The sequence below is a fragment of the Nostoc sp. T09 genome (assembly GCF_002154695.1).
Lineage (GTDB): Bacteria > Cyanobacteriota > Cyanobacteriia > Cyanobacteriales > Nostocaceae > Aulosira.
Genome location: NZ_MTAV01000001.1, coordinates 1 through 57,671, shown reverse-complemented (window position 1 = coordinate 57,671; position 57,671 = coordinate 1). Strand labels below are relative to the sequence as shown.

Annotated in this window: 44 protein-coding genes and 2 pseudogenes (1 of these 46 running past the window's edge); 26 read left to right on the top strand and 20 right to left on the bottom strand. The window is 41.8% G+C overall.

What is annotated here, in order from left to right:
* Positions 1-1,715, bottom strand: the 5' portion of a protein-coding gene (locus tag BV372_RS00240; protein WP_086681453.1) for a DUF3769 domain-containing protein. It extends 892 nt beyond the left edge of the window; only the first 1,715 of its 2,607 coding nucleotides appear in the window; its start codon is at positions 1,713-1,715; its stop codon lies off the left edge, out of view.
* A gap of 31 nt (positions 1,716-1,746) precedes the next feature.
* Between BV372_RS00240 and BV372_RS34935 the strand changes: the two genes are divergently transcribed.
* On the top strand, positions 1,747-1,995 hold the full coding sequence (locus tag BV372_RS34935) for a hypothetical protein (protein ID WP_143844919.1): 249 nt from the start codon (positions 1,747-1,749) through the stop codon (positions 1,993-1,995).
* A 69-nt stretch (positions 1,996-2,064) separates the two neighbouring features.
* Here BV372_RS34935 and BV372_RS00230 read toward each other — a convergent pair whose 3' ends face one another.
* Both BV372_RS00230 and BV372_RS00225 read right to left on the bottom strand, forming a co-directional pair.
* Positions 2,065-2,181, bottom strand: a complete 117-nt coding sequence (locus BV372_RS00230) for a photosystem II reaction center protein I (RefSeq protein ID WP_086681445.1) — start codon at positions 2,179-2,181, stop codon at positions 2,065-2,067.
* Between the two features lie 454 nt (positions 2,182-2,635).
* Positions 2,636-3,046, bottom strand: a pseudogene (locus BV372_RS00225) (acyltransferase); the annotation flags it as partial.
* A gap of 380 nt (positions 3,047-3,426) precedes the next feature.
* Here BV372_RS00225 and BV372_RS00220 point away from each other — a divergent pair.
* The 3 genes from BV372_RS00220 to BV372_RS00210 all read left to right on the top strand — a co-directional run bounded on the left by BV372_RS00220 (position 3,427) and on the right by BV372_RS00210 (position 7,590).
* On the top strand, positions 3,427-3,741 hold the full coding sequence (locus BV372_RS00220; RefSeq protein WP_086681439.1) for a hypothetical protein: 315 nt from the start codon (positions 3,427-3,429) through the stop codon (positions 3,739-3,741).
* A 526-nt stretch (positions 3,742-4,267) separates the two neighbouring features.
* Positions 4,268-6,832, top strand: a complete 2,565-nt coding sequence (glgP, locus tag BV372_RS00215; RefSeq protein ID WP_086681436.1) for an alpha-glucan family phosphorylase — start codon at positions 4,268-4,270, stop codon at positions 6,830-6,832.
* A gap of 23 nt (positions 6,833-6,855) precedes the next feature.
* Positions 6,856-7,590, top strand: coding sequence for an HAD family hydrolase (locus BV372_RS00210; RefSeq protein ID WP_086681433.1), 735 nt, complete (start codon positions 6,856-6,858; stop codon positions 7,588-7,590).
* 29 nt (positions 7,591-7,619) lie between these two features.
* Here the strand turns inward: BV372_RS00210 and BV372_RS00205 are convergent, their stop codons facing one another.
* From BV372_RS00205 to BV372_RS00190, 3 genes are all read right to left on the bottom strand, one after another.
* Positions 7,620-8,351 carry a DUF429 domain-containing protein gene (locus tag BV372_RS00205; protein ID WP_086681430.1) on the bottom strand — a complete coding sequence of 244 codons (732 nt, stop codon included), beginning with the start codon at positions 8,349-8,351 and terminating at the stop codon, positions 7,620-7,622.
* A 418-nt stretch (positions 8,352-8,769) separates the two neighbouring features.
* A complete protein-coding gene (locus BV372_RS00195) occupies positions 8,770-9,651 on the bottom strand; it encodes an XDD3 family exosortase-dependent surface protein (RefSeq protein ID WP_086681425.1) in 882 nt (293 codons plus the stop codon).
* Positions 9,652-10,280: 629 nt separating this feature from the next.
* Positions 10,281-12,200, bottom strand: coding sequence for a S8 family serine peptidase (locus BV372_RS00190; RefSeq protein ID WP_086681422.1), 1,920 nt, complete (start codon positions 12,198-12,200; stop codon positions 10,281-10,283).
* Positions 12,201-12,940: 740 nt separating this feature from the next.
* On the opposite strand from BV372_RS00190, the gene BV372_RS35805 reads away from it, so the two are divergent.
* The gene (locus BV372_RS35805) at positions 12,941-13,087 is read left to right on the top strand and encodes a hypothetical protein (RefSeq protein ID WP_179197926.1); all 147 of its coding nucleotides are present in this window, start codon (positions 12,941-12,943) and stop codon (positions 13,085-13,087) included.
* Position 13,088: 1 nt separating this feature from the next.
* On the opposite strand, the gene BV372_RS00185 is transcribed toward BV372_RS35805, so the two are convergent.
* A complete protein-coding gene (locus BV372_RS00185) occupies positions 13,089-14,657 on the bottom strand; it encodes a B12-binding domain-containing radical SAM protein (protein ID WP_086681419.1) in 1,569 nt (522 codons plus the stop codon).
* 242 nt (positions 14,658-14,899) lie between these two features.
* Between BV372_RS00185 and BV372_RS00180 the strand changes: the two genes are divergently transcribed.
* The 7 genes and pseudogenes from BV372_RS00180 to BV372_RS00150 all read left to right on the top strand — a co-directional run bounded on the left by BV372_RS00180 (position 14,900) and on the right by BV372_RS00150 (position 22,194).
* Positions 14,900-15,298: a type II toxin-antitoxin system RelE/ParE family toxin gene (locus BV372_RS00180; RefSeq protein ID WP_086681416.1), complete on the top strand. Its 399-nt coding sequence runs from the start codon at positions 14,900-14,902 to the stop codon at positions 15,296-15,298.
* Positions 15,285-15,596 carry a helix-turn-helix transcriptional regulator gene (locus BV372_RS00175; RefSeq protein WP_086681413.1) on the top strand — a complete coding sequence of 104 codons (312 nt, stop codon included), beginning with the start codon at positions 15,285-15,287 and terminating at the stop codon, positions 15,594-15,596. The genes BV372_RS00180 and BV372_RS00175 overlap by 14 nt, the downstream gene beginning before the upstream one ends.
* 197 nt (positions 15,597-15,793) lie before the next feature.
* Positions 15,794-16,804: a tryptophan--tRNA ligase gene (gene trpS / locus BV372_RS00170; RefSeq protein WP_086681410.1), complete on the top strand. Its 1,011-nt coding sequence runs from the start codon at positions 15,794-15,796 to the stop codon at positions 16,802-16,804.
* A 60-nt stretch (positions 16,805-16,864) separates the two neighbouring features.
* Positions 16,865-17,794 carry a methylenetetrahydrofolate reductase gene (locus BV372_RS00165; RefSeq protein ID WP_086681406.1) on the top strand — a complete coding sequence of 310 codons (930 nt, stop codon included), beginning with the start codon at positions 16,865-16,867 and terminating at the stop codon, positions 17,792-17,794.
* Between the two features lie 116 nt (positions 17,795-17,910).
* Positions 17,911-18,658: pseudogene (locus tag BV372_RS00160) on the top strand (Uma2 family endonuclease).
* Positions 18,659-18,826: 168 nt separating this feature from the next.
* Positions 18,827-20,095, top strand: a complete 1,269-nt coding sequence (locus BV372_RS00155; protein ID WP_086681403.1) for an ATP-binding protein — start codon at positions 18,827-18,829, stop codon at positions 20,093-20,095.
* A 71-nt stretch (positions 20,096-20,166) separates the two neighbouring features.
* Positions 20,167-22,194: an ATP-binding protein gene (locus BV372_RS00150; protein ID WP_086681400.1), complete on the top strand. Its 2,028-nt coding sequence runs from the start codon at positions 20,167-20,169 to the stop codon at positions 22,192-22,194.
* Between the two features lie 263 nt (positions 22,195-22,457).
* On the opposite strand, the gene BV372_RS00145 is transcribed toward BV372_RS00150, so the two are convergent.
* From BV372_RS00145 to BV372_RS00130, 4 genes are all read right to left on the bottom strand, one after another.
* Positions 22,458-23,315 (bottom strand): oxygenase MpaB family protein, encoded by an 858-nt coding sequence (locus tag BV372_RS00145; protein ID WP_086681397.1) that lies wholly within the window; start codon positions 23,313-23,315, stop codon positions 22,458-22,460.
* A 146-nt stretch (positions 23,316-23,461) separates the two neighbouring features.
* Positions 23,462-24,592: a CO2 hydration protein gene (locus BV372_RS00140; protein WP_086681394.1), complete on the bottom strand. Its 1,131-nt coding sequence runs from the start codon at positions 24,590-24,592 to the stop codon at positions 23,462-23,464.
* Positions 24,593-24,730: 138 nt separating this feature from the next.
* Entirely contained in the window at positions 24,731-26,230 is a 1,500-nt protein-coding gene (locus tag BV372_RS00135) for an NADH-quinone oxidoreductase subunit M (RefSeq protein ID WP_086681391.1), read from the bottom strand.
* A gap of 58 nt (positions 26,231-26,288) precedes the next feature.
* Positions 26,289-28,145, bottom strand: coding sequence for an NAD(P)H-quinone oxidoreductase subunit F (locus tag BV372_RS00130; RefSeq protein ID WP_086681388.1), 1,857 nt, complete (start codon positions 28,143-28,145; stop codon positions 26,289-26,291).
* 591 nt (positions 28,146-28,736) lie between these two features.
* On the opposite strand from BV372_RS00130, the gene BV372_RS00125 reads away from it, so the two are divergent.
* The 10 genes from BV372_RS00125 (at position 28,737) to BV372_RS00080 (ending at position 37,976) form a co-directional block, all read left to right on the top strand.
* Positions 28,737-29,045, top strand: coding sequence for a carbon dioxide-concentrating mechanism protein CcmK (locus BV372_RS00125; protein WP_009457333.1), 309 nt, complete (start codon positions 28,737-28,739; stop codon positions 29,043-29,045).
* Positions 29,046-29,134: 89 nt separating this feature from the next.
* Positions 29,135-29,479, top strand: coding sequence for a carbon dioxide-concentrating mechanism protein CcmK (locus tag BV372_RS00120; RefSeq protein WP_010995041.1), 345 nt, complete (start codon positions 29,135-29,137; stop codon positions 29,477-29,479).
* Positions 29,480-29,485: 6 nt separating this feature from the next.
* Complete coding sequence (locus BV372_RS00115; RefSeq protein ID WP_086681385.1) at positions 29,486-29,788, top strand: EutN/CcmL family microcompartment protein; 303 nt, start codon at positions 29,486-29,488, stop codon at positions 29,786-29,788.
* Between the two features lie 105 nt (positions 29,789-29,893).
* A complete protein-coding gene (locus BV372_RS00110) occupies positions 29,894-31,552 on the top strand; it encodes a ribulose bisphosphate carboxylase small subunit (RefSeq protein WP_086681382.1) in 1,659 nt (552 codons plus the stop codon).
* A 176-nt stretch (positions 31,553-31,728) separates the two neighbouring features.
* Complete coding sequence (locus tag BV372_RS00105) at positions 31,729-32,526, top strand: transferase (protein ID WP_086681379.1); 798 nt, start codon at positions 31,729-31,731, stop codon at positions 32,524-32,526.
* Positions 32,527-32,573: 47 nt separating this feature from the next.
* Complete coding sequence (locus tag BV372_RS00100) at positions 32,574-33,353, top strand: BMC domain-containing protein (protein WP_086681376.1); 780 nt, start codon at positions 32,574-32,576, stop codon at positions 33,351-33,353.
* A 284-nt stretch (positions 33,354-33,637) separates the two neighbouring features.
* Positions 33,638-34,579: a LysR family transcriptional regulator gene (locus BV372_RS00095; RefSeq protein ID WP_086681372.1), complete on the top strand. Its 942-nt coding sequence runs from the start codon at positions 33,638-33,640 to the stop codon at positions 34,577-34,579.
* A 178-nt stretch (positions 34,580-34,757) separates the two neighbouring features.
* The gene (locus BV372_RS00090; protein ID WP_086681369.1) at positions 34,758-36,389 is read left to right on the top strand and encodes a mucoidy inhibitor MuiA family protein; all 1,632 of its coding nucleotides are present in this window, start codon (positions 34,758-34,760) and stop codon (positions 36,387-36,389) included.
* 16 nt (positions 36,390-36,405) lie between these two features.
* Positions 36,406-37,149 carry a metallophosphoesterase gene (locus tag BV372_RS00085; RefSeq protein WP_086681365.1) on the top strand — a complete coding sequence of 248 codons (744 nt, stop codon included), beginning with the start codon at positions 36,406-36,408 and terminating at the stop codon, positions 37,147-37,149.
* A gap of 155 nt (positions 37,150-37,304) precedes the next feature.
* A complete protein-coding gene (locus tag BV372_RS00080) occupies positions 37,305-37,976 on the top strand; it encodes a Uma2 family endonuclease (RefSeq protein WP_086681362.1) in 672 nt (223 codons plus the stop codon).
* A 17-nt stretch (positions 37,977-37,993) separates the two neighbouring features.
* Here the strand turns inward: BV372_RS00080 and BV372_RS00075 are convergent, their stop codons facing one another.
* Positions 37,994-39,016: an endonuclease/exonuclease/phosphatase family protein gene (locus BV372_RS00075; RefSeq protein WP_256973041.1), complete on the bottom strand. Its 1,023-nt coding sequence runs from the start codon at positions 39,014-39,016 to the stop codon at positions 37,994-37,996.
* 310 nt (positions 39,017-39,326) lie between these two features.
* Complete coding sequence (locus tag BV372_RS00070) at positions 39,327-39,527, bottom strand: hypothetical protein (protein WP_086681359.1); 201 nt, start codon at positions 39,525-39,527, stop codon at positions 39,327-39,329.
* A gap of 261 nt (positions 39,528-39,788) precedes the next feature.
* Between BV372_RS00070 and mnmE the strand changes: the two genes are divergently transcribed.
* A complete protein-coding gene (gene mnmE, locus BV372_RS00065; protein WP_086681355.1) occupies positions 39,789-41,183 on the top strand; it encodes a tRNA uridine-5-carboxymethylaminomethyl(34) synthesis GTPase MnmE in 1,395 nt (464 codons plus the stop codon).
* Between the two features lie 377 nt (positions 41,184-41,560).
* Here the strand turns inward: mnmE and BV372_RS00060 are convergent, their stop codons facing one another.
* Entirely contained in the window at positions 41,561-43,225 is a 1,665-nt protein-coding gene (locus tag BV372_RS00060) for a metallophosphoesterase family protein (RefSeq protein ID WP_086681352.1), read from the bottom strand.
* A gap of 649 nt (positions 43,226-43,874) precedes the next feature.
* On the opposite strand from BV372_RS00060, the gene BV372_RS00055 reads away from it, so the two are divergent.
* Positions 43,875-44,114 carry a hypothetical protein gene (locus tag BV372_RS00055; protein ID WP_086681349.1) on the top strand — a complete coding sequence of 80 codons (240 nt, stop codon included), beginning with the start codon at positions 43,875-43,877 and terminating at the stop codon, positions 44,112-44,114.
* 468 nt (positions 44,115-44,582) lie between these two features.
* Positions 44,583-46,811: a photosystem I core protein PsaB gene (psaB, locus tag BV372_RS00045; protein ID WP_086681343.1), complete on the top strand. Its 2,229-nt coding sequence runs from the start codon at positions 44,583-44,585 to the stop codon at positions 46,809-46,811.
* A gap of 155 nt (positions 46,812-46,966) precedes the next feature.
* Here the strand turns inward: psaB and BV372_RS00040 are convergent, their stop codons facing one another.
* The 6 genes from BV372_RS00040 to BV372_RS00015 form a co-directional block, all read right to left on the bottom strand.
* Positions 46,967-47,908: a sensor domain-containing diguanylate cyclase gene (locus BV372_RS00040; RefSeq protein WP_086681340.1), complete on the bottom strand. Its 942-nt coding sequence runs from the start codon at positions 47,906-47,908 to the stop codon at positions 46,967-46,969.
* Between the two features lie 95 nt (positions 47,909-48,003).
* Positions 48,004-50,238, bottom strand: coding sequence for a TOMM precursor leader peptide-binding protein (locus tag BV372_RS00035; RefSeq protein WP_086681337.1), 2,235 nt, complete (start codon positions 50,236-50,238; stop codon positions 48,004-48,006).
* Between the two features lie 54 nt (positions 50,239-50,292).
* Entirely contained in the window at positions 50,293-50,823 is a 531-nt protein-coding gene (locus tag BV372_RS00030) for a tail fiber domain-containing protein (RefSeq protein WP_086681333.1), read from the bottom strand.
* A gap of 196 nt (positions 50,824-51,019) precedes the next feature.
* Positions 51,020-51,562: a tail fiber domain-containing protein gene (locus BV372_RS00025; RefSeq protein ID WP_179197924.1), complete on the bottom strand. Its 543-nt coding sequence runs from the start codon at positions 51,560-51,562 to the stop codon at positions 51,020-51,022.
* Positions 51,563-52,114: 552 nt separating this feature from the next.
* The gene (locus BV372_RS00020; protein ID WP_086681328.1) at positions 52,115-54,778 is read right to left on the bottom strand and encodes a filamentous hemagglutinin N-terminal domain-containing protein; all 2,664 of its coding nucleotides are present in this window, start codon (positions 54,776-54,778) and stop codon (positions 52,115-52,117) included.
* Positions 54,779-54,864: 86 nt separating this feature from the next.
* Positions 54,865-57,009, bottom strand: a complete 2,145-nt coding sequence (locus BV372_RS00015) for a peptidase domain-containing ABC transporter (RefSeq protein WP_086681325.1) — start codon at positions 57,007-57,009, stop codon at positions 54,865-54,867.
* Between the two features lie 304 nt (positions 57,010-57,313).
* Between BV372_RS00015 and BV372_RS00005 the strand changes: the two genes are divergently transcribed.
* Positions 57,314-57,671: hypothetical protein (locus BV372_RS00005; protein ID WP_143844915.1), on the top strand; the 358-nt coding region annotated here is incomplete at its 3' end.

Genomic DNA, 57,671 nt, shown 5'->3' with positions numbered 1-57,671 from the left:
AAGTTGAGACTAGTTAACTCGCCTCTACCTTCAATTACAGCCTTGGGATTTAAAGTCACATTTAGTCTACTTCTGATCCCAAACAGCCCTGCTAAGTCTCCAGTACCTTGTTCAACGGCTTTTTGCACGAAAAACTGTGGCGTGATTGTCCAACGTGTCTGGTCTGAAGTTACAGGTTCAAAGCCACGTTCAATATATAAACCACCACGCTGATCTGAATCAAAACCGGGGGTGGCGATCGCTGGAGTCACCTCACGCTCCCGGCGATCAATCCTCTGCTGCTCTCGCGGAATACCAACCGCAAATTTTTGGTCAAAAACTAAACGCGCTTGCTGACTTCTAACTCGGTCTACTAAAGGTGCTTCCCTTGTTAGAGTAACGTTAGATGCCCGTAAAACTAGTTCTGGGGGTGAAAAGGGGTCGTTGGTGATGCTGACATTTTTTGCTTGCCAACCGCGGGGATAAAATTCAATGCGTTCGGCTTCAAAGCGGAGGCGGTTGACTAAGCCCCCTGATTTTGGTGGGGGAATGTTTCTGGCATCCGTTCTTCCGCCTACTGTGATATCAATCCCCCCTGGACTGCTGACACCAGACAAGGGCTGATTGGAGCGAATGCGATCGCTGACTGGACGCTGTGGTACTCCTCCGGCTGTCACATCTGTGGGCAAGAAAGCGACATCTCTTTCTGCTGTCGGAATGTAAATTTCTCCTCTACCTCTTTCCAGTTCCCCACTATCTTGAATAAAGTTATAAGTAAAACGTTGCCCCCGCAACACTTGATCGCCCCGTGTCAATGCCACGTTGCCTTCTCCTACAGCGATCAAGTTATCTAAATTTATTTGCAAGCGATCGGCATCCACCACTGCCCCATCAAATCGCACCACCACATTTCCTTCTGCGGTGACAATTCGGCGTTGGTCGTCAAAAACTTGGCGATTGGAAATTACTTCCACCGTTCTTGGTCTGGTTGGGAGAGTTGTACCAGATGGTTGATTTTGGGGCTGATTTGTGCCTTCCCCTTGAGGTGCTGGAGTTGACTGACTCGGCGGTTGGGTTTGTTGTTGCGGAGACTGAAATTCTATGGTTGGGGGCGTTGAAGATCCGGTTGTTGGACTGCGAGACTTGAATTCGATAATATTTTGGATTGATTGCGGTTTCGGTGTATTTTCCGAAGCCGATGGCACGATATTGCTATTTTTTACTGGTTGCTCAGTTTGAGTATTACTTGGCTGTTCTGATTGGGCAACTTGTGCAGAGGGAAATAAGTTCTGATTGTTGGTAGCGTTTGCGACTTGGAATGAAGGTGGAAATACCACTGTGACTGGCGCATCTAAGCTACTGCTGTCATTTTGTATAGGATAAGCGATCGCCAATGGCTGCCCCAACAATGCTGCACTTTTCGGAGCAATCAAGGGAGAAAACTCTGGTGGGAAAGTTTCTGGAGGATTAACTGTAGCTAGGGTTGAGGAAACTACTAACTTATTACGAGACTGTTTGAGTCTTTCTGGCAAAGACAAAGACTTCTGCTTTTCCCCTACAGTTGAAGGCTGCGGCGTTGCTTGTTGCTGCTGGGATGTCTCTTGATTTTCCTGCGTCCCAGTGTCTGTTGCTATTAATGAATGAAACTTACTATCACTAGCAGATGAGGTAGGGTTTGCAGGTTGTAACGCTTCCGTAATCGGAGGTGGTGCGGGCGGCAGAACTGGATGAAGCATATTTCAGCACAATCAAGCTAACAAATAGCCAATGAGTAGCCGGAAGGATGAACTACACTTTTTGCCTTCCGACTTTGCTTTCTGCCTATTTGCAGCAAGCTGGCCGGAGAAGAACACTACGCCGCCAAAAGAATCCGCCAGGAGGGTTTCCTTCTGGGTGAACTTTGGGAGTTCCCTCCCTGTAGCAAATGCTGTCAGCTTTGCCGATTTGCAGATGTCTGGAGGTCGGCTTTCCATACTTCCTCGGAGAACCCACATATTAGTGGGTAACCCCTATTAAAGCAAGTGTCCATAGCTTCTGGTGTCTTCGGCTTCCGGCATTCCTACGCGGATTATATCAGTCGCGCTTTTACTCTAAATCCCGACGACCGGGGTTACGAGCTGGATCGTTCGACAAAAATCCAAAGACGAAGAGAGCCACAAAGAAAGCAACAACAATATAAACAACGATTTTTAAAGTAAGCATCAGAGATATCTCCAAATGGTATGAGAAACAGAAAATTTCTCTTTCAGTATCTGCTAAGCAGAAAAGATAGCTCCTTTATATTACCCAAATCTTGTCCCTTTTTTGGAAGACTCTGGTGTGGTTGGAGAACCATTTCTCCAGCACGTCATTGCTTCGGGTCGAGAGTTTGGCTGTGGTTTGCCTGTTTTTTAAATATCATTAACTCAGAAGTTGTTGACGTTGTTACTCTTGTGACGTTTACTAGCGCTATAGGTTTCCAAGTATGGACATAGAGTCGCTAGTTATCAAGAATAGCTATTTTTTATAGTCTGCCGTCCATCATAAGCGCAAAAAATTGGCTTCGCCTCAGTATTTATTGGTGTCAACAAAGCGCCCAAATCATTTATTTTGCGTTCTCGTGCGAGAGTTCTATAGAATTCAAGCTTTTAGAATTTTGAATTCCAAGGTAGCGCTACTAGTTCTTAGCCTTTTTTTCGTACATTGTTGGTGTACGTAGTTCCTGATGACTGCCTTCTAACACTAAATCCTTGCGAACACGGCTTTTGGTAACTTGTGCTGGTATGCCTACAGCAACAGAAAACGGAGGAATATTTTTGGTAACAACTGCGCCTGCACCAATGACACTACCTTTACCGATAGTGACACCATTTAATACTGTTACACCATGCCCTAGCCAACAATCATCCTCAATCACTATTCCTTTACGTGTAATACCTTGGTGTCGCATCGGCTCTATTCGCTCTGCAAAATTATGATTATTAGCATATATGCCTGAGTGAGATGCACTCATACAGTATTTACCAATTTTGATGTCCCTAGGATCAGCAATACACACGTTAGGTCCAATGAATGTCTCGTTATCAATATATCTAAAAAATAATTTTATTTTTAACTTTTTAGGCGTCAAAATATCGATATTGAGCTAGTGTTGTATTTTTATACTCATATTAAGTAAATATTTCTTACTTAAAAATAAAAAGCGATTTAAAGTGTAGACTTTTGCTTTCAAAAATTCTTCAACTCATGAGCTATATTTGATAATTTTTTATAGTTCACACCTAACAATTTGTAAATCACCCGCTTGGATAACCCATTCGGGTGATGTGTGCTGAACAGTGCTCATTATAAATTTTGAAGAAAACATAGAGATATTTCGCAGGCAAATTTCCTCTCACCCACAAGAGCGATCGCCCAAAGATCCGTCTCACTTTTAACTCCCACACTTAGTTAAGAAGTAGGCTTTTTATGAAAGAAATTGTTCAACAAGCTTTAAACACTGGTTATTTAAGTGTTGCAGCCCAAAATCAGATCCGATTACTGCTGCAAAGTGATTATGACTCGGAAGACTTAGATGCGTACATCATCTTGCAGCGAGCTGTGGTCGCGGGTGATGTCAAGCAAGAACCACGCAGTCAAAAAGCCTCTCGCTCTACTACAGCTAAAGATGCAGCATCAAATATCAAACTTGCTTATCAGGTTGCAGCTGAGATTGCTTGTGTCGCGGCGATGGCTCTGACTATGCCCAAAAATACCAAGGATTCTTCTTACTTGGGGGCATAAATTGTTACTTTTCCTTGGTCATTCGGTAAAACAAATGCCACCTACTTACATGACTAGCTATATGCTACGGCACAAGATTTCTTTCTCAAGCTAGGAGAAATCTTCAGCAGACTTTATTAAGAAATAATTAAAATTATCATCTGACCAGAACTCAAAGTGAACTGTTTTCAAGTTGAGCTAAAACTCTTGAATAGAGCTTCTAGAGGGGTTCTTGCCAGTTATTGTCTGGTTAGTAGTGAAATATAAAATAAATATAAATACTGAAAAAATTTAATACATACAACTATCTTTCTAATTGAGTAGAAAATCACAGCCAATAGTTAAGTTTTACGATACCAAGCATAGATGAGAGCATACCGCTTAAGATAGAAAATACTGTTAGTGTAAACTCTAGCAAGGCTGACAAGAATGATTCTCAATGCTTAACAAAGTCATAGCATTCTTACAAACATAGTATAAAGAATTGGCAACATTGGGTAAAGACAGTAAAAAATAACCTTAGCTAAACTTGGAGTTTTGCCAACCTATGCAGCCAATTCGTACATTCAACGTCTCTCCTTCTCTTCCGCCGCGACTCGAACCGCTGCGGCGGCTGGCACATAACTTGCACTGGGATTGGAACGTTGAGAGCAAAGATTTATTTCGCCGCCTAGATCCCGACTTGTGGGAGTCTAGCCACCATAACCCAGTGTTAATGCTGGGTACTATCAGCCAAGGGCGACTTTTGGAAGTTGTTGAAGATGAAGGCTTCTTGGCGCAAATGGACAGAGCTGCTCGTCAGCTAGAAGATTATTTGCAAGAGCGCTCCTGGTATCAAAAACAGCGCAGCCAAAAGCCAAAAGAATGTTACGCTTATTTTTCTGCTGAATTTGGATTAGTAGATTGTCTGCCAGTTTACTCGGGAGGTTTGGGTGTTCTCGCGGGCGATCATCTAAAATCTGCCAGTGATTTGGGTTTACCCCTGGTTGGTGTAGGCTTACTCTACCAACAAGGCTATTTTGCCCAGTATCTCAATGCCGATGGCTGGCAGCAGGAACGCTATCCGATCAATGATTTCTACAATATGCCTTTACACCTGGAGCGTAATTCTGATGGTTCAGAATTGCGCATCGCGGTAGAGTACCCAGGACGTAAGGTTTACGCTAGGGTTTGGCGGGTACAGGTGGGAACAGTGCCACTGTATTTGTTGGACACCAACATTGAACCCAACAACCCTTACGACCATGACATCACAGATCAGCTGTATGGTGGTGACATTGATATGCGTATCCACCAAGAAATCATGCTGGGTATTGGTGGTGTCCAAATGTTAAAAGCTTTGGGGTATAAAGTTACTGCTTACCACATGAATGAAGGTCACGCAGCCTTCTCAGCCCTGGAGCGCATCCGAATGTTGATTCAAGAAGAGGGGTTAAGTTACGCTGATGCCAAACAAGTAGTCGCTTCCAGCAATATTTTCACGACTCACACGCCAGTCCCAGCAGGGATTGACTTGTTCCCGCCCCAGAAAATTTTGGACTACCTGAAATATTATGCAGCTATCTTTGGCTTGCCTGAAGAACAATTTTTAGGGCTAGGGCGTGAAAATACAGGTGATTTATCTGCACCGTTCAGTATGGCGGTGTTGGCACTGAAAATGGCAACATTTTCTAATGGCGTAGCGCAGTTGCATGGCGTGGTGTCACGGCAGATGTTCCAGGGGTTGTGGAAAAAGGTTCCAGTAGAGGAAGTACCAATCGCCGCAATTACCAACGGTGTTCATGCCCGTAGTTGTGTCGCCAAATCGACTCAGGAATTATATGATCGTTACCTAGGTCCAAATTGGTCTTCAGCACCACCAGATAGCCAATTGTGGGAGCGAATGGATGCCATTCCTGATGAAGAGTTGTGGCGCAATCATGAACGCTGCCGGCTGGACATGATTTTGTATGTGCGAGAGCATTTGGTAAAGCATTTACGTGATCGCGGCGCTTCTGCCTCAGAAATTGCTCAAGCTCAAGAAGTTTTAGATCCAAACGTTTTAACCATTGGTTTTGCACGGCGCTTTGCTACTTACAAGCGTGCTACTCTCTGGATGCGGGATCTAGAACGCATCAGGCGGATATTACTCGGTAATAAAAACCGGAAAGTGCAATTTGTGATCGCTGGTAAAGCACATCCCAAAGATATTCCTGGTAAAGAACTCATCCGTGAGATCAATCATTTCATCCGCGAACAACATTTAGAAAAACAAGTAGTGTTTGTTCCCAACTATGACATTCACATATCTCGTTTAATGGTGGCTGGTTGCGATATCTGGTTAAATACGCCACGTCGTCCTCGGGAAGCCTCTGGAACCAGTGGGATGAAAGCCGCAATGAACGGATTGCCGAATTTAAGCGTCCTTGATGGCTGGTGGGATGAGGCTGATTATGTCCGTACTGGCTGGGCGATTGGACATGGAGAAAATTACGAAGATCCCAACTATCAAGATGAGGTAGAAGCCAACGCTCTCTACGATTTACTAGAGAAGGAAGTTGCGCCGCTATTTTATGAGCATCGGGATGCTGATGGCTTACCTCGTCATTGGGTTGCCAAAATGAAGGATGCGATTCGCTTGAATTGTCCATTCTTTAATACAGCCCGGATGGTACGAGAATATGCACAACGAGCTTATTTTCCGGCTAGCGATCGCTACCAAACTCTCACCGCTGATAACTACGCTCCAGCGAAAGAATTAGCAGAGTGGAAAGCCAAACTCAGCGAACACTGGTTCAATATCAGAATCAAAGATGTTGACGTATCAGCAGCAGCAGATATTGAGGTGAACCAAACCGTTGCAGTGAAAGCCAAGGTTGACTTGGCAACATTGACGAACAACGATGTGCAGGTAGAACTATACCAAGGTACAATCGATGCCAATGGTGATATAGTCAACGCTATTCCTGTAGTCATGGATTACCAAGGCGAGGATACACAAGGTTTAAGTGTTTACACGGCTAATATCATTTATACAACCTCTGGTTTGCAAGGTTTGTCTTTGCGTGTATTACCGAAACACCCATACCTCTCTAACGCTTATGAGCCAAGGTTGATTGCTTGGGCTGAGTAAGAGTACCGAGTGCTGAGTGTTGAGTGCTAAAAAACTCATTACTCAGCACTCAGGACAGATTTGGGGATGACAATGTAACTGGTGGTGCGATCGCCGGAAAAACAATGATACAAGCTTTAATCTTTGACTTGGACAATTGTTTAGCTGCGGCCAACGAGGTTGGAGAGCAACTTTTTACACCTGCGTTCGATGCCATCAGAAAGGCGAATCACGGCGTTGTCTCTGAAGACTCACTGAACGCAGCGTTCGCTGATTGTTGGCGACATCCGCTGGATTGGGTGGCAACCAAATACGGGTTCTCTGAAGCGATGCTGGCGGCAGGCTGGAAGGTATTAGCGACGACCGAGATCGAGGAACCGATCTATGGGTATGGCGATTTGGCGCTACTCTCGGAACTATCAGTTCGGTGTTTTCTGGTGACTTCTGGTTTCCGCCGTCTTCAGGAGAGCAAGATTAAGGCGCTTAATCTAGAGCGATTTTTTACAGCCATATATGTGGATGCAATTGACGAGCCGAACAGGAAAGGCAAACAGGGAATTTTTGAATATATCTTGGATACTTATAAATTGAGACCGACGGAAGTTCTCGTGTTCGGAGACAATCCAGATTCGGAGATTCTAGTAGGAAATCGGCTGGGCATGAGAACAGTACAGACCCTCCGGGCGGGAGTGCCGCGTACAGACAAGGCAACTTTTTACATCCACTCTTTGTCCGAGCTAAAAGAGTTGTTGGTCGGTCTGGAAAATAATGATGACTAGGTGTGAAAACGGTAATCTTTTATTTGAAATTACACTACTCTACCCTGTGGGATAACAATGTAACCAGTAGTGCGATCGCCCAATACTAAGTTATATTGCTCACCCCAATACCACCAGTGTGCAGCAACATAAGCGCAGATGAGGCTATCTAGTCGATCTTCGACTGCTTTCAGTGCTGCGCCTGTGTTAGGAATTTCGCAAATAAAACCACTTTCCAGTCGCAGAGATGGTTGGAGAGTAGGTAAGATCTCAACAATATAATTGTAGAGTCTGATTAATTCTAAGCGGCGCTCACTCAAGCGTCCTTTTTTGTATTTGAGAATGCGTTCTAAATTGAATAAATGAACTATTGCTGGATGAGGAAAAACTTCTATTTGATATCTACCAAGTTTTTGCGGTTCGATGGTTGGTGCGTGGGCAAAACCACGGGCTTCTAATTCTAAACCAAAGTTGACGGTACGCTCGGCAAAAGCTAAACCCAAATTAGCAGGGTAGCATCCAGCATGATATTTCCCAAAGTGTTTGTGGCTGAGTTTATCTGGTAAGCGGCTCCCGCTAGCATTAGGAATGAGAGTAGGTGCGTCTACGGCGATGATTGCTGGTGCTTCTGGTGGGACGCAACTATCTATCCAGGTGAGAATATCTGCGATCGCTTCTTTGCGATCTAAATCAAGAATCTCTAATTGTCCGTCTATTAATTCTAAGCAGCATAGTCCACTTGGTTGCGATTTCCAGCCTAAATCAATGCCGAAAAATTTCATTGCTCAGCAGCCAATTATTTACAATATGTTCAGCCTTATCTTACAGTCTGCTCCCATTTGTTTTGAACTTAAATTCACCAGTTTGTCAGTCATCAATGATCAGTTGTTTTTTGGATCTGGTTTGATGTCCTATCTCCTTATGATCCCGATTGAAGTTGCTTAATGTAACTGACAAAATTCTCATTCCTTTGTGGGTGAAAATTGTTGACTCCATTTTTGACTCACACTAAAATCTCCTCTACCCTGTAACAGGATTGGAGGAGAAGTTTGGTAGGTACTATAGTTATTTCAACACACACGAAATCAGAAGCTTTTAAAGATTGCTCAGAGAATTTAGATACACCTTTGATGTTTCAACCATGCACAGCTAAAAGAGAGATGATGCAAGCTTATTGTTGAAGTAGGAGAAACCTGAACCCTATACATGCTGCTTTCTACGAAGCTGACGTTGCTGGCTCATGACAAAAGTCAAACCCGCCAAAAGTAAACCAATTGGTCCTGATGATTCTGGTACAGATTGAGACTGAAAATTTCCTTTCAGCGCTACACCATCATTGCCGCACTCAAAGAATATATTACTGACATAATTGCCACTGCCTAATAAAGCTTTATCTAAAGAAAAGCCAACGGTATAATCCCCTAAAGCAGAGAAGTGAGAAAAATCTAGCCCAGCAGTTGTCAAGTCTTGACTACCAAGCATGGAGATATTTCCGACTTTTGTTCCTGAGCCGATCGCATTCAAGATAGATGTATTGCTTGTAGTAGGATTACTTGCGATCGCAGAGTTGTAATAGTAGTTGTAAACATCTTGTGTTGTTGCCAGGTCTGTACCTTGAGTATTAGCCTTACCAAAGCCTTTGTCATAGTAACCCTTCAAGCTACTGTAGCCCTTATGCTCCGTGGTGGTACTCTTGGCTCTAACTCCTGTATAAACCCCAGTTGTCAGGCTGTTGTCATAGTTGGCAAACCGCACACCAACAAGTTGACCACTTTGACTGGCTGTTTGAAAGTTTTGCCCTGAGAAATTAAAGAACAAGTCACTCCAACCAATGTGGACTGAGTCATGGGTAGTACCTGCCAAAGGCATTCCACCTGTTAGAGCGACATAAATCTTGTCGCCTGAATCTTTGATTGCCATACCTTTGATGTCAAAAGTGGCACCACCAGAGCCATCTCCAACAGCGTCAATACCGTAGTTCCAGCCGTTGTGTAGTTGTCCAGCACTTGCCTGTTGACCAGACAATGTTAGAAGACTGATGCTGACGGCTGTAGTAGCAACGAGGAATTTTAAATTTCGCATTATGATCAAGCCTGCTCTGCTAAGCAGCGATATTTTTATCTTGCTAATAGCCTACTCAAGCTTGAATAAATTATGTAATGATAAAAATAAGGTTTTTTTCAAAAAGAAGTCAAACTTTTTTCTTCAAAAACCGCTTTTATCTAGGTGTTTTCTCTCAATAATTGCGAAAAAATAGTAGGTTTACTGCGTCGATAGATGCCAATAAATATTAAATTTATAAATAAATTTACTCTAGCCATCTTATCCGATTTGTGAACTTATCAGTAGAAGTAGGCAACAGCTGAAGCAGTTGCTAGCAAATTTAATGTTTCCTGTCCCATTATTAAAGCTTAAAACTCCTGTGTCGGTTTGGTAGCTGAACTTGTTCATGTCTGTGGAAGTTACACCAAAGCTAGAGTCGATCATCTGAATTTTATCTCGAGCTTGATGAGAGAAGTCTGCGATCGCATCAATTCCTTCCGATACACAATTGAAGACAAAGGTATCTATTCCCAAACTATCTTAAAGGATGTCCTGACCGAAACATCCTTTAAGGATATGATGATTAAAATCACCTATTAGGGTGCGATTAGTGACACCATTATAAATAGGCGATGATCAGCATTACTAGAGAGATCGGTATGTATTCCCTAAGCTATGTTTGTGGGAATCAAATCAATGTAGTTGATATTAAAATCACCTGTGAGGATATCTAAGCGTAGTTCATGACTACCTGCGCTCAGATTCAGTCCTTGTGCGATCGCATTAGTCCAAGATTGATAGCCTCCCGTATAACCAAAGGTGAGGGTTTGCTCTTGGCTATTATCAATTAAAGCTTTAATTTGTTTTTGACCAATATCCCCAGTAGCGACCCGAGCTTGAATGTCATAGAATCCATTTTCAAGTACGTTCACATTGTAGGTTAGCCATTCCCCAGTTTGGATCGCAGTTACATCATAGCCTCCTCCAACATCACTGGTATTCTCGATATCTACATTTAAATCTCTGCGATATTTTCCACCTGCATTGCCTGATGTTATGTCGTAGGCATTGTTGTAGTTCTCTGCTTCAATGTGAATTTTAGATGCGTCAGATGCAACAACAGTAGTGCTTGTTAAAATATCAGGCTGCGGGTTATTATTGCCAGCAACCTGTTGATAGGCTTTGAGCACATTCAAGCGACCGCCAGTGTTAGTTTTGCCTTGCAAAGAATTAAGCTGGTCAACACTTGAAAGTAAGGCATATCTAAGATCTAAAACACTAAGATTGGGGTTAGTAGCTAAAAGTAATGCCGCAGCACCACTTACATAGGGAACAGCCATTGATGTGCCGTTCCACTCAGCGTATTGATTATTAGGAAGAGTACTTTTGATATTTACCCCAGGTGCGGCTAGATCTACGGAATTAACACCAAAGTTGGAAAAATAGGCCAGCTGGTCATTTTTATCTGTAGCTGTAACGGAAATTATATTAGGAAGATCATAGTTTGCTGGATAGTGAGGAGTGGTATCAGTATTTTGATTGCTATTACCTGCTGCTGCTATCACTAAAACACCGCGATCGTATGCATATTTCAAAGCATCATATTGAGCTTGGTCAAAATAGCTTGAGCCAAAACTGAGGTTGATGACTTTGGCTCCGTTATCTATTGCATAATAGATACCTTGCGGAACATCCCACAAATACCCTTCTGTGTCACTTGAGCTAAAATGCTTCGTAGGCATGATTGAGACATTTGGGCTGACACCTATCACGCCTAGTCTATTGTTACCTGAAGCACCAAGGATACCTGAAACATGAGTTCCATGACCTCCTAGTGGGTGATCTTCTGTGGGATTGTTATCTCCATCGCCAAAGTCCCAACCGTGGATATCGTCAATATACTTATTACCATCATCATCAATTCCATTTCCAGCTATTTCTCTGGAATTAGTCCAAATGTTAGCAGCTAAGTCAGGGTGATTATAATCAACACCAGTATCAACGACAGCCACGACTACATTCTTGCTGCCTCTGGTATAGTGCCATGCCGCTGGTGCCTTAATCTTGTTTAAACCCCAGAGATTGGCAAAATCTGAATCGTTGGGTATCCTGTCAGGTGCTACTGGGTTATTGTTTGCATCGGTCTTTAGATGATTTGCTTGGAAGTCATTTTTAGCAATGATTGAGTCATTTGTGTTTACTCCTACCAGACTTAGGCTACCTGAAACGTGAATTCCATGTCCTCTAAGTGAGCGATCGCCTATTGGATAATCATCTCTATTGCCAAAGTCCCAACTGTGAACACCATCAATTTCTTTTCCAGTTTTTTCTCTGAAATTTGTCCAGATGTGGGCAGCTAAATTAGGTTGATTATCATCAACATCTGCCACGACTAAAGGACTGCTGCCTCTAATATAGTCCGATTTTACTGTTGCATTAATTTTATTTAAGTCCCAGAGACTGCCAAAATCTAAATTGTTTAGTATCCAGTCGGGTGATACTGGGTCATCATTTGCATCTGTCTCTATGTGACTTCTTCTAAGGTCATCGCTCATACTTAAATGAGCCTTGTTAGATAAGTTTCGCATTTAATGAAAAACACCTTTAAAAGTATTATTAAATACTACAAAAATGCCAATAAATTTTTATTCAAAAAAGAAAAGTTTCGGCAAGAATTTACAGAAATTTAAATAAGCCAATATAAACTTTATCTAATTTCTGATTACTTGCTTAGTGATAGGAATTTTTACTAATTTTTTAAACGAAGAAGTTGTTAGCAGATCCGAGATAATTAGCATTTTGCTAATTATATTGATATGCTTTTTTAGGAATAAATCTAAATTTTAGTAAAATTCTTTTTAGAAACATATCATGTAATTTAAAGCACGTCAATAAAAAAAATATGTATCTAGGGTAAGAGTTTAGGTTTGGCGAAGACTCCTACAAGGCATAGCTTGGGGAAACTAGAAACTAAATCAAGCTTTGGTATAAAATTTCAAAAAAGAAAATATTTAAGATGTAAACTAGCTTAATAAGGTTAACTTCTGGAACATATTACTGAGTGGTTATAGCAAAAGAGAAAGACTGCTCTTTGCCTATTATCTCTAATGGAAAAAATTAAACTTCGTACATTTAGTACTACTTTGCAGCATTCAAAACTAATATCAATCTTGGTACGTAGCGGACGCTGCTTTTGCAACAAGTATAAAGATAATAATGTAAATAAGTGGATTTCTGCTGTACTTTGTTAGTGAAAATCGTAGAGATTATCTCTAAAGCTTAATACTCAACCGCAACTTTTCTGTAAACTAAAAATCGGCTCTCAAGTGTGGTTGAAGTTAAGTCTTCCGCCTCGGTGGAATATCCTGAAAACTCTTTCGCTATCTGCGGTATTAACCAGACAGAACAGGTACAGCAAAAGGAAGCGATCGCTCTCATCTTACATCTCAAGGGCGATCGCCTCAAAAATAGCTGATTTAACTAACAGGCTCTAGCTGATAAGTAGCCTTTTCTGCTTGTTGATTTTGCTTGAGATCTGCCAGTTTAGCTCGCAACTGCGCTCTAACTTCATAGCGGAAGTTAAAGAAATGTTCGCCAACACCCAAGGTCGTTAGGTAATCATATAGCAAACGGGGCTTAGTTAAGGCGATTGCTACTAATTGCCACCAGAACCGCCACCTTGTTGAACGCACCACACCCTGTCGCCAGCAAATTGCGGCAAACAGACGCATCTCAGTCGAAGTTATTTTACGCTGAGTTTTTCCCCGCCACCCGTTCATCATCCTAAAGTGGCGGAAAGTGCGTTTCAAGAAAGGCATTGGTTCATAGATATTCCAAAATGCTTGGATGTATTCCTCTGTAATTTCCTCCACTGGGCGTGTTGGTTTAAAGTTCATGATTGCACCTTGGTGGAAGGTTCCCAAACCATCAACCAATCGTCCTTCTTGCTGAAGGCGATTCCACATTGCCGTATTTTGCAATGCTTGCAGCATACTAAACTGCCCTTGGGGAATGCCAGTCTCCTCAATAAATTCTCGAATTCGCTCTCCCGCACCAGGACGTTCGTTGTCAAAGCCAATGATAAAACCAGACATAATCTGCAATCCTGCTCGGGTAATTTTGTGGCAAGATTCGATTAAGTCCTTGCGTGTATTCTGGACTTTGTGAATCCCCAAAAGACTTTCTGTGTCTGGGGTTTCAATACCCATAAAGACCAGGGTGAAACCAGCTTTCACCATCAACTCAACTAATTCTTCATCCTCAGCTAAATTGAGTGAAGCTTCTGTTATCAAAATAAATGGGTAATCGTGGGCTTCCATCCAGGGGATGAGGGCTTGTAAAAAGATCTTGGCATTGCGTTTATTGCCGATAAAGTTGTCATCCACAACAAACACATACCGCCGCCAGCCTAAATCGTAGATAGTTTGAAATTCCCGCAACATCTGTTCTGGTGTCTTTGTGCGGGGCTTACGTCCATACAAGTTGATAATGTCGCAAAACTCGCATTGAAACGGACAACCACGGGAGAATTGTAATGTAATTGCCAAGTATGCATCGAGATTGAGTAAATCAAACCGTGCAATTGGCGTTTGGGTGACATCGGGTTTTTCTGGAGAACGGAAAATTCCCCGTTCATCTCCCCGTGCCAAAGCTTCTAAAAACAGGGGAATAGTGCATTCCCCTTCATCTAAAATTAGATATTCTGCTCCTGCTTCTAAAGCAAATTCGGGTACTGAGGTAGGGTAGGGGCCACCAACTGCCACCTTTTTACCTAACGCAACTCCTTTTTGAATTAACTCTCTAAAATCCTGTTTTTGGATAATCATCGCAGAGATGATTACCATATCACACCAATCCCAATCTTCGTCTTTTTCTAGAGATACATTGCGATCGGCAAATCTAATTTCCCAATCACTAGGCAGCATTGCTGCTATAGTTATTAAGCCCAGTGGTGGATTGGTAGAACGTAAACCTGCCAAATCAAGTGTCTCTTGGTAAGACCAAAAAGAATTAGGCATTATCGGCCAGAGTAGTAAGGCTCTCATCAGCACATACCCCGGAGGAGAAAAGTTACTTATTCCCAGGTTACTGCTACTCGATCTGACAGGAATTTAACTTTTATCGACTTTTGTTAACTAAAGGTACATAAATTTGAGGATTGGTGACTAGGAGCGGTGTAGTCGCACCAAAAATTATCTCGGCAGGTATCGTAATGGATAACAGTTTGTTTGTCTCGTCTCCTCCCTTGCCCTAATATAACAATATTGATATATTCAGAGGGGCTTCTGTGCCTGAAACCCGTGTTGTTTTCTACCAGGAAGCGGAAGGGGACGTTCCTGTTCTTGAATGGCTGACGCGACTTTTGAAAGAAGACCGCAAAGGTTATGCAAACTGTGTTGCTCGAATCAAACAACTTGTGGCATCAGGATACCAACTCCGTCGCCCGGCGGCAGACTACTTGCGTGACGGTATATATGAGCTGCGAGCAAAGCATATTCATATGCAATACCGCATCCTGTACTTCTTTCATGGGCAAAATGTGGCGATTCTCGCACACGCCATTACAAAGGAAGAAGCAGATGTACCTCCAATTGATATTGAACGGGCGATCGCACGAAAGCTTTTATTTGAAGAAAACCCAGAAGTTCACACCTACGTAGAGGAACAAGAGGATGGTCAAGACTAGCGATGCGATAAAAATCATTGAGAAAATGACTAGCAGCGACCCTGAGCTTGAGGCATTAGTGGAAGAAGCCTCCATTAATGCAGAAGTAGCACAACTGATTTATGAAGCCAGAACAAAAGCCGGGTTAACACAAAAACATCTGGCTGAACTTGTTGGTACAAAACAGCCTGTGATTGCACGACTTGAAGATGCTGATTACGAAGGACACTCCCTTTCAATGCTGCAAAAAATCGCTCATGCTCTCAATCAACGGTTAGTGATTCAGCTTGCTCCAATAGAACATGAGCAAAGTGCATAGGGCATTTTAGCCTAGGCAGTCCCAATGAAACAGGGGCTAGGGGCTAAGGATGAGGGTGACAAAAAGGACAATGAAGATGAGGGGGACAAGGGAGACCAATGTCCAATGCCCACTTGCCCAAGAAAATGTCAAAATTAAATGTGTTTTGTAACCGCTGCTTTACATAGCGCGGATTTGAGATAACTAACTTGAAATATATGGGCAAGCAGCGCGTTCTGTCGGGAGTTCAACCAACTGGAAATTTACATTTAGGCAACTACTTAGGAGCAATTCGTAACTGGGTAGAAGCCCAGAGTGAATACGAAAATTACCTTTTCGTCGCGGATTTGCACGCGATTACGGTGCCACACGACCCTAAAGAGTTGGCATCTAATACCTATACCCTCGTTGCTCTCTATCTAGCTTGTGGTCTAGATTTAAATTATTCCACCATTTTTGTACAATCTCACGTCTCGGCACACAGCGAACTCACCTGGTTGCTCAACTGTATTACACCCCTCAACTGGCTGCAAGACATGATCCAGTTTAAGGAAAAGGCTGTTAAACAAGGTGAAAATGTCGGTGTGGGTTTATTGGACTACCCAGTGCTGATGTCCTCTGATATTTTGCTATACAAGGCAGATTTTGTCCCGGTGGGTGAAGACCAAAAGCAACACTTGGAATTAACGCGGGATATTGTTAATCGATTTAATCACTTATTTGCTAAACCAGATCAACCAGTGCTGAAACTACCAGCGCCTTTGATTCGCAAGGAAGGCGCAAGGGTGATGAGTTTGACTGATGGTACGCGCAAAATGTCTAAGTCCGACCCTTCGGAATTAAGCCGAATTAATTTGTTAGACACACCAGAACAGATTACTAATAAAATTAAGCGCTGTAAAACCGATCCGATTCGTGGTTTAACTTTCGACTATCCAGAGCGTCCAGAGTGTAACAACTTGTTAACACTATATATGCTGTTGTCTGGCAAAAAGAAGGAAGAAGTAGCAGCTGAGTGTCAGGATATGGGTTGGGGGCAATTCAAGCCATTATTGACAGAAACAGCGATCGCAGCCTTAAAACCGATTCAAGAGAAATATCAGGCTGTGATGGATGACAAAGGCTATCTAGACAAGGTGTTGCGGGAGGGACGGCAAAAAGCTCAAGCAGTTGCCAACCAAACTCTAGCAGAAGTGAAAGCAGCTTTGGGTTACTCTATGCCTCTTTAAAGATTTCGCTTTTATGGGTAATTTGTTTTACCCTGTAAGAAAATTGAAATCTTGAATGTTATGTCTGATACCCAGAGTACGACAGTCTTGAATGCCTTTCGCAGAGCCGCGCAAGCAGGCGAATTTTTAGTTACGGCCGAGGTAGCACCTCCTAAAGGCGGAGATCCAACACACATGCTCCAAATGGCGGCGACTCTTAAGGGGAGAGTTCATGCCGTCAATATTACCGATGGTAGCCGAGCAGTATTGCGGATGTCTTCGTTAGTGGCTTCGGCAATTTTATTACAACATGGAATTGAACCGATTTGTCAGATTGCTTGCCGCGATCGCAACCGAATTGGTTTACAAAGTGACTTAATGGGTGCTCATGCTTTGGGTATCCGTAACATTTTAGCTTTGACTGGCGACCCAGTAAAAGCAGGCGATCACCCTGATGCTAAAGCTGTCTTTGATTTAGAAGCTGTGCGGCTGCTGCAACTAATTAGAAAAATGAATCAAGGGTTTGACTGTAATGAAAAACCGCTAACAGATGGTTCACTAGATTTATTTACTGGTGCAGCAGTCGATCCGCAATGTGCGAGTTTATCAGGCTTACAAAGTCGATTTGAACGCAAAATTGAAGCCGGAGCGCAATTTTTTCAAAGTCAATTAATCACAGATTTTGAGCGCTTAGAAAAATTCATGGACACCATCGCTGCTGGTTATAAAAAACCAATTTTGGCAGGAATTTTTCTGTTTAAATCGGCAAAAAATGCCCAGTTTATTAATAAATGTGTTCCGGGAGTAAATATTCCCCAACACATTATTGATCGGTTAGCAAAAGCAAAACATCCACTTGAAGAAGGAGTGAAAATCGCTGCCGAACAAGTGCAAATTGCACGGCAATTGTGTCATGGTGTCCACATGATGGCAGTGAAGCGAGAAGATTTGATTCCCGAAATTTTAGATTTGGCGGGAGTAGCGCCAGTTAATTTGGTATTAACTAAGTAAATAAAAGAGGCGATCGCATTTTTTACCTGATTACAAAGCAGAGGAAGTGCGAGCGCCTCTCCTATCCTTGAATTGCTAAACTAAACAACAACCCTTACCCCTGCAAAGGTAGCCTTATGACCTCTGCAACAAACCCTGAAACCGAACTCACTCCTTTCCCCGACCATACGCAGCTACCAGAGTCGGACGGTACTTTCGTGAAAAATTGGCAAGAGCATCCCCAAAGCATCTTACTAACTGATTCGATTACACCCGTTCTCAAACAATTACATCCTGATGGTCAATATTGTATTGGTCAGGACTTAGGCATTTACTGGCGCTTGACAGATCCCCCCGAGAAAGGAGCAGAAGCACCGGATTGGTTTTATGTAGGCAATGTACCGCCTTTGCTTGACGGGAAAACACGAAGGTCTTATGTACTGTGGCGAGAGTTTATTGCCCCATTAGTTGTCTTAGAATTTGTCTCTGGGGATGGTAGTGAAGAACGAGACACAACTCCTTGGAAAGGAAAATTTTGGATTTATGAGCAGGTGATTCGTCCTCCCTTTTATGGCATTTATGAAGTAAATAAAGCCAGCGTCGAAGTTTATAAATTCATTGGTGGACAATATCAGTTATTAGCAAGCAGCAAATGAACGGGGACATTACCCCATTACTCCATTGGGAGTTGAGTTAGGTATTTGGCAGGGACAATATCAAAATGCGGAATTACCTTGGTTGCGCTGGTGGGATGAGCAAGGTAATTTGTTGTTGACTAGTGAAGAAAGAGCCGAACAAGAATCCCAACGGGCTGAACAGGAACGACAAAGAGCCGATCGCCTAGCTGCTCAATTGCGATCGCTTGGTATTGAACCGGAAGCGTAATCTGATTTCTGCGATCGCTGAGTGTAGCGTTAGGAAGATGCGATCGCGTCAACAAGTTAATAATGTAATTAAGCTGTAACTATAGAGCCAAAATTCTACCAAAAGCTGGGTTTTATTCTTTGGCTCTTGATTCTTGACCTGATTACATTGCCTCTGGATTCTCAGCAGATGTCACAAAATCCCTTCTTCGTTGGTGGTGCAGTACCTCCAGATTACTTTTTTGGCCGCAATTCTGAAGTTAGAATCGCTTTCGATCAAATTTCCAGACGTGCTCACTTGGCTATCTATGGCAGTCCTGGCATGGGCAAGTCTTCTCTGTTGAGGTACTTAGCTTCACCGATAGTCTGGCAAGCACGAGGACGAGATGCAACAAAAGCATTGATTATTTCCATCAACTGTACAGGTATAAGTCCTTTCACTCCCTCGGGTTTTTGGCGAGAAATCCTCAGCCTACTGCAAGATGAAGCTGAAGGTGATGAATCACTAGAAGCTGATATTAAGCAGTTGTTGCAGGAAGAAAGAGTAGAGAAAGGAGACTTGCGTCGGATGCTGCGGAAAATTGGGCAGCGTGATAAGTTCTTGTTGTTGTTGCTAGATGATTATGATGCAGCTCTGCATCCAAATGACCAATACACTGAAGCCCAAATGCTCACCTTCTTAAGTGAATTCCGCGATTTAGCAGTTCACAGCAATGAAGGTAAATATCTCTCAACTATTGTTACCACTTTTCGCCGCCTCAACGAACTTGGTCCGACAATCACACCAGGTGGTTCGCCGTGGTATAACCATTATCTCTTCCGACTCCTCAGACCATTACCCCCTAATGAAGTGAATGCCCGACTTAACATTCCTATTCCTGGTAATTTGAGAGCAGGAGTTTTAGACATCATTGACGGACACCCAGCACTGCTGCAAAATGCAGGTTATCTGCTCTATGACACTATCCAAGCAGGACAAATCCCTGATATTCAGTCTTTCACACGGGATTTTGAAAGCGCTACCGAGCAATACTTTCGAGATACATGGAGATTTTCTACTGAGGAAGAGCAGATTCTGTTGATGTTGATTGCCCTTGTGCGCCTCCAAGGTCGCTTAAATAGAAACACTCGCTACGCTTTAGGTGACATTGACCTAGTTTTCAGCCAACGGAGTCGAGAACTGATTGATTTGGAGGAAAGAGGAGTTATTCTGCGCACATTAGATGAAGGGAAAATCGTCTACACTTTTAATTCATCGATGATGGAGTGGTGGGTGATTCAAGAAATCTACAACACTAATGAGACGCAACTGGAAGGACGGGAGAAAGTTTTTCTCAATTTGATGAGCCGTGAGCAAGCAGGAACAGTCAAAAAAGCAATACGTTGGGTCTGGCAACATCGAGATGTAGTCCAGTCTTTAGTATGGATTGTGCGTAAACTTGGGGGCGACCCTACTTGAGAAGTAATTGTCACCTGCCTTATGCTTAAGGTATAGATGGATCTACTTCCTCCGGGGAGGGCTTGGCAAGAATGGTTTCTTCAACCGATTGGGAAGATAATCCTTACATTATTGGTCGCCCAATTTACGAACCAGAGCTATTTTTTGGCCGTGAAGATCTATTCAATTTTGTCCAAGACAATCTCAATAAAAGGGCACAGGTGATTTTGCTGCATGGTCAGCGACGGATTGGCAAGTCGTCTGTACTATCCCAAATTCCTAACTTTATCACTCTAGAGCAATTCTTGTTCGTGCCTTTGTCCCTAGAAGGTAAAAGTCAGAAGTCCCTAAGTGAAGTTCTCCATGAGTTGGCAAGAGATATTATTGATTACCTCGAATTGTCCTACCTCCAAGTTGCCTTACCTTCAAAAAGAGATTTGGAGGAAGATGCACAAATATTTTTCAATAATTTCTTGCCCCAAATTTATCAAGTAATAGACGGGAAGAATTTAGTACTATTGCTGGATGAGTTTGATGTTTTGGGTGATTCTAACGAAGATTCAGCTGTTTCTCACTTCTTTCCTTGTCTCCAGTCGATTGTCTATTGGCACAAGGAACTTTTTATTATTCCAGTTGTGGGGCGGCAATTAGATGATATGCCTAATTTACTGAGTTTATTTAGGCAGGCTCCCCATCGGGAAATTGGTCTGTTGGATAGACACAGTACAGAACGGCTAATTGTTAAACCTGCTGAAGGAATTCTTAGATATGAACCTGATGCTATAGAGGCAATTTGGGAACTTTCAGCAGGACATCCCTATTTTACGCAAGTGATCTGCTTTGCGCTTTTCTCAGAGGCTAGGGATGAGCAACGCTGGCAAGTGAACCGCCAAGATGTAGAAAATATTGTAGAGCAGGCGATCGAGATTGGCGAGGCTGGTTTAGCATGGTTCCGGGATGGATTGCCAATTCCTGAACGAGTAGTTTTCTCAACAGCAGCACAAGCCCAACAGCAGAAAAACTCAGTAGTTAAAGGAGAACCCTTAACACAGCTTGTGCAGTGCGGGGTTGTTTTGACTGAGCCATTTCATACGGCAGAGGAGAGATTGCTAGAATGGGGCTTCTTCAAGCAATTAGGGGTTTCTGAGATCCCAGAGTTATATTACCTGAATACTTACAAAATTACAGTTGAGTTAGTGCGTCGCTGGCTAATTAAGCGGTATCCTTTGCGAAGAGAAATTTGGGAACTAGAGAAACTTGATCGGCAAGCCGATCGCATATATCAACAAGCAACAAAGCTATATCAACATAATGATATCCAAAACTCACTCAAGCTATATGAACAAGTATTACAAATTAATCCCAACCACTTTGATGCTCTGTTTAGGCTAGCTGAGGTATGCATAGATGTCAAAGATTTTGACGAAGCAGTAGAACTGTATGCCCGAGCCTATAAAGTTGATCCAATCCGCAATAAGGAAGGATTTGTTCAAGCTTTGCTCAGTTATGGACAAGAACTAATGGAGCAAAATAGATTTGAAGCGGCAAAAGAACAATTTAGACAAGCATTAATACTTCAGCCTGATAATAAAGTTATACAGGCAGCTTTAGTTGCTGCCCAACATGAGACACAGATTTTTAGAAGCGGTGAGAGAGTTGTAATTACGAACGGCAAATATGTTGAAAAACTGAGTGACTCAATAATTATCAGTTACCCAATTAATCTAGGTGAGCAAAGCATAAATATAAATCAAGGCATCGATTTAGGCGATGTGACAGTTAGTGATGCTACTCATTTAGTTAATAGTAGTATTGCTCAACTGCAAAATTTAGACGATCCGGAAGCAGCAAGATTGGCAAATTTACTCCAACAGTTGCAAACAGAAATTGTCACCAATAGAGAATTAAATCCTGAAGATAAAGCAGAAGCTTTGGAGCAGGTAATTGCCTTAGCTGAAGCTGGCAAAAATCCTGAAGAAGGGCGTATGCGGAGGTTAGCAAGAACTTCGCTGAAGATTTTGATAGGTACACTTGCAGGTTTACCAAGTTCTGCAACATTAGTCAGAACTGCTAATCAATTATTGCCTGCAATATCTAAGCTATTAAATTTGAATCTTTAGGGTTATAAGGATTTTTTTCTCACGCAGAGGCGCAGAGGAGAATGCAAGAGTTCTGTCTAATTTCTTGGAATTAGTGATGTCCAAGGACAAGCCCTCCGGGTTCGGGGGTGACGCTCCTGCGTCGCTACCGCTGCGCTAACGCAATCGACGGAAAGCGGAGCCACTGCCTTGGACGGGTTCCCCGGCTTGAAGCAAGTGGCATCCAAGACTGCGACCCCCTCACTGCTTTGCGTCTACGCACTTTTTCTCCAATTGTCAAAAATTCATCTTTTACCATTTTCTGCTGGACCTAAATTAGTTATTTCATAACCATTTGGATAACTACGAATAGGATAATCAATAAAGAAGTGTGGCTGATTTCGCGGTGGGAAGAAACGCAATAATCTAGCTCGGAGTTTGAGTATATTTGCAAGCAGCGATCGCAGGAATGGGGAAGGATGTTCAAACCCAAAGGCATTGAGCATTGTATCATCAAGTAAAGCATATACTAAAGGTTTTAAACCTGAACCCATCCAACCAGGAAACCAACTCAAAAACAAATCGCGGGTTGCTTCTCCTACTCGGCGATTTGTATCAGAATAACGAAAGTTTTCCTGTTCGTAGTCGCGGTTATAGCGTTCAAATTCTTCGTAGGTTTCGGGGATATTTTGAATATGCATCCGCTTCCCTACTTCCCGCCAGAAGTAAAAAGCTGCTAATTTCTCTTGTTCGCACATCAACCGCCAACCAAAACTGGCATTCCAGCGAATTGGATCGTAAATGAATGTCGAAAGTACATACAAAAAATCGGCATTGTCAATCTTGAAGCGGGCGTGGATTGCATTCATACGTTGCATGGCTTGTTTGCCGCGATCGCTATCGTAACCCCACTTGCCAATTTCCCCTACAATTATGCCTGTATCGTCATACCGTTTTTGCGGACGGTGATAAAATTCCCCTGTTTTATCCAATAATTTAGAAATGCTGGGAATACAGTAAGTTCGCATTAAAGACACTTCCAGCGCTCTTGTCATTTCCCAAGGAAATTCGTAGCCAATCATTATGCGATAAATTTGGCAATGATCTATCACAGGATCGAGTTGCTGAATCAGATGGAGATTTTTGTAGCGATTGAGATACATCTGAGATTGATCCTGCAATTAGGCAAGGTTTATTAATTACAGACAGCGTCAGCAAAAAAAACGAAAGTAAAGTTAGGGATAGACGCCTAAAAACTTACTTTCGTAGATTAGCATATTCTGTCGTTTATCTGAAAAAATGTGCTGATTTACTGATTAACATCCAGCAAACGCGAAGTTTGGAAACGTTCCATCCATTTTTCTAAATAAACTTGATTCGCTTGTTGTTCAGATGGATCTTCACTATCTAAAGGATAAGGCATCAATCCCAAAATCGCGGCTGTAGTTACACAGAACATCGATTTTTGGAAAGTTATACAAATTTGCACTCGTAAATCATCTTCACCGCGAGGAGTGCGACGATAAACTTCATGCAAATACTCTGGCAGATAATGCCGCATATCCTGCATTAATAAGGTGGGAGGAATACCAGCGCTACCAATGGGTAAAGGATCTGCATATAATGCACCATATTGAAAGCGAGCTTGATCGGGGGGAATTTGATATGCTTGAGCGTTGTAGGTAACTGTCCCAGAGAAAGGAGTTCCCCGAAAGAAAACTGCTTCTACATAAGGTATTGCTGTATCTGCTAAGAAGGTTAGACCAAGTTTTTTAGGCAGGATTTCATAAACTTTGTTATCAATTTTTACTTCGTAAGTAATTGGCTTGGCTGCATCTGCTACTAACCCTGCTTTTATATGATCTACAACTTGGGGAATTGTTTGAATTTCGCCTCGGTCATAGCGGTCTGATAGGTTTAGAAAGATATCAGCCATAACACGCCAGAATTGCCCCAAACCACTGTAGTATGCAGAAACACGCAACTGTTCAATTAAGAAATCGGGAAACAGTTTATTTACTACCTGCACTAAGGGATTATTTTTAAATTTGGCTGCAATTACAGCTTGGGCTGCTGCTTGAAATTCTTTAGTATCTAAATATGTATCTAGTCCACCGCCACCATGCCACATCATGGACTTCATGCAATACTCGGCATATTCAAAATTAATTCTGTCATGCCACCAGTGACGGAATAATTTCTGCCAAGAAAATTTACCATTAAAGTATTTAAAAAAGGGAAAAAATACTAAGAATTGATGATCGGCAATGTAGATAAGATTGTTTGAATATGCATCTAGAACTACACCATAGCTTTTGAGAATGCCAACTACTTCTAAAACATTCTGTGAGCTATCAGCAAGTAGTGCTTCACCTGTTTGTAGGCGTTTGATATACTCAGCTAAGGGATTGTTATACGGCTTATTTTGTATCGTTACCATTATTTTTTCTCCAAAACAGTAAAAATATTATTTATTTGTAATTGCTTATTATCGGCGATTAATTAGTTATTAATTACCAGCTTGGAGATTATGTTTGTAGTAAGGATGATGCATTACTACAAACCCAATCTCCATATTTTAATTTTTACTTGCTTTATCCAAGGCAACCGTTGCCACTACGTTTTGTGTATTTACCATTGCTGTTATTGTTGGTTCTGTCCAACGCGCTAACCAAGCGGGTTGGATACCAAAAATCACAATCAGCACAGCTAAAACTATAGATGGAATCCGATCGCTCCAATACACGCGCGGTAAGTTGGTAACTTGTGCAGATAGACGCCCAAAAAAGGCTTGGTTAACCAGAATCAAGAAGTAAACAGCAGTTAACCCTGTACCAATCATACATAGCAAGGTTTGGACTGGAAAAACTGGAAAGCTGCCCCGAAAAATTACGAATTCGGAAATAAATCCTAACATTCCAGGTATACCAGCACTGGCCATGACTCCCAAAACCATCAAGCTACCAATGACTGGCATCCCGCGTTCTGGATTTAGCAGTCCTCGGACGACATCTAAATCGCGACTCCCAGCCTTTTTATAGACAACACCTACAAGTAGAAACAGTAGGGCCGAAATTAAGCCGTGGCTAATCATTTGCATGACAGTACCTAAGACGCTTAACTGTGTCGCCGCCGCTGCCCCTAAAAGTATATAGCCCATGTGTCCAATGGAACTGTATGCCACCATTTTTTTCATATCTTTTTGGGCGATCGCGCAAGATGCACCATACACTACACTTACTACTGCCCAAGTCGCCAACCAAGGAGCTAAATAACTCCAAGCTTCTGGTAACAAGTTCATACCAAATCGCAGTAAGCCATAAGTTCCCAATTTCAACAATACCCCAGCTAATAAAACTGAAATTGGCGTGGAAGCTTCCACGTGAGCATCTGGTAACCAAGTATGGAAAGGAACCAAAGGAATCTTAATGCCAAAACCGACTAAAATTCCTGCCAGTAACAAAAGTTGCGTTGCCAACGGTAGAGACTTGGCATTTAAGGTTGCTAGCGCAAAGTTAGGCGCACCACTCAGCCATATCAGACCAAGGAAACTTGCTAAAATCAGAATTCCCGAAAGAGCAGTATAAATTAGGAATTTCGTAGCTGCGTAACCCCGTCTTTCACCACCCCAAATTGCAATCAACAGATACAGGGGAATTAGTTCCAATTCATAAAACAAGAAAAATAGCAACAAATCCTGAGCAAGAAATGCTCCAGTTACCCCAGCACTTAACAGCAGTATCAATGAGTAATAAAATCTAGGACGTTGCAGAGATTCATCGCTGCTGTAAATAGCAATGCAGGTCAATAATCCGTTTAAAACCAGCAAAGGCAAAGATAAACCATCTACTCCCAGATTATAGTTCAAACCTAAGGTATCTACCCACGGTATGAACTCACTAAACTGTTGACTAACTTGCCCAGGGTTAAATTGAATAGCTAAAACGACCGACCACACAAAGGCGATACTAGCAACGAGTAAAGCTATCCCACGGGAAAGTTTACCATTCATGCCAGTGGGCCAAAAACCGATCAAAGCCGCACCAAATAATGGCACTAAAATCAACGCACTTAGCATACACAGAACTAGTTAAGGATAGGGAAGGGAGATGAGGAGGACAAATGACAAATGGCTCCTAGAAAGGCAGCTTATCTAATAGTCCTAATGACCAACTGATGAAAAAGCCCAGTACGCTGACGACTGCGAGGATGGTCAACATATAACCTTGGGATTGCCCAGAAATGCTGTACTTTAAACCTTGTCCGCTGAGAATAGCTGCAAACCCAACCAAGTTAACAAGACCATCAACTAAATAGCGATCGCTCCACGCAGAAATCTTGGAAAGTATTGCTACTGCACCGACCACGGTCACTTTATAAACTTGGTCGATGTAGAAATCATAACCCAACAAGTCCTGCATAAATCTCCATGCCAGAATTCTTGACCTCGACCATGCTTTATGCAGATACATAGTAGAGCCTATACCGACACCCACCAGCGTAGAAGACAGTAATATTGCCACAACATACCAATTAATACTTTCCCAATCTGGTAGTAAGTACCATTGCTGTAGCATCAGGGGTAATAACAGCGTCAGGATGGTCAAAGTCACCATTGGAAATGCCATCTGCCAACCCACTTCTGGGGCCCGTCTGGTCTTTTGTTGCGGTGTATCCCAAAATATGTATCTGAACACCCGCGTTAAGTTTAATGCTGTCAAACCATTGACTATTACTAATACGCCGATTACCCAAGGGCTAATATTCACAAAGCCATCAGCCCAAGACAGCATTGCCCAGAAGCTTCCTAGTGGCAGCAGTGTTACCATCCCCGCAGAACCGACAACAAAGGCAGTGGTAGTGGCTGGCATCCGCGACCACAGACCACCCATTTCTGTGAGGTTTTGAGTGTGGGTCGTATAAATTATGGAACCAGAACTCATAAATAATAGAGCTTTGGCGATCGCATGAGTTAATAGCAACATTAAGGCTACACCCCCTTGCTGCAAACCCATTGCCAAAAAGACTAGCCCCATGTATGCACTAGTGGAATGAGATAGCGCCCGCTTAATATCAATTTGCGCTAAGGACACTAAAGTTGCACCAATTGCTGTCACCGTACCCATGATTACTAAGGCGTTCAACGCTACTGGGGACAGAGCCAACAAAGGTTGCATTTTATATAGCAAATAAGCACCACCAGCTACCACCAGTGAGTTTCGCAACACGGAGGCAGGGTTTGGCCCTTCCATCGCTTCATCCAACCATAAATGCAGCGGAAACTGAGCACATTTACCTGCTGGACCAGCAATCAATGCTAATCCTAGTAACGTTGAAGTAACCGAATCTAAGTTAGCTGTTTGCGCCCACTCATATAAATCGGAAAAGTTCAGACTACCTGCCAAGCTAGAAAGTACCACTACACCCATTAGCAGCAACAGGTCTCCTACCCGTTTCGTCCAAAATGCATCCCGTGCTGCTGTCACAACTAAGGGCTGTGCATACCAGAATCCTACTAATAAGTAAGTGGAAAGCGTCAGGACTTCCAAAAGGGCATAGCTGAGAAACAAGGAGTCACTGATGGCTAAACCACAGAGCGCTGCTTCAAAAAATCCAATCAGCGCAAAAAAACGCGCTAACGCCCAGTCCTTTTCCATATAACCTAGCGCGTAAATTTGTGCTAGGACACTTAATCCGGTAATTAAAACTGTTGCTCCAACACTAACTGGTGAAATATCTAAAGCGAAGGATAAATCTAAATCTGCTACTTTGAACCAGTTAATCAACAAATTTTCTGGCTCTTTATCCCAGATATGTTGAAATATGAATAGGCTATGGAAAAAAGCCACAATAGTGGTCAACAAGTTGAAATATGCCGCAGGTCTTGGTCCTGTTCGCCGAATAATTCCCATTGCCCACGGCAAGGTTAAAACAGCACCTATTAGACCATAAACAGGCACAAACCAACTTGTGATGTAGAAAAATTGATTCATTTAAATTCCCTTGGACTACTCAGGATGGAATGCCTTGTTTAAAATCAGCTTTTATAAAAAATATTCTCTATATAATTAGCTTGACATTACATAGTGATAAAAACTGTAATGACACAATAAAAATATTTAATTCTTACTCTATACTTTACTTATAGCATTGGAATTCCTACTTCTACATTGCCAATTTATATAGCTTATTATAAAAACTTATATATCTTTTAGACTGTGCTTGTATAAACAAGAAAATTTCAGGAAAAGCAGTTCAGATAAAGTATCTAAGCTTCTCTTCTTCCGCTTGAGATTAAATTACAGAGTTTATTAATCTGGGTTTGACAAATGTAATTAAAAAATTATAAAGCTTAGTTGGCCGCTCTAGCAATCCGTGAAATTTCATTAACCAAATGACAGCATTAATTTATGTTAAGTTTTCTTAAACGTTATTATCATAAACTATTATAGTGATTTATATTGCCAGGAACGCCAAGCTTTCCTATGCTTAATTTGGAAGTGTTTTCTTAGCTCAAGATGAGCTTCCCCGTCAACAATTTCAAACCTCAGTACTGATTGGATTAATTTTGTAGGAGTTCTGCGATGCCAATTGCAGTTGGAATGATTGAGACTAAAGGCTTTCCAGCAGTAGTAGAAGCTGCTGATGCGATGGTGAAAGCCGCTCGTGTAACATTAGTTGGATATGAAAAAATTGGTAGTGCGCGAGTCACAGTGATTGTGCGGGGTGATGTATCGGAAGTGCAAGCCTCAGTAGCAGCTGGGGTCGAAGCAGCCAGAAGAGTAAATGGTGGTGAAGTGGTATCCACCCACATCATTGCTCGTCCCCATGAAAACCTGGAATATGTCCTGCCGATTCGTTACACCGAAGCCGTAGAACAGTTCCGCACTTAAAAACCGTTTAAACAAAGTAGTTAACGGGGTTGCCTTATTGAGTGCTTTTGTTTTCCAAATCTAAAAACTTTAAATAAGGGTTAGAACTAATGTCGATCGCAGTAGGAATGGTAGAAACGCTAGGCTTTCCAGCAGTAGTAGAAGCAGCAGACGCAATGGTGAAAGCTGCTCGCGTCACTTTGGTAGGCTACGAGAAAATTGGGAGTGGTCGGGTTACAGTTATCGTTAGGGGAGATGTTTCGGAAGTACAAGCTTCCGTAGCCGCAGGCGTGGAATCAGTGAAGCGAGTCAATGGCGGACAAGTGCTGTCTACTCACATCATTGCTCGTCCTCACGAAAACTTGGAATACGTCCTGCCAATTCGTTATACAGAAGATGTAGAGCAATTCCGGGAAAATGTCAACGCCATTCGTCCTTTCGGCAGAAGACCATAATTTGTAATGCAAATTGCCAAAGTTCGTGGCACAGTAGTTAGCACACAAAAAGATCCAAGTCTTAGAGGTGTGAAACTACTGTTGTTGCAATTAGTAGACGAAGAAGGAAACCTCCTGCAAAAATATGAAGTAGCAGCAGATACAGTCGGTGCAGGAGTAGATGAGTGGGTGCTTTTCAGTCGTGGTAGTGCCGCTCGTCAAGTTCCTGGAAACGAACATCGTCCGTTAGATGCAGCAGTGGTGGCGATTATTGATACTATTCATGTTGAAGATCGTCTCATTTACAGCAAGAAAGACCAATATAGATAGTCAAGAGTCAAGAGTAAAAGGTCAAGGTTCAATAGTTTTTACTATGGACTATTGACTATGGACTATTGACCATTGGCAAAAGCTTAATTTAGGAGGAATCTCGCGATGGCAGTCAGCAACACGGTGGCACCCCCAACCCCGTGGTCGAGGAGCTTGGCTGAGCCAAAAATCCATGAAACCACATTTGTACATTCGTTTTCCAACGTGATTGGAGACGTGCGCATAGGTGCAAATGTAATCGTTGCTCCGGGAACTTCAATTAGAGCCGATGAAGGTACACCTTTTTTTATAGGTGAAAACACTAATATTCAAGATGGTGTAGTAATTCATGGCTTGGAGCAAGGTCGAGTAATTGGTGATGACCAAGAGCAATACTCGGTATGGATTGGTAAAAATGCTTCCATTACCCACATGGCCTTGATTCACGGGCCAGCTTATGTTGGGGCTAATTCGTTTATTGGCTTTCGCTCTACAGTATTTAATGCCAGAGTGGGTGCAGGTTGCATTGTAATGATGCACGCTTTGATTCAAGACGTCGAAATTCCCCCTGGTAAGTATGTACCTTCAGGAGCGATCATTACTAATCAACAGCAAGCTGACCGTCTACCAGATGTACAAGCGCAGGACCAGGAATTTACCCATCATGTAGTGGGAATTAATCAGTCACTGCGAGCGGGTTATCTCTGTGTTGCTGATAGTAAATGTATTACACCCATCCGGGATGAATTAAAAAAATCTTCTAGAAGTAATGGTATTACTGTTTTAGAGCTAGAAAGGAGTAGTGAAGTGGCGAGTAAGAGCTTGGGTGCGGAAACAATAGAGCAGGTGCGCTATTTGTTAGAGCAAGGGTATAAAATTGGCACGGAACACGTAGACGAAAGACGGTTTCGCACTGGTTCTTGGACTAGTTGCAAACCATTGGATGCCAGATCTATTGGTGAAGCGATCGCAGCTTTAGAAAGTTGCGTAAGAGACCACAGCGGCGAGTATGTGCGGTTGTTTGGTATCGACAAAAATAGACGGCGCGTGTTAGAAACCATCATTCAACGACCAGATGGTACAGTTTCAGCACCTACCAACTTTAGAGATCCTGCTGCTCAGTCTAATGGCAGCTACAGAGCTAATACTAACAGTAACGGTAACGGTAACAGTGCTGGCAACGGGCAACTCAGTGCTGAAACTGTGGAACAAATCCGCCAACTCTTGGCAGGTGGTTACAAAATCGGCACAGAACATGTAGATGAGCGACGCTTCCGCACAGGTTCCTGGCAAAGCTGCGAGCCGATTAACGCTAATTCTACCAATGACGTAATTGCTGCCTTGGAAGATTGTATCAATAACCATCAAGGTGAATACGTGCGCTTGATTGGTATTGACTCGAAAGCCAAACGACGGGTATTGGAAAGCATTATCCAACGTCCAAATGGTCAGGTTAATCCACCATCTAGCAGCCAGAAATCATTTGCCAGTGCGCCAACAGCAACAGCACAAGCAACTAGCACCCGCTTAAGTGGAGAAGTAGTAGAACAGCTACGGCAATTACTTCGTGGTGGGTATAAAATTAGCGTTGAGCACGTAGACCAAAGAAGATTCCGTACAGGTTCTTGGACGAGTAGCGGTCCTATTCAAGCAAATTCTGAAAGAGAAGCGATCTCTGCCTTAGAAGCACAAGTTGCTGAATACCAAGGAGAATATGTGCGCTTAATCGGGATTGACCCCAAAGCTAAACGTCGGGTACTAGAAACTATTATCCAACGCCCATAGCAGTACGAGTGATAAGTGCTGAGGAGCCAGTACTGCATAGGATTGGCGAAAGAGTTTTCCGAATTGAATCAACTAGCGTTGCTAAGTTGAGTCGGTTGTGGACGCCAGCCATACTATGACTATTACTCAGCACTCAAAACTACTCTCATTTTCCGGCTTCCGAGGTGACAATTCTCATGTCTGTGCCGCCACTGCGCCTCAGCAATAACTTTGATTCTTATATTAGTGGCGAGGTGACTATTCATCCAAGTGCGGTACTCGCACCAGGGGTGATACTCCAAGCGGCTTTAAACGGCAAGATCATCATCGGGCCAGGGGTTTGTATTGGTATGGGGTCAATTCTCCAAGTCGATCAAGGAACCCTAGAAGTAGAAGCAGGAGCAAACTTGGGAGCCGGTTTTCTCATGATTGGTCAAGGTAAAATAGGAACAAATGCTTGTATTGGTTCAGCGACTACAGTGTTTCGCTGTTCGGTTGCACCGGGACAAGTAGTTCCACCTGGTTCAATTTTGGGAGACACCAGTCGGCATATTGGTGTTACAGAATCGGAACCACCAAAAACTAATGTTTCTACAGCTACGCAGGCGGCAAAGGAAGGAAAAAATTTGATCGGCAGACAAAGGAACAACGGGATCAATAGAGATAAAAATATTTTCTCAACAAGCCTCTCTGCTGGAGTTTCCCTAGAGTTACAACACAAATCTACTTCCCAACCTCAGCCTGCTAGTAATCCGGTAGACGAATCTCCTTCAGTTGCAGAAAACCCCACGTTGGCTGGTTCCAACCTAGAGGAAACCGCAGCAGCCACAAATGAACTGAGCCAAGACTCAGAAACCAATCTCAATGCCGCTGAATCACCCAACGGGATTGGTACTCAGATTTATGGTACAGGAAGCATCCAAAGGCTGTTAGTCACCTTGTTTCCCCATCGCCAATCACTTAATGAACCAATCTCTGACGATCAGTCTGAATAAGTGTTAATTGTAAGTTGTTAGTTTCGTGAGTATCTTGGAGACTCTACATGGAAACATCAAATCAACGGGCCATTAACACTGTTCAGTCATCCCACCATCGAGATAACCTCAAGGACACTGCTTTAGGTTTAGTATCTACCCTCAGTTTTCCAGCGATCGTTGGGACAGCGGACATGATGCTGAAATCGGCAGGAGTTCATTTAGTTGGGTATGAAAAAATTGGTGGTGGTCATTGTACAGCAATTGTGCGGGGTGGGATTGCGGATGTGCGTCTAGCCGTAGAAGCTGGCGTACAAACTGCTGAACAGTTTGGTCAATTGGTTTCTAGCTTGGTGATTCCCCGTCCTTATCCCAATTTGGAGATAGTGCTGCCGATCGCTAATCGTTTCAGCAAACTGATGGAAGAAGGAAATTACAGTCGTTTGAGTAATCAAGCAGTTGGTTTGGTGGAAACGCGAGGATTTCCGGCGATGGTAGGAGCCTGTGATGCCATGCTCAAAGCGGCTGATGTGCATTTGGCAGCCTATGAAAAAATTGGTGCAGGTTTGTGTACAGCCATTATTCGTGGCTCGGTGGCTAATGTTGCGGTAGCAGTGGAAGCAGGGATGTTTGAGGCAGAACGCATTGGGGAGTTGAACGCAGTAATGGTGATTCCGCGACCGTTGGATGAATTAGAGCAGACATTGCCATTAGCAAGTTGTTGGATAGAACAACGTCAACCATTAAATTTACCAGTTAATATCAGGGAACGGGAACAAGTTGCCGAAATCGAGATGCTTCAGTTGCCAGATTTAACTCAATTACCTGTCAAAATTTTAGAAGAATGATGAATGATGAATGATGAATGGTGAATGATGGATTGTAGGCAATCCGCATTCAGGATTCAATATTCAGCATTCATCTTAAACTGGAAGGCATCTTACGCTTTGCTTTATTGTTCTCATAATAACTGTTCAATCCTATAAGTAAAATATCTAACTTGTAATAGGGTTCATAGAGTTATATCTATACTTATGAATCATAACTTTTGTATGAGCAGTGGTATCTCTAATGCAAGTGTTCAGTGATACTAGATTTATATCTATGAATCGCTATTAGAGGAGAATCACCCTTGAACCAAGCGACGCTACACCAGTTGAAGGTGTTCGAGGCGGCAGCACGGCACGGGAGCTTTACTCGTGCAGCCGAGGAATTGTTTCTCACCCAACCCACCGTTTCCATGCAGATTAAGCAATTAACAAAATCGGTCGGTTTGCCTTTATTTGAGCAGGTGGGTAAGCGCCTCTATTTGACAGAGGCTGGACGGGAACTATTTGCTACTTGTCGGCAAATTTTTGAAACTATGGCCCAATTTGAAATGAAAGTAGCAGATTTAAAAGGGCTAAAACAAGGTCAATTAAAATTAGCAGCAATTACAACCGCAAAATATTTTGTACCGCGTTTGTTGGGGCCATTTTGCCAGCTTTATCCAGGAATAGATATCTCGCTGCAAGTCACAAACCATGAACGAATTTTAGAGAGAATGGTTAATAATTTGGACGACTTGTATATTATGAGCCAAGTCCCAGAAAATATTGATGTGACTTGCCAGCCATTTTTAGATAATCCCTTGGTTGTCTTTGCTCCTCATAATCATCCACTAGCGAAAGAGAAAAATATTCCCATCCAACGTCTTGCCCAAGAACCTTTTATCATGCGGGAACCAGGTTCAGGAACACGCCGCGCTGTTCAAAGCCTGTTTGACGAACATGAAATCACAGTGAACGTGAAGCTGGAATTGGGGAGTAATGAGGCAATTAAACAAGCGATCGCAGGTGGTTTAGGAATCTCTGTTTTATCTCGTCACACATTAATTGCGGATTCGTCTGAATTGAGTATTCTGGATGTACAGCATTTTCCAATTAAGCGAACTTGGTATATGGTTTACCCTTCTGGTAAGCAGCTATCGATTGTTGCTCGTACCTATTATGATTACCTGATCGATGCGGCAAAGAATTTCATTGAGCAAAATACTTCTTTCTCCTGGGGTACATTTGAGAAAAGTCAAGGATGAAGAAGGGGCTAAGGGCTAGAGAAAGACAGATTTTGATCAGCTTTTATTGACGTACTCTACTTTTCTTCTGCCACAGACGCTACAAAGTAAGCGAATCTATGCCCAAAAGCTTGACGGTTATGCTTGCAAGCATTAACAATTAACCAGCAGAACCATTTAAAATGGGGGAAAACTGGCAGTGGTTAACCCGGAAATACCATTTTTACGCAAGACAGTACAAAGCCAGATTGTAGCCGTGACGGTATACAGTGATAAAGCCCTAGTTACAAGACGGGGTATAGTTTCCTTAACGGGACGGGAACAGGAATTAGTCATTACCTCACTGCCGATGACTCTAGAAACTGATTCCGTGAGGGTTGGCGGTACAGGTAGAGTCGGGGTACGGTTGCTGGGAGTCAGCAGCGATCGCACTTATACTACAGAACCAGTTGCAGAACGTGTGGCACAACTAACGAGGCAGATTCAGCAGTTAGAAGCAGAACAACGCCATCTGCAAGCCCAAATCGATGCTTTAGCATTGCAGTCTAGCTTTATCGCTGGGTTACGGGAAAAGACAGAGGAACCTTTTTCCCATAGTTTGGCGCGGAAAAACCTCAGCCTCAGCGAAACTCTAGATTTTCTCAACTTTCTGGGAAGCCAGTATAGCGAATATGCGATCGCTTCTGGGGAATGCAAAAGCCAGCAGTATGAACTAGAAAAGCAGTTACAAGTACTCCGCGCTTCACTGCAAAAAATTCAAACACCCCACCCCAAAGAAAGTTTGAGTTTAATTGTGGCAGTGGAAGTTGCTGGTGAAGGCGACTTTGAGCTAGAGCTTTCTTATGTTGTGAATCGCGCTAGTTGGACTCCGCTTTATGACTTACGCTTTAGCAATACGAGCAATATTGTCAATCTCACTTACTTGGCAGAAGTCACCCAAAGCACAGGCGAAGATTGGATAGGTATAGATCTCACTCTTTCCACGGCTAAACCCGGATTAGGTACGCTCCCACCTAAGCCTCAACCCTGGTATATAAGTACTCCTCCCATTCCTCCAGTGGAATTTATGAGGCGAAGAGGTACACCAAAGATACCCATGATGGCAAATCAATTAGCTGCTACTGGTGGAATGAATGAACAAGAGGACGAGTACGAAGGTGCGCAAGACAGTTTTATAGAAGCTGAAACTGTTGTTGCTGAAGTATCGAAAGAAGGAAGTGTAGTCACCTTTAAACTCAATGGTGGGGGTAACATTCCCAGTGATGGCGCACCCCATAAAACTACAATTTTTAATGATGATTATCTTAGTAGCTGCGATTATGTAGCAATGCCACGCTTAGTCAGTTTTGCTTATCTACAAGCTAAAGTGAAAAATAGCCTTAACGGTGCAAGTTTGTTAGCAGGCAAAGCGAATATTTTCCGTGACAATATATTTGTCGGTACAACCAACTTAGAGAATATTGCACCAGGACAAGAATTTAAAATTAATTTAGGAATTGACGAAGGTTTAAAAATTGAGCGTGACTTAGTTGAGCGTCAAGTTGACAAAAAATTGATGAGTAACCAGCGCCGTATTACTTATGGTTATCGGTTGACAATTACTAACTTGCTCAATCAAGAAACTGATCTCACGCTAACTGAACAATTGCCAGTTAGCCGCAACGAGCAAATTAAAGTACGTCTCACCCGCAGCAATCCTCAAATCCAACTTGGGGACATGGGTATTTTGGAATGGGACTTAACTCTGCCAGCCCAAGAAAAACGAGAGATATATTATCAATTTACTGTCGAGCATCCACCCGAATTAACAGTTATTGGCTTAGATATTTAAAATTTAATATTTGACAATGAAAATTCAAATATTGAGTGATTTACACATTGAGTTTCAGCCTTTTACTATTCCTAATACAAATGCTGATGTTATTGTCTTGGTAGGAGATATCCATTTAAGGGAAAAAGGAGTGAAATGGGCAATTGAAAATATCCATAATAAACCTGTTATCTATGTATTAGGTAATCATGAATATTATGGTAGTGCTTATCCTAAACTAGTTAACAAACTCAAAGATTATTCGTCAGGCACTAATATTTATATTTTAGAAAATGATTTGATAACTATTGAAGATGTAACTTTTCTAGGTTGTACTTTATGGACTGATTTTAAACTTTTTGATAATGCATATATTGCTAGTTACGAAGCTAGTCAAAATATGACGGATTTTAAAAAGATTAGATTAAGCCCTCAATACTCAAAATTAAAACCTGTTGATACAGTAGAAATTTATAGAAAATCAGTTAGTTGGTTAAAAAATACTTTATCTAGCTTGTCTGGAAAAATTGTAGTACTCAGCCACCATGCTCCAAGTAAAAAATCTATACCTTCAGAACATCAAGAAGATATTTTAAGTGCTGCTTATGCATCAAATTTAGATGATTTAGTTTCTGAATCTGGCGCTAATTTATGGATTCATGGACATATTCATAACCATTTAGATTATAGAATTGGTTCGACCCGAGTTATTTGCAATCCGCGCGGTTATCCTGATGAATTGAATACTTTGTTTGAACCAAACTTTTTTGTAGAAGTATAAATTATTATACAGCTTTCAAAATCTGATTTAAAATAAGTAAAATGCTTGCTAAAGAATTTGTTAAATTTTACATTTTAAATATTAATACTTGGTTGATAGAGTGAACATTAAAATTACTGCTACGCTAAACTTATAGCAATGAGACACTTGCCGCCATGTCTGTCGCCCCAGATTTAGCAACCCCAGAAGATGTTATATTTCCTCCTGGGGATTTATACAGTGACGAACCACCTTTGGAAACTGACTTACATCGTCTACAAATGACGTTGCTCATCCAATGTCTTGAGTGGTTATGGCAAAACCGCAATGACTTCTATGCATCCGGCAATATTACAATTTACTACAGCCCACGCCAGCGCAAGTCAGAAGATTTTCGCGGCCCAGATTTTTTTGTAGTGCTAGGAACTGAACGCAAACCCCGTAAAAGTTGGGTTCTTTGGGAAGAAGATGGTAAGTATCCCAATGTGATCATCGAACTGCTATCAGATTCTACAGCTTTAACTGATAAAGGCTTAAAGAAACAAATTTATCAAGATACCTTTCGCACACCAGAATACTTTTGGTTTGACCCTCATAATCTAGAATTTGCTGGGTTTGTCTTACTGGCAGGTAACTATCAACCAATAGAACCAAATTCTCAAGGCTGGTTATGGAGCCAGCAGCTAGAGTTATATTTGGGAGTTGATCGGGAAAAGTTACGCTTTTTCACTCCTGAAGGACAATTGGTTGCAACACCAGAAGAAGTGGCTGAACAAGAAAAGCAAAGAAGCGATCGCTTGGCAGCAAAACTGCGAGAATTAGGAATTGATCCAGATACTATTGTGTAATCTTAATTGTATAGTAACTAACGTAAAACTAAGTCAGTAATTAAGGGTGCATGGTCAGAATTAGCATTTGCTCCTGTAGAAATTTGAGCCACACTAAAGTGCTTGCTGACAAAGCAATGATCAATAGGGATATTCAGTAATGGGATTACCCAGCTTGGTAGATTTACGTGAGTTGCTGGCCGTGGCCAGCTTGGTAAAATGCCAAAACCTAAGCGAGAGTTGTGCAATTTTGTTTTATTGATAAATCTTCGATAATAGGGCGACCAAGGTGTTAAGTTAAAATCTCCCATTAAAATTAATGGCTGATTAACTTCTTTAATATAATCGCTAAGTGCTGCTAGCTGAAGATTACGTCTATGAAAATTATTGCGTGTTACAGGTACTATGGGATGTGTTCCAATTAACTTAATAGATTGTTGATCTACTGTTAAGGTTGCTATGAGGTTATGACCTCCTTTGCCATTAAAATTATCTGCCTTTACATCTTTAATTGGTAAGCGGCTAAATATTGCCAGTCCACCACCAGGACTTCTAAACGTATAAGGTAAAGTGTTTTTAAAACCTGTTTTTAGATTGTCAAAACCACTGCGATTAACTTCAATAAATAACGCTACATCAGGGTGATTATCCCGCACTACATTAATCACTCTTTTGTCATCATTATTCTGAATGTTAATGTTAAAAGATAAAAGCCGAATTTGTTTAGTTGCATTCCCAGCTAACTGTTGCGAGTGAGGTAAATACCAAGGAAGCACCTCAATTAAATTCAAACCCACAATTAATAAAGCTGCAAGAAGTATTACTTTACTCTTGAGATGCCGTGTTCGCCAAAGAATGCCTAAAATAAAAGTAATTATTAACGATAAAACCAAATAATGAACTCGAAAATGAGCGAGTAGTTCTAGCGGCCAGAACCAAGCCATGTAGCTAGCTAAAGATAGGAATCCTAAAATTAACAGGGTAGCGGTTGCAACAATTAAAACTATTCGTTGATTCATGGGTAAATTGGTTGCATCAAATGCGGTCTCATCAATTAACATCAATCACCATTAACTATTTTTCGGATAATTGTGTTAATTTGACAGCAAAGTTGCCACAAATGCACTATTTCTATCCAAGGTAACCCAAAATTAATCGCCAACTGTTCTACAACACTACAACTACCAAATCTCTAGTTTCACTTTCTCCTACACTCAACAGTGGTAGCGAAAGATGGTGAAAGAACAGCTCATTGAAATACCACAATCAGCTGTCCAAACAGAATGTCAACCTCAGGCGATCGCTTGCGGCAAAAATGCGAAAATTTAGGAATTGCGACCAACGCTATTCTTTCATTCCCCGAGATAAATCCTATTGATCATCTGGAAAAACCCATTTTGGCGGTTCCGTCATTCTTCGCCGCATTCGTTCTTCTGCTATTTCCAGCATTTTATCTAGAGAAGTATCCTCAATAAATTGTGCTGCTGCTTCTCTAAACTCAACATTGGGGCATTTATCCCCTAAAACACAACCGTTAACGCAGGCCTCAGCGCAGTTAATCTTTTGCTCCACAGTCAATCCCTCTCTCCCAGAGCGTTTCTCTACTCTTCAGATAAATCTTACCTTGCTAGTTGCTCTCCTATTAGTTTAAATACTTACCATTTAATTTAGTATAGAGATCCTTGATCCTTAGACTTCTGCCCACAGTAGGAGAAAAGCTAAAGGTTAAGAAGAACAGAAAACTTAATCCCTTAAAACCTTTCCCCGCCTCATGCAAAGTGGCTGTTACGCTAACCATAATATAAATGCAGTGTTTTGCTGAAAAGGGCGCTCATGTCGGAAATATTTGCCACTACCGGAACCATCGCCGCGATCGCAACTGCTGTTGTCCCTCAACAGGGTAGCGTTGGCATTGTGCGGGTGTCTGGTTCCCAAGCGATCGCGATCGCCCATAGTCTTTTTTATGCACCTGGGCGTCAAGTTTGGGAAAGTCACCGCATTCTCTACGGTTACATCCGCCATCCCAAGACACAAAAGCTGGTGGATGAAGCTTTGTTGTTGATTATGAAAGCACCCCGTTCTTACACCCGTGAAGATGTGGTGGAATTTCATTGCCACGGCGGAATTATGGCAGTGCAGCAAGTATTGCAACTATGTTTGGAAAATGGGGCAAGACTCGCACAGCCTGGAGAATTTACTCTCCGCGCTTTTTTGAATGGGCGATTGGATCTAACACAAGCCGAGGGTATTGCCGATTTGGTGGGGGCGCGATCGCCCCAAGCTGCCCAAACTGCCTTAGTCGGTTTACAGGGTAAATTAGCTCATCCAATTAGACAGTTACGCGCTAACTGTTTAGATATTTTGGCAGAAATCGAAGCTCGGATCGATTTTGAGGAAGACTTAGCTCCGCTGGATGATAAAGCGATGATATCAGCAATTGAGAACATCGCCGCAGAAATTACTAAATTACTGGCAACCAAAGACAAAGGCGAACTGCTACGCACAGGTTTAAAAGTAGCAATTGTCGGGCGGCCGAATGTAGGTAAATCGAGCTTGCTGAACGCTTGGAGCCGGAGCGATCGCGCCATTGTCACAGATTTACCTGGTACAACCCGTGATGTTGTGGAATCCCAGTTAGTTGTCGGTGGTATTCCCGTACAGGTGCTAGATACGGCGGGGATTCGCGAAACAACAGACCAGGTAGAAAAAATTGGCGTCGAGCGATCGCGCCGTGCGGCCAGTGCAGCTGATTTAGTGTTGTTGACCATCGACGCATCAGCAGGTTGGACATTAGGCGATCAAGAAATTTACGAACACGTCCAACACCGTCCATTGATTTTAGTAATTAATAAAATTGATTTAGTAGAAGCAGGTGTAAAAAACACGCTTCAATCTAAAATTCCAAATTTTAAATCTCAAATCTTTACAGTAGCAGCACAAAACCAAGGTATTGAAGATTTAGAAACAGCTATTTTAGAGATAGTTCAAGCCGGAAAAGTTCAAGCTGCTGATATGGATTTAGCAATAAATCAAAGGCAAGCAGCAGCGTTAACAAAAGCTAAAATCTCTCTAGAGCAAGTGCAGATTACAATTGCTCAACAACTACCCCTCGATTTTTGGACGATTGACTTAAGAGATGCAGTTTATGCATTAGGAGAAATTACTGGCGAGGAAGTTACAGAATCAGTACTTGACCGAATTTTTAGTAAGTTCTGCATTGGCAAATAATACCAATTCTTTAAAATTTAGCATCAGATTCAAATCTAGAAATCTAAATTTTGTTGGAATTTGTAATTACGAATTACAAAGCTATACTACTGCCAGAGTGACAAAACAGAATTAAATATTCACCTTCCAGCGCTGAAGTGCTGACGGGAGCATCTCACCTTTGCAAATATACCCGGCGATTAGAAATCGCGCCTACACAAACGAAGTCCGCCTGCGCGGACTTAAGGAATTTGAAACCCGCGTAGGCGGGTTTTGTATGTATAGCCAAGCCACTGCATTGGACGGGTTTCCCGGCTTGAAGCAAGTGGCGCGCGAATTCCATTCGCCAGGGCTAATAATATTTTTACCAAAGTGAGATGCTCTCAGTGCTGACTAGATTATTTCAACTCAAATTCATCAAACTTAACTACCTGAGAATCCACCTTGCGAGTATCAAAATAATAGCTGCTAACTGTACCTGTCTCAGTGTGAAAAATGCTAAAAACTGTAATGTCATTACTTGCAATATATGGCATTGGTTTACTATCTTCTCCTAATAATGGGGCAATTGTCGGCACTACAGGTTCTAAACCATTTGGATCGCCCAGTACAACATATTCTTCTTGATATCCAATTGGCACTTCTCGCTTTCTATCACCCCAAGCCGCACCATAAGAGTTACCAACGTTAGATGTTTCAAGAAAGTGCATTCCGCTAGGACTAACAAAACGATTCCACAAATGAGAATGCCCATATAAGACGAATTGCACATTAGCCGCCTCTAGTAAAGGGATAACATCACGGATTATGTAATCCGCGTTTTTAGGATACTCATAACGCACTGCTTTAATGTTACCAACATCATCTCGTTCAATTATCTGAACTGGATCTGTGTACGCAGGGACGATATTATCACCCAAAGTATGAGGTGGATGATGAAACATTACAACTTTGTACTTTGATTGTTTAAACTCATCACTATTAAGTTCTTGTTCTAGCCAATTGTACTGTTGGCTATCTTTAGCAATTGGTTCATAAATTAACTGTCCATAACCCCAATTTTCAGGATTATTTAAATCTTCTACTACTTCTTGATATCTGCCTTTATACGCTGCATTTAATGTGGGAGTACGCCACATATTAGTAATGTACAGTACCACCAGACGCACATCACCAAAGGTGACTGCATAATATCTTTTTCCACCTTCTTTACTTTTTGGTAAGCTGAAAATCTCTTCATAGGTATCAGTATTAAAAGAATTATCTTTTAGGGATTTGCCACTATAAAACTTCTGGGCGATCGCACGGGGCATCGTATCATTAAATTCATCGTCTAAGCTTTCAGTCCTGGCAAATCTCCCCATTACCTCATGATTGCCAATGCAACTAAATAATGGTGCATGTTGAATTATTTGGCCGCCAGTATAGGATGTCTGCACGCCGTTGTGGTTCATTTTATAGTTAGCGCGACCTTGCAAAGCCGGAAAAAACGCACCACCACGATGATCGTCAAACCATTCTGAGGCGCGATCGCTAACGTTAACCAAATCACCAGCAAACCAAACTGCATCTACTCGTCCCACTGTCTCTACGACTTTTTGCAGATTTGCTGCTGTCATCGGCTTAAGTTGATGATCAGAGGTCAGTAAAATTTTCAATGGTATACCTGGTTTGGGATTAGACGCGAGGGTAAAAACATCGCTGCTCACAGTTTCACCATCTTCCCGCACACTCGTTATCCGATAATTCACCCGCACACCAGGTGTTAACCCAGTTACCTCAGCTTCGTGTCGCCAAATGTTACGCCAAACAGGTTTTTGACCAACTTGTCCATTTTCGGTTTGTTTTCCGAAGCGCGTAGGCGTAGCCCGCCGTAGGCATCGTTGATCTTCCCTTGTGCGGCTGAGTTTAGTTGTGCTTGCCGAAGAAGTCTGACTTAGATTTTCCCCATAATCGACTACATGTTTAATACCGTCAAATTCTGTAAACCAAACTACTCGCACTGAGGTTTCAGTTGGCAGTTGCAAAAATGGATCGGTCAGCAATTGGGGTGCTGATGTCATAATTGTTTGCCCAGATGAACGCACGCTTACCAGCGTAAAGCATATAGTTAGCAGAAATATCAGGGCTAAGACTACTATTATTTTACTTTTGCGGTGGCTTAGTTCTTTGGGCATGAGTAATTTACCAAGTTATGCAGGTTTGTGAGGTTCTTGTATTTAATGTTACCTAGTAACCATCTGACTCAGATTTTTCCAACGCCTTGCAACTTCTGTATTCAGTCCGTTGAAACTGAGATTTTACACCAGTCTCAACAACGCCTAGGAATGAATCTATTAGCTAGTTCGCGCAGCGTTCTCATAAAGAACTTTATTTCAGGGCGGGCTGACAGCTTAGCGAATAGGTAATGTCTATAGCTGAAGGGGTAAGGCACATCATCAACTAATCAACAGTATGTTACTAATCGCCAAAATAAATATGAAATTAAACTTGCCAAACATCCTCTAATAAATAATGCGGCTTGATATCGTTTATTTAGAGCTAATTTAGCTAAAATAATGCATTTAAAATTACAGTTAAACTTCACATGATGTCAGCCCTTTTGCATAACTAAATATCAAAAAAAGCTAGTTCTTAAGAATGATGTCTATCTAGGTACATGTTTGGAACCATGACAGCAGATTTAGTCACAAAGTCATGGCAATAAAGTTTATGAAATCCCAAGAAACTCCAAGAACGCCAGAGAATAATTATTCAGCTATCGAGAATACACCTGACTATATGAATCCCCAAAAACCAGGGAAATCTGAGCCTGTGACTCAGGTTCAAGCAGAGAATGTCATTACTAATAAAGATTTACCAGACCGTCGAGTTCGCTATGGCTTGCCCCTATTGATATTGGCAATTTTCTTATTTGTTGCCGCCATTTACTACGGCATTATCAACCCGTAGTTTTAGCAACCAAAGCCAGAGAGTTACCACCCTGACTTTGGTTGTTAATTGTTAATAGCTTTCTATGACATAGCACAGTTACACTTGCACTTAAATATTTGTAACAACAGCCTTGCCAAATTTATGCTTATGCACTCTCTTTTGAGCAAATAAACTATTAAGAAGTGCAACAGATTAGCTGTATTCAGGACTACAAGCTTATTTAATATCAATCTACATCTTAAGTGTGATGGAAATAGTAGCTAATAATTTTTTGATTACTCCTATATGCATGAGTTGCACCATCATATTGCCTAGGTATATACGCCTAGGAATTATGCCTGTTTTATCCTGATGCTCACCAGCTTTTGCTATTCGATTAACCTCCGATTTAAGCCAGAAAGGGTATTTATTCAATTGCTTTCGTGTTGCTGACTCGGGAGAAGTAGCAACTTGAAATAGCGTTTAGGGAGGATTTGATTAAAATACATGGCAAGAAAATATCCTAAATTTAGCCAGGATCTCGCCCAAGATCCGACTACACGTCGGATCTGGTACGCGATGGCTCAGGGCAATGACTTTGAAAGCCATGATGGCATGACAGAGGAAAATCTTTACCAAAAGATTTTCGCTACTCACTTCGGCCATGTGGCAATCATCTTTCTCTGGGCTTCTAGCCTTCTGTTCCACGTAGCCTGGCAAGGTAACTTTGAACAGTGGATTAAAGATCCCCTGCATATTCGCCCGATCGCCCATGCGATTTGGGACCCCCACTTTGGTAAACCTGCGATTGATGCGTTTACCCAAGGCGGCGCTAACAATCCAGTTAACATTGCCTATTCTGGGGTCTACCATTGGTGGTATACCATCGGGATGAGGACAAACAATGACCTGTATATGGGTTCAGTGTTCCTCCTACTGTTGGCAGCGTTGTTTTTGTTTGCTGGTTGGTTACATTTACAACCCAAGTATCGTCCCAGCCTTTCTTGGTTCAAAAGTGCTGAACCTCGCCTGAATCACCACTTGGCTGGTTTGTTTGGTGTCAGTTCTTTGGCTTGGGCAGGTCACTTAATTCACGTTGCGATTCCTGAATCTCGCGGTGTTCATGTTGGCTGGAAGAATTTCCTCACCACCTTACCCCATCCAGCAGGTTTAGGACCCTTCTGGAGAGGTGATTGGGGTGTCTACGCTCAAAATCCGGATACACCTGGGCATATATTTGGTACATCCCAAGGTGCAGGCACCGCAATTCTGACTTTTTTGGGTGGCTTCCATCCGCAGACAGAATCGCTGTGGCTGACTGATATGGCTCATCACCACTTGGCGATCGCTGTGATTTTCATTATTGCCGGTCATATGTACCGGACTAACTTTGGGATCGGTCACAGCATCAAAGAGATGCTCAACGCCAGAAACTTCTTTGGTGCCCGAACTGAAGGTCAGTTTAACCTGCCACACCACGGGTTATACGACACCTACAACAACTCGTTGCACTTTCAGCTGTCTATACACTTGGCAGCTCTAGGTACGGCGGCATCTTTGGTGGCGCAGCATATGTACTCGATGCCTCCTTACGCTTTTATAGGGAAGGATTATACAACACAGGCAGCGCTGTACACTCATCACCAATACATTGCTGGGTTCTTGATGATCGGTGCTTTTGCCCATGCTGGCATTTTCTGGATACGTGATTACGACCCAGAACAAAACAAGGGCAATGTTCTCGATCGCGTCCTCAAGCATAAAGAAGCGATTATCTCTCACCTGAGTTGGGTATCGCTATTCTTGGGCTTCCATACTCTTGGTTTGTACGTCCACAACGATGTCGTAGTTGCCTTTGGTACTCCTGAAAAACAAATTCTGATTGAGCCAGTGTTCGCTCAGTTCATTCAATCTGCCCACGGTAAAGCGCTGTATGGAATGAACGCCCTGCTATCTAACCCAGATAGTATTGCTTACACGGCTTGGCCAAACTACGGTAATGTTTGGTTATCAGGTTGGCTAGATGGAATTAACTCCGGCACAAACTCCCTATTCTTAACCATCGGACCAGGCGATTTCTTGGTTCACCATGCGATCGCTCTCGGTTTGCACACCACCACCCTGATTTGTGTCAAGGGTGCGTTGGATGCCCGTGCTAGCAAGCTGATGCCCGATAAAAAGGACTTCGGTTTTACCTTCCCCTGTGATGGTCCTGGTCGGGGCGGTACTTGTCAAACTTCCTCTTGGGAGCAGTCTTTCTACCTTGCTACGTTCTGGATGTTGAACCTCCTTGGTTGGGTGACTTTCTACTGGCACTGGAAGCATCTAGGTATTTGGCAAGGTAATGTAGCTCAGTTCAATGAGAATTCTACTTACCTCATGGGCTGGTTCCGAGACTACCTTTGGGCTAACTCTGCTCAAGTAATTAACGGGTACAACCCCTACGGCGTTAATAATCAGTCTGTCTGGGATTGGATGTTCCTCTTCGGACACCTGGTTTGGGCTACCGGTTTCATGTTCCTCATCGCTTGGAGGGGTTACTGGCAAGAGTTGATTGAAACTCTAGTCTGGGCACATGAACGCACTCCACTGGCTAACCTAGTTCGCTGGAAGGATAAGCCTGTTGCCCTTTCTATTGTCCAAGGTTGGTTAGTTGGTCTAACTCACTTCACGGTTGGCTACATCCTTACCTTTGCAGCATTCTTGATCTCTTCAACCGCTGGTAAATTTGGCTAAAAATTTTTGATATCCTCTGACCTTTTGCACTTCTCCCCCTCTAAGCTGACGGCATAGAGGGGATTTTTTTATTGAAAGATATTGATGATTTGTTGTTTTCAGCAACGAATAATTTTGAGCGATCGCATTTCAGACCAATGACAAATGACCGCTTATTAACTGATATGATAACGGCTCTTACCAAATGCTTTTGCCTGATACATTGCAGTATCTGCTTTGCGTAACACTTCTTCAGGTGATTTAGTATCTGCTGAGATTGTTGATATGCCAATGCTCACTGAACAAGAGATCTGTTGACCATTCAAGATAAAAGGTTGTTTGAGTGCAGCAATAACTTGATTAGCTATACGAGCTGCACAACGAAAATCTTTTATATCTTCTAATAAAATTACAAATTCATCTCCACCAAGTCGTGCAATAAAATCTCCCCATCGGAGGAGAGATTTTAGCCTCTGGCTAATTTCAATCAGAAATTTATCTCCAGTATCGTGTCCGAAATTGTCATTAATTGCCTTAAATCCATCCAAATCGAGAAACAAGATAGAAGAAAAATATCTGGTATGATACTGCTGACATTCCCGCACGTAATCCAATTGCTGCATAAAATAAGCTCGATTTGGTAAACCTGTTAGTGGATCGTGCATGGCAATATGACGTAATTCCTCCTCAATTTGTTTACGATCTGTGATATCACGAATGATATTAAGTAAATAAGTTTTTTTTTGCCATTCTAAAAGCTTCACTGATAATAAACCAGTGCGTTTCTCACCAGTTTTTAAACAAAATTCAATTTCCAAATTGTGAATATGTTCTTGCGTTTTTAAACTTTTCTGGATTTGTGAATACCCTTCAAAGGTAAATCCCATATCTAATAATGTAATCGGGTAACCAATAACATTCTCTCTACTATATCCAGTTACCTTTAAGAATGTTTGATTAATTTCTACGCAATATCCTTTTCCTAATGTTGTTATTAAAATTAAATCAGGAAAATAATCAATAACTTTTACAAAGGCATCTTCAGAATATTCATTTGTTATTTGATTTATTTTGGAATCAAATATACCAGCTTTGCAACTAGTATTCCTAGGTTTCATATGTTAACTATATGTTATTAACAGATAATCATAATATTTTTAAGCGCTATTCACTAAAAATATTAGTTATTCTTAAGCTATTCTGAATTAAAGCTCTAAAGAAACATCGGAATTGGATTAAGCTGATCTTCTGTTAATTCTTCTCTTAACCACTCCATTTTTACAGGTACATCGTAAAGCCGACCTGGTGCCAACTGCGCCCAAAAGTGACGCAGGCCAGGAACAACAACTTTAACAACATGCATACCAATATCTGGACGTGTTTGATCGAGAACAAACATTTCTAGCCCATGTTTAGTAGCTACATCAACACAAGCAAGTACATCTTTCTGCAAGTCATGATTGTGGTAAGAAGGATAGTTTGCGAACACTTTAGGAACTATATTGGCATCGGGAACCAGGTAAGCTTGGTTTGCTAATGTTGCATTTTTGCACCAGCTTTGCATATCCTGACGGGTGAACTTGGCTGGTGAACAAGGATTTCCCCCATTAGAAAGAAATATCATCTGGTTCATTTCAGTAACAGCACGCAATATGGCGACTTTAGCATTGAAGTGAGCACCAAACCCAAATAGAATATCTTCTGGCTGGTGATTTAAGCGTCGGGAAATTGCTGCAAAGGTAGGAATATTTAAATCAGTAGTTAAGTCTAATATCCAAAAATCACGCTCGATAAATGTATAGTATTTTTTTAAGTTATGTAGATAAGGCTCTTCAAAGCTATTTAAATCGACAGCAGGTTTATGTAAACGGTTGTACCACCATATTGCTACTGCATCCCGTTCTACCAACTCCAGAAATCCTTGAAGAATAGCTTCTTCTTTAGTAGTTCCAGCCGCAGATCCATTGGTGTCTGCATAACAAAAGCAACGACCTTCAGGCAAAGCATACCCATAATAACAATATGCTGTTGGCAGATACTTGAATTGTTGGTGGGTAAGTGACCAGATGAGAGTCCATTCAATTTCTTGGCTGTCATCAAAGGGATCGGGTATCCATTGAATCATCTGGTGTTGCTGATTCCAAGCCTGGCGATCGCGGTACTGATTTGCGCTATAGTGCATGAACTCATAGGGATGAATTGCCCCTTCTCTGAGATTGGCATAACTACCTTTCACCCTTGGTTCTTCTCCCGTAAAGCTTCCACAGTAGCGCTCAATTGCTTCTCCCAAGGCACTCATCTTGGCCTGGGCTGCTGTTTTCCCTTTACCAAAGCTTTTGCTTTTATTGCGTAAATCCTCTAACTGTCTACCTTCTTTAGGAAAACTGTGCTCAACAACATAGGCGTGAATCAGCTCGTTCTGCTGGAACGGTTGAAATAAACTTCTGATCACTCCAGTAATCGGGCTAATGTGATGTTCGTAATTTTGAAAAGCTTGTTCAGGTGAGCAACTGCGATACCCTCCATCATCACTCAATTGCTTTGGTTGGCTATTTAGCACCAGTGGTTGAGGTTGCCTTTGACTTATATAGGTAGGTTCGCCACAACAATGGCATTGAGGACGATGAACTAAGGTATGACGTTGCAGATTGAGATTGACAAGATCAAAAGTTAGTAAAGTTCCTTCTAGAGGATGCTGTTGTGGGTTACTTAACCATTTAGCAATTTCAGTCGCTGCCAAATTTAACCCAGTTTGTACAGTTGAAGCTAAAGCAGCACGAGAAACTGGAAACGGATTTAAGGTTTGTTTCTGCTCTTGCAGAAAAGACTCAACCTCACGATTCATCCGCAGACGTTGTGCTAGGCATTCCCAACAGCCTGTATAACCAGGTCGAAAGATGGGGCCAATCCAAATTACGCCTCCCACTGGTTTAACTAGCAACCAAGAACGCTTCTCTTGTAAAGCTTCTCTGTTAAATGTTACCAAACCAGGTTGGAGATAATCATCTGTAAGCACAACAGCAAACTTGCCAGAATCACCAATATCAATGTTGAGAGATTCTAAGATAGCAGTTAATGGCTCAGATTTGACGCTACCAAAAGTACTGACAGCAACTTTAGCTTCTTGGAGACGTTGATTTACAAGGTTAGCATCCCTATTGAGCAGTCCCCAAAAAGCCGATTCCGCAAGTGATGTGTTATCAGCATTGGTGATGTATCCCTTACGTTCCAGCTGCTCTAATGCATAGATAGTTTCATCAGCCGAAGCTTGTCCTTGCAGTTGTTGAGCAATTTCCTCTACAGTGTAAAGTCCATTGAGTAGAGGTGCTAGTAGGCAGTATAGACGCCCATTCAAGACAAAATGCCCTCTTTCACTCAAGAGAAATACAGTTCTAGGAGGAGATATCTCAACATGAAAGTGCTCTTTGAACTTCGGCTGAATAAGCATAACTCTGGTAGTTAAATATAGATGCAGTGAAGCTTATTTTGCAATGGATATAATTTATTGCGAATTTAGCAGAAGTTGTTGCTTTATCTCACTAATTTGGAGATTAAGACTATTGATTTGGCTATCTTGTGCTTGCAACTTTTGATAAAGTGCTTGAATTGCTGCTAAAACTACACCATTGGCATCTACAACATTGATCAAGCGATCGCTTCCACCAACGTTGAAAGTTGTGGCAAAATCTTTTGCTATTGGGCCGATATGGCGAATTGTTTGATCCTGATTGTTATATTTCCTGGTAGTGATGGGTAAATCGGCAATACCTTGGAGAATGGCGTGGACATCAACCTCAGCCAGCGCTTCCTTAGCATTGCGATCGCTTGTGAAACGAGCTGAACCATTGGGGTCTAGATACATATTTGGGTTATTTTTTAGTCCAGCAGCCTTTAGTGTTCCAGAATTTCCCGGAACTTCCTGTCCTCCAGGATTAATGTAGCCAGTACCTCCAACACAACTTGCTAACTCATCATCCGATAATTCTTCAATTAGGCTTGCTGTGGTTACAGGTTTTTGCTCATTGGTGTACATATAGCTTTATGCGGATTTAATTAAATTTATTTTGTACAATAAGTGCACCAATCTGTTTGTTAAGTAGATGCAGTTTTTCCCTGACTTCCACGAATTGGCACAGATTTAAAAGAGAGCTATGGTAATTGATCGATAACTCAAGTTTAATTTTTATTTAAAATTGGATAAGTACTGGCATAGCAGCTGAAACTTAAGTTTACTTCTCAGCTAATTGTTGCTTTAGCTGAAGTAACTGTGTTTGCAGTTCATCGATTCGAGAGTCTTTCTGTTGCATCACTTGGTACAGTGCTTGAATTGCAGCCAAAGCTACACCGTTGGCATCTACAACTTCGATAAAGCGATCGCTTTCACCAACGTTGAATGTTGCAGCAAAGTCTTGTGCCATTGGGCCAATATGACGAATTGTTTCATCCTGGTTTTTATACTTCCAGGTGGTGATGGGTAAACTGGCAATTCCTTTGAGAATGGCGTGGACATCAACCTCAGCCACTTCTTCTTTAACATTGCGATCGCTCTTAAAGCGACCTGAGCCATTAGGATCGTAAGTGATTCCTATAGTAGTGATATTGGCAGAGACATCTCCCACTAATGGCAATTCAACTAGTGGGACTTCTGCAACCTTTCGTTTGCTAACAGTAAGCTGAATATCACAACCACCAACACAAGCGGCTAATTCTTCATCGCTCAGATCTTCAATCAGACTTTCTGTAGTTGTCAAGTTGTTAGAATTCAAGTGCATATATTTAACCATTAGTGTGTAGAGTGATTAGCAGTAAAGGCTAGCCAGGTTTATCTCTAAGTTAGAAATCTGAAAATACATTTGACTAGTTGTTGAGCATTTATATCCGCAACAAGTTATTTACTTGTGCTGATAATTTTTTGTTGGGACTGCATCCTCTCCTAATTAATAGACTGTCATTTAATCACATTGTTGGCGTAAACTGCCTCAATGTAAATTCCCTATTGTAAAATCAACTTTAAAAAAGACATGGTAAGAGGACGCGAATAGCCATTTGTCTGCTTTATCCAATCTTTAAAAAGATTTACGTAAATTTCCTTATTTACCAAAGTGAATTAATTTAGATTAGGAGCTACAGCACCGAACTTACTAGATTTATGTTGATATTCATAAATATATGAACATCTGTATACTCTTTAAAATAAATTTATTTTTTAAATTTTATTGAACTTTTAAGCCAGTAATAATACGGTTTTATCAATTTGGTAACTTTATTCAATCTCTAATAATTTTTCTACAATCTATCTCCTAGGGAATTTATTTTGGGTTTATCTAATGTGTATAGCAACTAGCTGGAGACAGTCCAGAAGTATGAGGCGTGATGACTGGTGCTTGTGCTGTTAAAAATACCTCTCCCTGAGGGCCAACTACAAGTCCCTGAGCTTCTACAATCTCATCAGAGGTAGGCAATGGTAAAGTTGCAGAAGTAACAGCTATTCTAGAGCGATCGCTACTTGCGGAAATTGGGACTGTTTGGATATCTTCTAAAATTGTGTCACTACCCAACACTACCTCTGGATTTTGTGGTAACCCACCCCTTCCAGTCACAATGAAACGGCTGTATTGTTCTGGGTTATACTGTCCACAACCTTGAGTAATTAATGTCGAAGCATCATTTGGCTGAACTGGTAAAACAGCAATTCCTTTACTTGGATCAATAGCCAGAGTTTTAATTTCCACAGCACCATTTAATCCAAACTGAGAGCTAGCTGTAATATCACTTTCAGAAGTAAGTTCAGGACGAAACTCAATCCCAAATATTCCTTGAGTTGTAATTTGAACATTCCCACCTCGACCTTGAATTGCATTAGCTGTAATATCACTATTTTCAGCAGCAGCTAATAAACTGGAACTAATATTTATATCACCACCGTTACCATTACCACCTGTAGCATCAGTAGTAACTTTACTGCCGTTGCGCATTAATAAAATATCTTTAACCTGTAAGGTGATATTACCGCCTTCACCTGATTTGGTTGTAGCTTGAATTCCTCCTGAGTCTTGTTGAGGATTGCCTGCATTATCAAGCACTATTGAATTAGCTTGTATATTAATACTTCCACCTTGACCTAAGCCTTCATTATCAACACTTAACCGCGCACCCTCTTGCAATAATAATTTTCCCGTAGAAATTTCTAAGTTGCCAGCGTTATTAATATTATTTTTGTTTAAAACACTTGCAGATAAACTGCTAAAGGTGGGAATTAAGCGGGTTGAGTCTAATGGGTCTTCCCTAAGAGGCCCTTGCCCTAATAATTGAACAGATTCAGTTGCATTGATGGTGAGTATTCCTCCCTTACCCAAACCGAGAGTCTCAACAGCAATATTACCGCCATCCTGCACTGTTAATTGCTTAGTATTAATTGTTATATTGCCTGCATTACCTGTACTATCTGGATTTGTGCCACTGAAAAGACCACCAGGAAAATGATAAATAGGTGAAACCCCCCTGACATTGACAGAATCGCTAGCATTAATAATCATGTTGCCGCTATTTCCTGCTGCTAAAGTACCAGCGAAAATTTGTGCTCCATCATTAATAATTAGCTCCCTTGTGTTAACTATTAAATCTCCAGCTTGTCCATTACCTTGTTGAACTGCTGTAAACAAACCACTGACTAGGAGATCTGAGGGTGCGACTCCAATTAATTCCACACTATTAGCAGCATTTACTGTGAGAGTTCCACCTTTTGCATCAGCGAAGGTTGCAGCCGATATTTGTGCTCCGTGATGAACAAATAATCGCTCCGTATTTACAGTTAAGTTTCCTCCTGAACCACTACCGTATGTATCTGTCAATAATCCAGTAAATAAAGAAGTATCTACTGAATCTACACCACTTAGTTCAATTGCATCCGTAGCATTGATGGTTAAATCTCCTCCTTTTCCTGAGGAACCAGGTAAGGCGGCGGTAGATATGCGAGCTTCACCTTCAACCTGAAGTTTGCTAGTATTTATTGTGATTCCTAAGCTGGCTCCACTACCACTATTTTCAGCAAATAATCCCCGATCAAAAATTCCAGTCGTGCTGTTATTTAATACGATGACGGCATCTGAAGCATTTAATATCAAATTTGCTCCTAAAATAGCGCCTAGTGTCCCTGCTTCTACACGGGAGTTATTAATTGTTAACTGCTTCCCTGTAAGTTGGATACTACCGCCTCCATCACCACTGGTTGTGACCATAGCATCATTGGTAAGTAATACATTGGCTCTAACCAAATCGCTAGGAAAACTTAATTGAAACTGGCTCCCTATTAATGAAAGTTTAACCGTACCTGAACCTGCTACTCCACCCAATTCAATACGGCCACTATCTGCACTCAACTGACCACCATTCATAGTTACTTCACCACCAATTAGCGCCAGTGTTTGGTTTGTCGTTACTGCAAGATTGGCTCCCTGTAATTGGATAGCTGCTGAGTTACTGCCATACTGTAATCCGATAGGAAGATTTATACTTAGTAAAGGCGGAGTTCCATCTGCGGATGTATTAAAGTCTTTACCATCAGTAAACTTCAAACTGTTGGCGGTAGTAGCTAAAAATGACCCACCAATATCTAATTTGGCATTGGGACCAAAGATAATTCCATTGGGATTAATTAAGAATAGATTGGCATTGCCAATGGTTTGAATTTTGCCATCGATATAGGAAGATAAACTTCCAGTTACTCGACTAATAATATTTTGAATAAAGGTAGGATTATTAAAGTTGGCGGAACCACCAGTTGGTACAGAAAATTGACTAAAGCTATGAAAAAGATTACCTCCTACTTGGCTACCACCTGTAATTGTGAAATTGAGATTATCAGGAGAAGCAACGTTTGTAGGGAGAGTACCATCTGCCGCGATCGCCTGAGCATCACAGGGTTTAGCAAATGCCAGATTGCAAATAGTAAATAATCCAGCAATACTGAGAATATAGTGCCAACTCATATAATTAAAATTAGTCAACTTTGGCTATTTGTCTCTCTCTCAGTATTCCCTTAATACCTGCCAGGATTACTAATTAAACTTGCTAATTAAGAATTTAAGAAAAACAGAGGGTTTTCGGGTTGAGCTTGCAAATCCTCGAAACATCCTTGAGCAATTAATCGCCCCTCATTCAGGACAACGATCCAATCTGCGTGTTGAATAACATGGGGTCGGTGACTAATCAGAATTGTAGTTTTACCAGAGCGATCGCTTAATAATTGATCTAGTAAATGTGATTCACTAGCTGGATCTAAAGCACCAGTAGATTCATCCATGAGCAAAATTGGCGGATTGGAGATAATCGCTCTAGCTATAGCTAGACGCTGACGCTGACCTCCTGAGATATTGGCACCAAATTCACCCAAAACAGTTTGATACTTATCAGGTAGCCGACTAATAAATTCATCTGCACCTGTTAGTTTACAAGCATGAACAATTGTCTCAAAGCTGATATAAGGAGCAGTTAAGCGGAAATTTTCAATAATTGAACGGCTCCAAAAATGGGCTTCTTGAGGAATTAGGACAATTTGTTGACGCAGTGAATCAAGAGATATATCTTGCAAATTGTAATCACCAATCCGGATATTGCCAGATTGTAGCGAGTAAAATCCAGCAATTAGTTTTGCCAAAGTGCTTTTACCACAGCCTGATTGACCCACCAAAGCAACTATCTTACCACCAGGAATTGTCAGTGAAAAATCTTTCAGGAGGTCAACTCTGCCTGTATGGTGAAAATTAAGATTAATACAGACGATGTCGGAATTAGGAGAAAATTCTACCCAAGGCTTTTGTTCGTCTCCTTGATTTTCTGGAGTTACGTCGAGCACTTCTGCTAATCGTTGAATAGAAGTTTTAGCCTGCACAAGTCCATTAGCAAAACCAATTAATGTACTAATAAAACCGAGAAAATTACTATTCATGCTGTTGAAAGCTAGCAATTGTCCAATTGTGATTTCTCTAGCGATCGCTAGGCTGCTACCAAACCATAAAAGGAGAATGCTGCTAATTCCAAACACTAACCCAGAAAAGATATTATTAATAGCTGAAATCTGCATCGTTTTGAATGCTAAATTGGCAACTCGGCCAAATTGGCTCTGAAATTCTTCCCATAATTGCGGAGCAGCGCTTAGACTTTTAAACGTTATTGCTCCTTTGAAAGTTTCAACTAAAATACCTTGATTTTCAGCTTCTAAAACCAATAAATTTTGCGTTTTTTGTTGCAGAATAGGTAGGAAAATCAAGGTTGATAATGTCATCGCTACTGAAAAAATTAGAGCAATTAACGTCAGCTTACTGCTATAGAACAACATGAAACATAAGGATATCAGCGCGATGAAAAACTGGCTTGGCAGTCCAATGATTGACTGAGAAACTAGCTGATTAATTTCTTGAATATCTCGCAGCCGAGTAATAATTTCACCACTCCGATGAGATTCATAGTATGTCAGAGGTAAGCGAAGAATTTGCCGACCAAATTCTAATACCAGTCCTAACTGAAGTCTTTGAGCAAAATGAGTAATCAGGTTAGATTGAACAAGTCTGAGGCTGCTGCTAAAAAAATTCATCACAATAGCTGCCAATACAATATTTACTAGCAGCCTAGTATCTCCGCGAACTAGGACATCATCAGTAAGAATTTGTAGCAGAAAAGGAGAAATCAGAGACAGCAGTCCCACAAAAATATTGACGATCAATGCTTCGCCTAAGATAGCGCGATAATTCCAGACTGGTTGGATAAAGCGCCGAAAATTGTTAATGCGATCGCTCTGTTGAGCAAAAAAGCGAACAGTATCTGGTTCTAAAATCAGCATGAGCCGATTTGCCCAACCCGCCATTAGCTCATCCTTCAAGAGATAACGAAGACCAACAGCCGGATCGCCAATGATATACTTCTTACCGCGACAACCATACAAGACTACCCAGTGATAACCTTGCCAGTGAATGATTGCAGGTAGAGCGATTTCTTGTAATTTATCTAAAATTTCTGGTGCGACTCTAACTCCTCTAGCATTAAACCCTAAGGCTTCCGCACCACGTCTTAGCCCCAAGAGAGAAGTACCAAGTTGCCCTGTTCCTACAGCTTCGCGAACACGGTTAAGGCTAAAAATACGTCCGTAATGTTTGGCGATTGTAGCTAGACAAGCTGCTCCGCAATCTTCTTCGCTATGCTGACGAATGAGTTGATAAGGCATAGAGTGTCATTCACGTGAGCAGACAATTCTTGCTGTGGTTCCCTCCTCAGGTGATATCCGAATTGTGCAAGCTGCTAGGATTAATCTCATAAAAAATCAGTCTGTGAAACAGGAAGATATCATTGCTTATATTGATAATTCCCAGATCCAAACTCAAAAAGCCAGTTATAACACTTGTTTTTTATCTGTGTCCAGCATAAATTTTTATGAAATGTAACTGAAGTGTGACAACTGCAAACTCTATCCTGCTTGCAATTCAGCTTGTGAAATCTATCTGCCAGGTTAATTTTTAGCGAAAATTTCTATGACTGAAGCATTTAATCAGCAACCCAATAGACTTGACCGAATTGAGCAAATGCTATTGCTCACGACGACCGCACTGGGTGATACAGCAAGGCAGCAGCAGGCAAATACTCAGGCAATCGCCCAGGTTACTGCGCGTCTCGATCAGCTAACCCTCAAGGTGGACAATCTTACAGAGTCTGTAGGGTCATTAAATGAAGATGTTGTCTTACTCGCTGATTACTTCACTCAAGTGATTCAAAATGCCGAGACTGACCGCGAAACTTTCCAGGCAGAGATTCGACGCATTTGGGAATATCTATTAGACCTCTTGCAAAAATATATTTTTGCAAGAGGGGGGAAAGGGAAAAGGTTAAAGG

What these genes read in the sequence shown, in the direction of transcription:
- BV372_RS34935 (WP_143844919.1), top strand. Translation starts at nt 1,747, where the DNA reads ATGAGTAGCCGGAAGGATGAACTACACTTTTTGCCTTCCGACTTTGCT.
- BV372_RS00230 (WP_086681445.1), bottom strand. Translation starts at nt 2,181, where the DNA reads ATGCTTACTTTAAAAATCGTTGTTTATATTGTTGTTGCTTTCTTTGTG.
- BV372_RS00220 (WP_086681439.1), top strand. Translation starts at nt 3,427, where the DNA reads ATGAAAGAAATTGTTCAACAAGCTTTAAACACTGGTTATTTAAGTGTT.
- glgP (WP_086681436.1), top strand. Translation starts at nt 4,268, where the DNA reads ATGCAGCCAATTCGTACATTCAACGTCTCTCCTTCTCTTCCGCCGCGA.
- BV372_RS00205 (WP_086681430.1), bottom strand. Translation starts at nt 8,351, where the DNA reads ATGAAATTTTTCGGCATTGATTTAGGCTGGAAATCGCAACCAAGTGGA.
- BV372_RS00195 (WP_086681425.1), bottom strand. Translation starts at nt 9,651, where the DNA reads ATGCGAAATTTAAAATTCCTCGTTGCTACTACAGCCGTCAGCATCAGT.
- BV372_RS00190 (WP_086681422.1), bottom strand. Translation starts at nt 12,200, where the DNA reads ATGCGAAACTTATCTAACAAGGCTCATTTAAGTATGAGCGATGACCTT.
- BV372_RS00185 (WP_086681419.1), bottom strand. Translation starts at nt 14,657, where the DNA reads ATGAGAGCCTTACTACTCTGGCCGATAATGCCTAATTCTTTTTGGTCT.
- BV372_RS00175 (WP_086681413.1), top strand. Translation starts at nt 15,285, where the DNA reads ATGGTCAAGACTAGCGATGCGATAAAAATCATTGAGAAAATGACTAGC.
- trpS (WP_086681410.1), top strand. Translation starts at nt 15,794, where the DNA reads ATGGGCAAGCAGCGCGTTCTGTCGGGAGTTCAACCAACTGGAAATTTA.
- BV372_RS00165 (WP_086681406.1), top strand. Translation starts at nt 16,865, where the DNA reads ATGTCTGATACCCAGAGTACGACAGTCTTGAATGCCTTTCGCAGAGCC.
- BV372_RS00155 (WP_086681403.1), top strand. Translation starts at nt 18,827, where the DNA reads ATGTCACAAAATCCCTTCTTCGTTGGTGGTGCAGTACCTCCAGATTAC.
- BV372_RS00150 (WP_086681400.1), top strand. Translation starts at nt 20,167, where the DNA reads ATGGTTTCTTCAACCGATTGGGAAGATAATCCTTACATTATTGGTCGC.
- BV372_RS00145 (WP_086681397.1), bottom strand. Translation starts at nt 23,315, where the DNA reads ATGTATCTCAATCGCTACAAAAATCTCCATCTGATTCAGCAACTCGAT.
- BV372_RS00140 (WP_086681394.1), bottom strand. Translation starts at nt 24,592, where the DNA reads ATGGTAACGATACAAAATAAGCCGTATAACAATCCCTTAGCTGAGTAT.
- BV372_RS00135 (WP_086681391.1), bottom strand. Translation starts at nt 26,230, where the DNA reads ATGCTAAGTGCGTTGATTTTAGTGCCATTATTTGGTGCGGCTTTGATC.
- BV372_RS00130 (WP_086681388.1), bottom strand. Translation starts at nt 28,145, where the DNA reads ATGAATCAATTTTTCTACATCACAAGTTGGTTTGTGCCTGTTTATGGT.
- BV372_RS00125 (WP_009457333.1), top strand. Translation starts at nt 28,737, where the DNA reads ATGCCAATTGCAGTTGGAATGATTGAGACTAAAGGCTTTCCAGCAGTA.
- BV372_RS00120 (WP_010995041.1), top strand. Translation starts at nt 29,135, where the DNA reads ATGTCGATCGCAGTAGGAATGGTAGAAACGCTAGGCTTTCCAGCAGTA.
- BV372_RS00115 (WP_086681385.1), top strand. Translation starts at nt 29,486, where the DNA reads ATGCAAATTGCCAAAGTTCGTGGCACAGTAGTTAGCACACAAAAAGAT.
- BV372_RS00110 (WP_086681382.1), top strand. Translation starts at nt 29,894, where the DNA reads ATGGCAGTCAGCAACACGGTGGCACCCCCAACCCCGTGGTCGAGGAGC.
- BV372_RS00105 (WP_086681379.1), top strand. Translation starts at nt 31,729, where the DNA reads ATGTCTGTGCCGCCACTGCGCCTCAGCAATAACTTTGATTCTTATATT.
- BV372_RS00100 (WP_086681376.1), top strand. Translation starts at nt 32,574, where the DNA reads ATGGAAACATCAAATCAACGGGCCATTAACACTGTTCAGTCATCCCAC.
- BV372_RS00085 (WP_086681365.1), top strand. Translation starts at nt 36,406, where the DNA reads ATGAAAATTCAAATATTGAGTGATTTACACATTGAGTTTCAGCCTTTT.
- BV372_RS00080 (WP_086681362.1), top strand. Translation starts at nt 37,305, where the DNA reads ATGTCTGTCGCCCCAGATTTAGCAACCCCAGAAGATGTTATATTTCCT.
- BV372_RS00075 (WP_256973041.1), bottom strand. Translation starts at nt 39,016, where the DNA reads ATGTTAATTGATGAGACCGCATTTGATGCAACCAATTTACCCATGAAT.
- mnmE (WP_086681355.1), top strand. Translation starts at nt 39,789, where the DNA reads ATGTCGGAAATATTTGCCACTACCGGAACCATCGCCGCGATCGCAACT.
- BV372_RS00060 (WP_086681352.1), bottom strand. Translation starts at nt 43,225, where the DNA reads ATGACATCAGCACCCCAATTGCTGACCGATCCATTTTTGCAACTGCCA.
- BV372_RS00055 (WP_086681349.1), top strand. Translation starts at nt 43,875, where the DNA reads ATGAAATCCCAAGAAACTCCAAGAACGCCAGAGAATAATTATTCAGCT.
- psaB (WP_086681343.1), top strand. Translation starts at nt 44,583, where the DNA reads ATGGCAAGAAAATATCCTAAATTTAGCCAGGATCTCGCCCAAGATCCG.
- BV372_RS00040 (WP_086681340.1), bottom strand. Translation starts at nt 47,908, where the DNA reads ATGAAACCTAGGAATACTAGTTGCAAAGCTGGTATATTTGATTCCAAA.
- BV372_RS00035 (WP_086681337.1), bottom strand. Translation starts at nt 50,238, where the DNA reads ATGCTTATTCAGCCGAAGTTCAAAGAGCACTTTCATGTTGAGATATCT.
- BV372_RS00030 (WP_086681333.1), bottom strand. Translation starts at nt 50,823, where the DNA reads ATGTACACCAATGAGCAAAAACCTGTAACCACAGCAAGCCTAATTGAA.
- BV372_RS00025 (WP_179197924.1), bottom strand. Translation starts at nt 51,562, where the DNA reads ATGCACTTGAATTCTAACAACTTGACAACTACAGAAAGTCTGATTGAA.
- BV372_RS00020 (WP_086681328.1), bottom strand. Translation starts at nt 54,778, where the DNA reads ATGAGTTGGCACTATATTCTCAGTATTGCTGGATTATTTACTATTTGC.
- BV372_RS00015 (WP_086681325.1), bottom strand. Translation starts at nt 57,009, where the DNA reads ATGCCTTATCAACTCATTCGTCAGCATAGCGAAGAAGATTGCGGAGCA.